The sequence below is a fragment of the Streptacidiphilus pinicola genome, assembly GCF_003258295.1.
GTDB classification, from domain to species: Bacteria; Actinomycetota; Actinomycetes; order Streptomycetales; family Streptomycetaceae; genus Streptacidiphilus; species Streptacidiphilus pinicola.
This window is the reverse complement of the sequence record NZ_QKYN01000032.1, coordinates 1-56,903: the sequence shown is the minus strand read 5'-3', so window position 1 is coordinate 56,903 and position 56,903 is coordinate 1. Positions and strand designations below refer to the sequence as shown.

Here is a 56,903-nt window from a genome sequence, read left to right as displayed (position 1 = left end):
GTGGTGATGGCGGTGCGGTTCGGTCGCGGCGTGCGTGTGGGCGTAGCCGTGGCCGTGCTCGGCGTCGAGCCCGTCGGCGATGCCGTCGTCGCCCTCGCGCAGCCGTCGCAGGGCTTCCTGCGTGCGGGCGGTGAGGACTCCGGCGACGGCGTACGGGGTGAGCAGGGGTCCGCCGTCCACCACTGCGGCCGTCGATGTCGGCGTCGGTGCGGCGGGCGCGAAACCGGCCGGGACGAGCAGGACCCGGGCCGCGCCCAGTCGGCGGCAGCGATCCACTCCGTTGGCGAGGTCGGGGTCGCCGCCGTGGAAGGCCACCTCCACCCAGCGGTGGGCGCCGTACTGCCGCACCAGCCGCGCGACCCGGAAGAGCTCGGCGTCCTCGAACGGGCCGGCGGCGGGGGCGGTGAGCAGCACCGCGGTGGCGCCGGCGTCCGGCCCCGGGGCGCCGGTGCTGGGGCGGTCCGTCGCGACCGCGTTGGTGGGGTCCGCGGCGAGGTCTGCGCAGGCGCGGCCGGTGGCGGCGCGGAGCCAGCCGACCAGATGGCCGGCGCTGCCGAACGGTTCGGTCAGGGCGATGCGCTTCCCGCCGCGGACGTCACCGCCTCGGACGTCGGCGCCCCGGTGGTCGCCCCTTCGGACGTCGGCGCCCCGCTCCCGCGTGAGCCACCGCAGCGCGCGAGCCGCGTCGGCGACCAAACGCGGGTCGCGGCCCAGCGTCATCGGCACCACGCAGACCGGCCGCTCCGGCACGGCCGTGAGCGCGTCCATGACCGCGCGGGTCAGCTCTCGACCGACGGTGACGGCGCGGAACGCGGTTCCGCGCTCCACCAGCGGCCGGAGTTCCTGCGCGCCGACGCTCTCGTGCCCGCCGACCAGTACAAGGGTGGCCGGCACACCGGCTGGCCCCATGCCTCAGGCTCCGACCGGGTCGTGGCACGAGACCAGTTTGGTGCCGTCCACGAAGGCCGCCTCGATCTGCAGGAGCGGGAGCATCTCGCGCACGCCGGGCATCACGTCGTCGGCCGCGACGATGCCCTTGCCGAGTTCCATGCACTCGGCGACGGTTCGCCCGTCGCGGGCACCTTCCAGGATGCCTTCGCTGATCAGCGCGACGGCCTCGCTGTAGTTGAGCTTCACGCCGCGATCGCGGCGTCGGCGGGCCAGATCGGCCACGACGTAGACGTAGAGCTTTTCGATCTCACGCGGCGCGAGATTCATGGGGCGCTCCTTCTGCGGGCGTCAGGGCTGCCCGCAGTCGAGCCGGGCCACCCTGACAATGTTCCACGATACGGAAACATAATTCCGTTCGAGAGGACCGTAGGGGTGACGCCCACACTCGTCAACATGTTGTTGCAGCAACGAGCGCTTTCCTTAACCAGTTCTTTCTCAGCCTGGTGATCTCCACAGGTCAGCCGCTCATCCAGCCGCCTCGCCAAAAAGTGCCCGGACGTGCGGAACGGGGGCGCCGGCAACGGCACCCCCGTCCAGATCAACGACCGCGATCGGTCCGGCGCAGCCGTCAGCCTCGACGTCGCATCAGGCGGGCCTCGGCGCGCAGGAGAGCCGGCATCAGCACGTAGACGACGACGGGGACGACCAGCCCGGTCATCACCAGGGTCCGCACGGCCATGGGCAGGTGGGCGGTGAACGGGCCGAACAAGAGAAAGGCCCCGGTGATGGTGGGGTAGACGGCCAGCCAGGTGAGCAGCGCCCGGCGGTGGACGGAGGGCCCGCGGGTCACCGGGGCCGTGCGGCCGGCGTCATCGGCGACGACGACGGTCGACATGGTCTGCATCATGTGTTCCCCCCTTGAACGAGGGTCGGGGTCAACCGACTCCAACCAACTGGTTGGAGTCTCGCACAGCCCCGGCCCTGAGTCCAACCATACGGTTGGACTCCCGGTATTCTGAGGCCATGGCCTGGGACACCGCACGCACACAGCAGCTCCTCCTCACCGCCGCCGTCGAGGAGTTCGCCGAGCACGGCCCCGAGGGCGCCCGAATTGCCAGGATCGCCACACGGGCGGGAGTGAACAAGGAGCGGATCTACCAGTACTTCGGCAACAAGGAGCAGCTCTTCGCCGCCGTCCTGACGGCCGAGATGGGCAAGCTCGCCGCGTCCGTCCCGCTCACACCGCAACACGCGGAGGACCTCGCCGACTACGCCGGGCGCTGCTACGACTACCACGTGGCCAACCCGCACTTCACGAGGCTGCTGGCCTGGGAAGGCCTGCAGCGCGGCGCCGGCCCAGGATTCGGTTCGGGCGAACCGCTGGCCGCCGAGTCCGAGCGGCTCGCCCACTACGCCGAGAAGGTCGGGGCCATCGCCGCGGCACAGCGCGCCGAGGCACTGACCGACGAACTGGACCCCGGGCGGCTCATGTTCGCGGTGATCGCGCTGGTGACGTCCTGGATCATGCTGCCGCAGCTGACCCGTCTGCTGTTCGCCCCGCCCAACTCACCCCAGCCCGCCTCGGACCGGGAGGCGATCATGCTGCTGGCCCGCAAGATGACGACTCGCTCGTCATAGCGCCGTTGTTAACCCCCGACTCTGCCTCAGCGCGCTCCGCTCGCCATGGACACCGATCAGCACACCATGGCAGATTGTCAGCAGTCGGAATCCAACTTCCGTACCACGGAAGAGCAACGGGGGTGCTGCCATGAAGGAGCTGGACGCGACGCCGGAGTCCTTCGCCTTGATCGCCGCCGCGACAGGCCGACTCCGCTCCGGACTGGCCGGGCTGACCGACGGCGACGTCTCCGCGCCGTCCCTCCTGCCCGGCTGGAGCCGCGGCCACGTCCTCAACCACCTTGCCCGCCAGGCCCCGGCACTGGAGCGGCTGCTGGAATGGGCCCGAACGGGGGTGCGCACACCGCAGTACGCGAGCCGGGAGGCCCGCGACACCGAGATCGAAGCCGGCGCGCAGCGGTCCGCGTCAGCCCTGGTGGCGGACATCGAGGAGACCGCCGCGCACCTGCGGCAGGCGATGGAGGAGCTTCCGCCGCAGGCATGGGAGACGTCCATCAGGCCCTTCACCGGTGAACTGTGCACCCCACGCCGCATTCTGGTGATCCGGCTTCGTGAACTGGAGCTGCACCACGTGGACCTGGACCTCGGCTACGGGTTCGGCGACATCCCCGAGCCGGCCTTGCGGATCATCCTGGACGATGTTCTCGGCTACTACGCCGAAGCCGACGGCGCACCGGACCTCGACCTGCGCGACACCGCCGGGCACCCACTCGGGAGCCACGGCTCCGGCGCCCCCGTGATCCGGGGCAATCCGGCGGACATCCTCGCCTGGCTGTCCGGACGCACGCCGGGAACGGACCTGGAATCGTCGGCGCCCCTCCCCGAACTCCCCCGCTGGCTCTGAAACGCGACCTTGCCGACGGGCGAACCAGCTCGGACTCAACAAGGAGGCAGCGCTGCAGCGTTCAGCCCCGGCGATCTGGCCTACCCTGGTCGCGTGGATCTGCGCATCTTTACCGAGCCCCAGCAGGGTGCCGACTACCAGACGCTCCTCCGGGTGGCCAAAGCCACCGAAGACCTGGGCTACGACGGGTTCTTCCGTTCGGACCACTACCTGAGGATGGGCGAGGTGGACGGCCTGCCCGGGCCCACCGACGCCTGGATCACGCTCGCCGGCCTGGCGCGGGAGACCTCCCGGATCCGTCTGGGGACACTCATGACGGCCGCGACGTTCCGACTGCCCGGAGTCCTCGCCATCCAGGTCGCCCAGGTCGACCAGATGAGCGGCGGCCGCATCGAACTCGGCCTCGGCGCGGGCTGGTACGAGGCCGAGCACCGGGCGTACGGCATCCCCTTCCCCGCCGCCAGGATCGGCAGACTGGAGGAGCAGCTCGCGATCGTCACCGGTCTGTGGCGGACCGAACCGGGCAAGACCTTCGACTTCGAGGGCCGCTACTACCAACTCAAGGACTCCCCCGCGCTGCCGAAGCCCGCGCAGGAGCGGATCCCCGTCCTGATCGGGGGCATGGGCGCGGAGCGCACACCCCGGCTCGCCGCGCGCTTCGCCGACGAGTTCAACCTCCCCTTCGCCTCGGTGGCCGACACCGCCGCCCAGATCACGCGCGTCCGCGAGGCCGCGGCGGCGCACGGCCGCGCACCGGACTCCCTGATCTACAGCAACGCTCTGGTCGCCTGCGTGGGCCGCGACGACGCCGAGGTCAGCCGCCGCGCCGCGGCCATCGGCCGGGATGTGGCGGAGCTCAAGGAGAACGGTCTGGCCGGCACCCCCGCCGAAGTCGTCGACAAGCTCGGCCGATATGCCGAGACCGGCAGCACCAGGATCTACCTGCAGATCCTGGACCTCGACGACCTGGAGCACCTGGTGCTCGTGGCGGACCAGGTGATGCCCCAGCTGAGTTGACCTCGTCGGACGCGAACCGCCCCGCCCCCGAGCACTCATGGGGGCGGGCTTCATGCTCTCTGCTGCCGTGCGGTCAGCGCCGGGGGCGCGCGTACGATCGGCAGCCCCGCGGCCGTGAGCTTCGTCGGCTCGTAGGTGACATGACCGAGCCGGCTGAGGGCCCGGATGGCGTCATGGCTGTTGTCGGCGTCGGTTCCCAGCGTGAGCCGGATCAGCTGCTTCGGCGGCCACAGCACGCCGTTGACGCTGGTGCCGTACTTCCCCAGCTCGATCGGCTGCTGCCCGTAGGTGGCGAGGAACACCCCTGAGCGCGTGCGCCCAGGTGACTTCCTCTGCTGGACAACACCGTCGTGCTGCACGGCCGAACGGCTTTCACCGATCCGACGGATCCGGGCGCCGGCCGATGCCTCGTCCGTGTGTGGGTGGACTGAGCCATTCACCCCCCCAACGTTTCTCCGATGTCGTTCGTGTCTTGTCCGAGAAGGGGTTCGGTGACCACCTGAACGGCGGTCACGGCCTGAACGAACGAAGACGCGAAGGAACGAAACGTGATCTCTGATCGAGTCGGCACAGAACCGCGCGGGCGACGGAGCGTGCGCGGGCGGTCCGGGCGGCGGTGGGCCATGGCGGCTGCCGCCGTGACGGCGGTCGTCGCCACGGGCGGGGCGGTGCTGCCGAGCGCGATGGCCGAGACACGGCAGAGCGCCCCGCAGAGCGGCCGGGCGACGGAGTCGGCGCACGGTGTCGGCGCGGGCACGGTCACCGGCCGGCAGATGGTCGCCCTGCTCACTCACGTGCTGCCCGCACGCGGCAAGGTCAGCGACGGGACCGGACGGGGCGTCAAGGACAAGGGTCTGCCGAGCCCGTACGGCGACGGCCTGTTCGAGCCGGGCGCTTGGGTCAGGTACGACGACGGCCACGGTCCGGCAGGCATCTGGGTGGACGTCACCCGCTGGAACCGGCCCGACCCCCGGCAGGAGCCGTTCACCTGCAAGACCTCGGAGCCGACGGGCAGCAACCGGCACTGCACTGTCGTGCATCTGGCCGGCGGCGCCGTCGTCAGCCTGACGCGGCAGGACTTCGCGAATCCGCAGGGCGGCTGGGAGCGGATCTGGACCGCCACCTATGCGCGTCGGGACGGCGGCCGGGTCGTGCTGCAGGAGTCCAACTCCGTCTACGACAAGCAGCTGGCGACCCGCGTCAACCCGCCGCTGACACTCGCGCAGCTCCAGGCCGCCGTCACCAATCCGGTGTGGGCGAGGGTGATCGACGACATCCCGGCGGCAGGCGCGCAGCCGAGCAACCTGAACACGCCGTTCGGGCCGGACGGGATAGGCGCGATCTTCTACCGGCTGATCCCGTCCGGCTTCACCATCATGGGAGCGCAGGGGAGCATGTTCCCCGCGCCCGGCAACACGGTGGTGCTGAGTGACGCCCACGGCCGCGGCAGTGTCTACAACACGGTCATGGCCTCGAGCTCGACGGCCTTCTTGTCGACCCAGTTCCACAAGCAGTACCCGACCGCAGCGGCCCTGCCCGGCGGCGGCTGGCTCGGCGTCAAGCGGGTCGCCGGTCGCCACGCGGGCACCGAGCAGTTCTGGGTCTCGGTCTACCGCGGACACTCCGTCGTCACGGTCGTCGCCCTCAACAGCGTCGGCCCCGACGGGACCCGCACGCGTCCGGCGCCGGTGCTGAGCATCGCGCAGCTGACGGCCATCGCCGAGAGCCCCGCCTGGGGCGCCGCGAACTGACCTGCAGGTCAGGCTGACCGTGGTGCCCACCGCCCCCGGCCCGGCGGGGCCGGGGGACGGCGGGCGCCACGGCACAGCACAGCGCGGCAGGGCAGGGACACCCCCAACCGGATCCCGCTGTTGTTCGTATGAGGTGATGGAGGGACGAGGGGGGGACGAGTGGCCGAGTGGTCCGAACTGCTCGCGGAACTGGTGGAAGTCCGCGGCACAGAACTGAACAGGTACGGGTTCCTGCTCTGCGGCAACCGCAGTGAGGGCGCCGATCTGTTCCAGGACGCGCTGGTCCGCGTCTTCACCCACCCGAAGGGCGGATGGACTGTCCGGGACGTGGAGGGCTACGTCCGCCGGACGATGCTCAACCGCTACCTCGACCAGTACCGGCGCCAACAGCGGTTGCGGCGGCTGCTGCCGCGTCTGAGCGGCGGTCCGCAGGCGGAGGTGGTCCCGGACCACGGCGAGGGCGCCGACCGGCGCCTCGACCTGCTCGCCGCACTGGACTCGCTGTCGCCACGTCAACGCGTCTGCGTGGTTCTGCGGTTCTACGAGGACCTGACGGTGGCCGAGGTGGCCCACCGGTTGCGGCTGAGCGAGGGTACGGTCAAGCGGCACCTGAGTGACGCCTCCTCGCGCATGTCCGCCGTCCTGGGCGGACCCGCACGTCCGGCACACGTCAGCAGCACGGGAGGGAACCGGTGAACGAGCCGCCCATCGCCGACGGACTGCGGGAACTCGCCGAGCTCGCGGGGCCGCACCAGGTCGACCTGCACCACCTCGGCGACCGCATTCGCCGTCGCCGTCGGACCCACCGCGTCGTCGCCACCTCTGCCGTCGTGGCTCTCGTCGCCTGCTGCTGGCTCCTGCCCGGCCTGCTCTCCGGCGGCGGCAGCACCGCCGTGCCGGCCGCGCCCCCCAGCCCCGCCGCAACATCCTCTCCCGGTCCGCACGAGCCGCGCACGCAGCAGCCGCCGCTGCCCACACCGGGCAGGCTGGACGCGGAGGCCCTGCAGGTGGCGGCCGTCTTCCAGCGCGTCGTGGCATCGGGCAAGCTCACCGTCATGGGTGGCCAGGGTCTGCACGACAAGGGCTCGGCGACCCCCCTCGGCAGCGGTTTGTTCGAGCCTGGCGCCTGGGGCCTCTACGACGACGGGCACGGGCTGTCGTCGGTCTGGGCCGACCTCAGCCGCTGGAACCACCCCGACACCACGAAGCCGCCGTTCACCTGCGCAGTCGTCCAGGGGACGCCGAAGCCGGACGACTGCCGGACGGTGCGCCTGCCCGACGGCGGCGTGTTCAACCTGACCAAGCTGAACGCGAAGCCGGGCATGTGGAACGCAATGTGGACCGCGACCTACGCCGCCCCGGACGGGGCCCGGGTGGTGATCCAGGAGGAGAACGCGCCCGGCGACAAGGGCTACACCCCCACGCGCGCCGAGCCTCCGTTCGATGCCGCGCGGCTCCAGCAGATGGTGACCAGTCCGCTCTGGGACCCGCAGCTCACCGCCATCCCCGCCGTCGGTGGCCAGAGCAACGACGTCAACACCCCGTTCGGCCCGGACGGTATCGGTGCCATCTTCTACCGCCTCATCCCGTCCGGCTTCGCCATCTCCGGCGCCACGGGCGCGGACAACCCCACGATGGGCAACACCATGGTGCTGACCGACAGCCAGGGCAAGGGCAGCGTCTACGGTTGGGAAGTCATTGGCGGCGCGAACACGCCGGCGGGCCTGTCCGCCTTCCTGAAGGACTACCCGAACGCGACCCGCCTCCCCGACGGATCCTGGCTCGGCTCCAAGCAGACCCCCGGCCAGGGTGGCGCGGGCACCGCGCAGTATTGGGTCGCCGTCCAGCGCGGCAACACCCGCATCGTCGTGGTCGCCCTCAACAGCGTCGGTCTCACGGGCGCACGCAGCCGCCCCACCCCGGTACTGACGATCGACCAGCTGACCGCCATCGCCGAGAGCCCGACCTGGGGCTCGGGCGGGTGACCCGTGGTCCTGCGGTCCGGGGCTTCGACCAGGATCCCGACGACGCTGACGAGGAGCCGGAGATACCGCACGGTCGTGGGACCGGGCGGTATCTCCCGCACTCAGTGATCGGACCGCTTGGGGCGGTCCGCGACTGCCCAGGAGCTCACTAGGGAAGATTCCATTGCTGGTTGGAGGTGTCGTTGCAGTCCCAGAGCTGGAGCTTGGTGCCGTTGGCGGTGCCGAAGCCGGTGGCGTCGAGGCACTTGCCGAGGGCCGTCAGCTCGTGGTTGGTGGGGTTGTACGTCCACCGCTGGGCGGCGGTGCCGTTGCAGGGGTAGGTGTCGACCGGGGTGCCGTTGGCGGTGGAGGCTGCGGCCACGTCCAGGCACATGCCCATGGCGTGGATGGTGCCGTCGCCCGGCTGGGACCAGGTCTGCGCCGCGGTGCTGTTGCAGTCGTAGAGCTGCAGTTGCGGTGCCCCCAGGGGGTCGGCCCCGGGGATGTCGACGCAGCGGCCGCTGCCGACTCCGGCGATGGTGTGGACCGGTGAGACCCAGGACTGGTTCCCGGCGCCGGTGCACGCGCTGATCACGGCCTGGGTACCGTCGGTCGCGAGGGCCTCCGGGTCGGTCAGGCACTTGCCGGAGTGGGGGTTGACCAGGGCGCCGCCCGCCTGGTGCTGCCAGACCTGGGCGGACGTGCCGTTGCAGGCGTAGATCTGTACGGGGGTGCCGTCAGCCGTGCCGGCCCCTGCGACGTCCAGGCACTTGCCGTCCGCGCGGACGGTGCCGTCGGGTTGCTCGGACCACTGCTGGGCGGCTGTGCCGTTGCAGCCGTAGACGTCGGCCTTGTTGCCGTCGTCGTTGTTGTCGGCGTAGAGGTCGAGGCAGGTGCCGCCGTTGCCGATCAGGGGTGTGGCAACGGGGGCGTCGGCGGGGACGACGGTCCAGAGGAAGGTGGTCGTGGCGAGTGCTCCGGCGGCGTCCTGGGCGGTGACGGTGACGGTGCTGGTCCCCGGGGTGGTCGGGGTGCCGGTGATCAGTCCCGTGGAGGAGACGGAGGTGCCGGCCGGGAGTCCGGTGGCGGCGAAGACGGGGGTCTGGCCGGTGGTGGTGTCGGTGGCCGCCACCTGCACGGAGATCGGCGTGCCGGTCGGGCCTTCCTGGGGGCCGGGGCTGGTGAGGGTGAGCGGCTGGCCGAGCTGGCCGGAGGTGACGGTCAGCGTTCCCTTGAGCGGGAGGTTCGCGTCGGAGGCGGCGTCGCCCACGGAGATGCCGTAGTCACCGGTGGCGGTGGTGGAGGCTCCGGAGGTGGAGTCGTAGTGCTGCAGGTTGCGCTGGGTGAGCTGGAAGGTGACGGTCTTGCTCTGCCCCGGCTGAAGGTCGACCCGGGAGAACCCCTGCAGCTGCCGGGGAGGTTCGCCTGTTGAGGCGGGCTGGGTGAGGTAGAGCTGGGCGATGTCGGCGCCGGCGCGCGAGCCGGTGTTGGTGACGGTGGCGGTGACGGTGGCCGCACCACCCTGTGAGAGCGTGCCGACGTGAAGGTCACTGAAGGAGAAGCTGGTGTAGGACAGGCCGTAGCCGAAGGGGAAGAGGGGCGTGATGCCCTTGGCGTCGTACCAGCGGTAGCCGACGTCGAGGCCTTCGGAGTACTGCACGGTGCCGTTGGAGCCCGGCCACTGCGCGGCGGTGGCGGCCGGCACGTCGCTGAGGGATTTGGGGAAGGTCACGGGCAGGTGACCGGAGGGGTCGGTGTCGCCGAACAGCAGGGAGGCGATGGCAGTTCCGGCCTGCTGGCCCGGGTACCAGGCCTCCAGAACGCCCTTGACCGATGACAGCCAGGGCATGGTGACCGCGGAGCCGGTGTTGAGCACCACGATCGTGTTGGGGTTGGCCGCGGCGACCGCGGAGATCAGCGTGTTCTGCGAGCCCAGGTCGATGTCGCCGAGGTCCCAGCCCTCACTCTCGCCCTTGTTGACGAAGACCACGGCCACGCTGGAGGACGCCGCCAGGGCGGCGGCCGAGGCGGTGTTTGTGCCGTCGTCGTACTTCACGGTGGTTCCGCTGCCGGCGCGTGCGGTGATGGCGTCCAGCGGGGTGACGGTGCCGCTGGAGGCGACGTGGGCGCTGCCGCCGCCGGCGGTCATCGCGTTGGCAGAGGCGGCACCGATCACCGCGATCGAGCTGGCGGACGCTCCCAGCGGTAGAAGGTTGCCGCTGTTCTTCAGCAGCACCGTGCCTTCGGCAGCGAGTTGCCCGGCGGCGCTCTGGTTGGCCGTGCTGGTGGCCGGTTGCGCGGGTGAGCCGGTCGGTGCCTGGTCGAACTGTCCGAAGGCGAACATCTGGGTGAGGATCCGCGAGACGGAGGTGTCGATGGTCGACTGGCTCACCTGGCCGGAGGTGACGGCCGACTTCAGGGCGTTGCCGTAGTAGGGGTCGCCGGGCGGCATGTCCTGGTCGAGGCCGGCGTTGGCCGAGGCGACGGTGGACTGCGTCGCGCTCCAGTCGGAGGTGACGAAGCCGGTGAAGCCGAACTGCTTGCGCAGCGCGGAGTCCAGGATCTGGGTGTTCTGGCAGGCGGGGGTGTTGTTGATGGTGCTGTAGGAGCACATCACCGACGAGGGTGCGCTCTGCTGCACGGCGGTTTGGAAGGCAGGGAGGTAGATCTCCTGCAGTGCCTGGTCGCTGACGATCGCGTTGTCGGCGGGGGTGTTGCGGTTGGTCTCCTGGTTGTAGACGGCCAGGTGCTTGACCTGGGCCATCACCCCGGTGGACTGCACGCCGAGGATGTCGGCAGCGCCCATCTGCCCGTTGAGGTAGGGGTCTTCACCGACCGTTTCGAAGGCGCGGCCCCAGCGCGGGTCGCGGGTGATGTTGATGGTCGGACCGAGGTCGATCGTGGCGCCCTTGGCGGCCTGTTCGGCGCCGATCACTTGGCCGTAGGTCCGCTCGGCGCTCGTGTCCCAGGTGGCGGCCAGGTCGACCGGCGCCGGAAGCTGGGTGGCGCCCTGGAACCCGTTGTCGTCACCCACCCCCGCGGGGCCGTCCGCCAGGGTCGTGGCGGGGATGCACAGCGAGCCGATGGCGGGGGTGGCGCCGGAGTAGCGTGAACCGACTCCGGACATGAGCGAGATCTTCTGATCGAGTGTCATCCGCGCGAGGACCTGGCTGACCCGCTGCGGGATCGGTGCGCTGGAGTGCACCCAGGGGCACGCGGCGCTGACGCCGGTCGCCGCCGCGGTGGCGGCGTTCGCGGCGCCGGCACCGTTGAGCATCCCCGCGCCGCCGGCGATCAGCGCCAGGACGGCAAGAGCCGAGGTTCGTCGTTTTGCCTGCGTTCGAGCTTTGTACACGAGACCTCCCAGGAAGTGGGGTGGATCTGGGCAGGGCAGTGCAGGACCGTTCGTTCGAGCCCGACCGGGTCGCTGGGCCGGACTCGCGGAATGCTTGCGGTTCGCGAAGGACATTCGGCCGACCGCCGGGGAAGGGACTCCCGGTTGCTGAGCCCGTTGCAACCAGGTGGGGTTCCTGCGGCTGCTCGGACCTCCAGCACGTCGGCATGCTGACGCTACGACCCTTGAAAATTGACCGTCAAGAGTCAGAAAGGTCCCGGAAGTTGTTCCTTTGAACGGTAAAATGGGTCCATGTTGACCTTGGACGCCCACGCGGTGCCCATGGTCGCTCCTGCTTCGCTATGCTCCGCTCCCACGGGGGCGGCGGTCGTACGCTGCCGTCCGCGTCGCTTACGAGGACATCGATGACAAGCTCGCGTCGTCAGCGAACGCATGAACAGGTCCTTCAGGTCCTCGCCCAGCACGGAGATCTGACGCGCGCCGAACTGGGTCGCCTCACGGGTCTGTCCCGAAGCGCCATCGCCAGCGCCGTGACCCTGCTGTCCGACGAGGGGCTTCTGACGGAGCAAACACCCGTTCCCGCCGGCACCGGAGCGAGGGGTCGCCGACCCACGGTCGTCGCCCTGCGGCGGCGACCCGGCGTCGTGCTGGCGATCGACTTCGGGCACTCCCACATCACCGCGGCGATCGCCGACACCTCAGGAAGACTGCTCGCGGAATCGTCCGCCGCCCTGGACGTCGACAGTCAACCCCAGCAGGCGCTCGACACCGCAACGGAGTTGGCCGCACAGGCACTGGCTCGGACAGGACACACCTCCGGTGCGATCACCGGCATCGCGGCCGGAATCCCCGGCCCGCTCGACATCCGCACCCAGGCCGTCCGCGCGCCCACCATCCTGCGTGAATGGATCGGCCTGAACCCGGCAGAGGAACTGACCCGCCGATTCGGCCAGCCCGTCGCCATCGCCAACGACGCCGACATGGGCGCCCGCGGCGAACACACCTTCGGCGCCGCCCGCCGGATCGACGACTTCCTGTACATCAAGGCATCCCACGGCATCGGCGCGGGACTGGTCCTCGCCGGACGGACCTACCGCGGTTCCAGCGGCATCGCCGGAGAGATCGGCCACACCCACCTGGAAGGCGCCACCAACCTGTGCCGATGCGGCAACCGCGGCTGCCTGGAGACCGTCGTGTCGATCACCGAGGTGCGCCGCCAACTCGCCCACGTCCTGCCCACCGAGCACCTGTCCGGCCAGTCGGGCGAGGCGCGGGGCGAGCCCCCGTCACTGACCGAGCTCGCCTCCAGGCCCGCCGCCGCCCGGGTCATCACCGACGCCGGAAGAACCCTGGGCCTCGTCCTGGCCGACCTCGTGAACTGTCTCAACCCGGCCGCCGTCATCCTCGGCGGCGAACTCAGCGCAGCCGGCGAACCCCTGGCAGAGGGCGTACGCGAGTCCATCAACCGGTACGCCCAGCCCGCCAGCGCCAACGCCGTGACCATCACCACCAGCACACTTCAACAACGCTCTGAACTCCTCGGCGCCGTGGCAACCGCCATCCAGCAATCAGCCGTCGGGCAGGTTCCATCGGTATGACCAGCGGTATTGCACGGCCCGCCGCGTCACCGCCTGATGTCGCATCGCTCAGGGCCCCATCGTCTGTTAACGCTCACAATCGAGTGCTCAAGCCCTCCCCTTCCGCGCGGACGGGGAGGGCGTCGAACGGCCGAACCGGACACAGCGTCAGGCGCGGTGCGCGCCCTTTCGGCGGGAACGGATGCGGAGGGCCAGCACGCCACCGCCGATGGCGAGCAGGCCCGCCCCGGTGAGCGGCAGAAGGTCGCTGGAGCCGGTGAAGGCGAGGCCCTTGGCCGAGCCTCCGGCCGCGTTCGGCGAAGCCGGCGCCGCGGAGCCTCCGGCGCCCGCCGAAGACCCCTTCGGCGTGGGCGGCGACAGCGGAGCCGCGGCCATGTCACGGGTGAAAGCCAGTGTGCCAAAGCCGAGTTGGTCGAAGCCGCCGCTGTTCGGGCCGTAGTTGCCACCGCCACCCTCGGGCGCGAGCTTCGTCGCCATGGCGGTGCAGTAAGGCGCGGCGAGGCCGCGGCGGTTGACGTAGTGGTTCTGGATCATCGCCCAGATCGGGCGTAGGTTGCCCCGGCTGTCCGCGGAGGGCATCGTGTCGACCACAGTCCTGGACCAGACATGGGGCGCGCCCTGCTCGAAGCTGAGGCGGGTGAACGGGACGTCCTCGCCCAGGTTGTACTTGGCGACGTACTCGGCCCCCTTCAGGAAGCGGTTGTCGTCCTCCCCGTAGAGGTCGATGCCCTGGTTCCAGGCCATCTCGCACAGGGTGCCCATCAGGCCGACGGATAGCGTGGTGTGCCCCTGGTCACGGCCGGACTCCTGGAACTGGGCCAGGCCGCCGGGGTGGACGTACGGAATGGCATGCTGGAGCGAGCCGTTGCCCGCGCCGTTGCGGTAGTACTCGACGGCCTGATCGACCTTGGCCCGGTCGTCGCAGAGGACGCCGACAGCGAAGACGCAGCAGAGGGCGAGCAGATCCCAACTGGCGTAGTAGTTGGTGATGAACGCGCCGTTGTGCTCGCGGAGGAAGTTGTCGCAGACCGGGTAGAAGACCTGCAGCATCATGGTCTTGAACCGGTCGAGATCGAACCCGGGGTAGCCGCGCATCAGTTCGGCCGCGTTGGCGAACTGGTAGCCCTGAATGCCGGCGGCGAGGTAGTGGTCGGCGCTGCCGGTGACCTGCTTCAGCGTCCCCGACCAGGCGTTGAGGATGTCCCGGGCCGCGTCTGCGTGGGCGCGGTCACCACTGATCCGCCAGCGCAGGGCGTTCTGGTAGGCGGCGTGGACGTCGTTGTAGAGGGTGGGGAAGTTCTGGGGGGCGGCACCTCCCCGGTAGACGGTGGGCTGGGGGTTCGCCTTCCAACTGCTCTGCGCGTGCCCGTTGCCCGTCAGCCGCTGCCAACCCGCCAGGTACGGCTGCGCGCCGGCCTTGACCTTGGCGGCGATCCGGTCGAGGTCCGCCTGGGAGTGCAGCAGCCCGGGGTGGGCGAACGCGGGTGCGGGGGCCGCCGCGGCACCGGCGGCGCCGCTCACCGCGACGGCTCCGACCGCGAGTCCGGCCGTACCGGCTAGCTTCAGCAGGCTGCGGCGGCTCGGTTGCTGGTGGTCGTCGTTCTGAGTCACTGGACTGGCTCCCGGTCATCGACGCTTCTCATCCCAGGAGACGGTCTGGGATTGTGAGCGCTAACAGAAATTGCCGGTGCGATCATAGGGCGAACTTGCATGGCGGCAGATCAATCTCGCGCGCTGAGCTTCTGAATCAGCACCCACGACCGGCCTCGTGCTGCAGCACGACTCGTGGTCTCAAGATCGCGCCGACTTTGGCCTGCCGGTACACCGTCAACCGCCATGTGTGAATATGATGGTGAGGACACGTCATCGGCACGGGCGATGAGGTCTGTTCGTGCTCTCCCCCCGTGAGCAGGAACGGACCGGACGCGGCTGGTGACCGTGGTCGGGTTGCGGCCCGCGCCTCCCCCCGTGGGCGCGGGCCGCAGCCGTTCGACCATGCGGTTCGAAGTGGGCCGGGGCGTGCTCTGGCAATCCCCTCGCGCTGCCAGAACACACCCCGCCCCTGATGCGCCGTCAAAGTGACTGGCCCCCTGCACGCCGATCACTTCGGCAAGACGCCGTGCCTATGATCGTGCAGAGCCAGCCGAGTCATGTCAACCCCGTTAGATGAAACCCTGCCCCTGACATCGATCCATCAACTAGAATAGATGCAAGGCCCAATGGTCCTGCAGGAGCAGCCCGGAAGGAACGAGGCAGGTAGATGAGTGACTCGCTCGCACGTCGCGTCGCAGAGCGACTTGACTACCTGATGCGCACCGGGCACCCGGACGGGAGCGGCCCCACCCACTACGCCGCGGTGGCTGAGGCGAGTCAGGCCTACGCCAGAGAGCACGGCGGGCCGACCATCAGTCACCAAGGCGTTCTCAACCTGCGCAACGCGACGACGGGGAACCCCGGCGTCGAACGCCTCGAAGCACTCGGCAACGTCTACGGCGTGCCGGTTGCCTACTTCCTCGCGGAAGACCTCCCCGGCGGTGAGCCGGAGGCAGACACCGGCGGCAGCAGCGACTCCTCGCCCGACCCGGAGAAGGTCCTGACCAGACTGATGCTGCTGGTCTCGATCGTGGAACGCCGTGACCTCGACGGCACGTACGCCGACAAGGAGTTGGCGCACCTGATCCGGGAGCGAGGGGGTCTCCTGACGGAGGACGACATCGTCCGGCTCCGCGCCGGCGAGTGGCAGGACCACCTCTTCAGCAGGCTCCGCGCGTTCGCCACGACGATCGGCGTGCCGGCGGACTTCTTCTTCGACGAGGAGGTCGCCGCCAAGGTCGCCGAGGACCTGAAACTGCTGAGCGCCTTGAAGGGCATCGGCGCCCGCCAGGTCGCCATGCGCAGGGTGGCCGAGCTCGACGAGGACGCTCTGTCGGCCCTGACGCCGATGATCGAGCATCTCAGCAACCGCACGAAGCCGTAGACGGGCCAAGCGGGACCCGGGCGGGGGCCGGGCGCGTATCGGACGCGCGCTCTGATATAGGCTCCCTGTGGTCCAGGGATGACGTGTGCACGGTCGGACCGGCTCGTGGAGGGCCACGTGGTGTTCGTCCGCTGGCGCAGTCCCGCTGACGGCTTAGAGGGGTCCGAGATGGACGACAGGCAACTTCGGCGCGAGTGCGCCGACCTGGTCAGGAGCCTTGACGTCCCGAGCCCGTTCAACATCCCGGCCCTGGCCGACACCATCGCGGCGCAGCGCGGCCGGACCATCGAGCTGGTCCCGATGCCCATGGCGCCGCGCCCGAACAGCCCCTGCGGACTGTGGGTCGCCACCGACGGCATCGACTACGTGATGTACTCCGAGCAGACGACCCGTCGGCAGCAGCAGCACATCCAACTGCACGAGCTGGCCCACATCCTCCTCGGACACGAGTCCACCGAGACCGACGAGGACGAGATGGCCCGTCTGCTCATGCCGAACCTCGACCCGGCACTCGTGCGCCTGGTCCTCGGCCGGACGGTGTACGACAGCACCGAGGAGCGCAGGGCGGAGACAGTGGCCAGCCTCATCCCGCTCCACGTCGGCCGCCAGGCAGGCGCCCCACACCCGACCACCGCCGTGTCAACGGGGGCCGCCACCCTGGCCCACCACCTCGGTGCCGCACTGGAGCGCAGCGCCCCAAGGAAGCAGGACTGACGTCGCATGCTGCTGTTCACGATCGTCTACGGCATCCTCGCCGTCATCAACACCTGCGCGCTCGTCTACAAGTTGCGTGACCTGATACGCGACCCGCGCAACCGCGAACTCCAACTTCTGTGCCTGGCCATCTTCTGTTACGACGCGCCGTTCGTGCTGGCCTCGCCCGCGGTCTACACCGGCATCGACAAGGCCTTCCACATCCCCAACGTCTCCACGCTCATCGTCTACATCAGCGTGGCCGTCTGCCTGACCGCCTTCGTCACGCTCCTGATGAGCTGGTCCTCGGCACAGAACAAGACCCGCCTGCGGCACCGGCTGCTGGTGAGCTACTCCGTGCTCAGCCTCGCCGTCATGACGCTGTTCTTCTTCCTCGGCCAGCCGAACGTCGGCGGGGCCGAGCACCCGACCGACTTCGACGTCCACTACGAGGCCACGCCCTACATCTCCGTCTTCCTGCTCTCCTACCAGCTGCTCTTCTGCGTCAGCGAGGGCATGCTCGGGGTCCTGTGCTGGCGCTACGCACGGATGGTGGAGGACCGGCCCTGGCTGGCGAGGGGACTGCGGATCGTGACCGTGGGCGCCGTGTTCGGCGAGGGCTACTCCGTCCCCAAGATCGTCAACATGGTCTGGGACCAGATCGGTCCGAGCCCCCTGCACACCGTCAGCAGCGTTGTCGCCCCGATGAGCGCGAGCGTCTCCGCCGCGCTGTTCAGCCTCGGCTTCACGATGCCGGCCTGGGGTGCCGGCTACGCGCGGCTGCGTGAGCTGACGGTGGCCTACCGGCGTTACCAGCGGATCTACCCGCTGTGGCACGACGTCGCCACCACCCTTCCCGGCATCGTGCTCTTCCAGAGTGCGCCGCGCACCACGCGCTGGACGTTCCGGAACGCATGGCGTCTGGCCGGCCGCCTGGTGGTCGAGGTGCGCGACGGCAGGCTCGCGCTCCGGCCGAAGGGCGATCCGGAGGTGAGGTACGAACTGCAGGACATCGAGCTCCTGTTGGGCCGTCAGATCACGGAGATCCGGGACGCCCAATGGCAGCTGCGGCTGTCCTTCACCGAGCAGACCGCTGAGATCTCCCGAGAGTTGGCCGCCGGACTCGCGCTCTCCGGCGAGGACGCCGACGCCGTCGTCGAGGCGGCGCAACTCGCCATCGCGCTCAAGGCGCACGCGGCCGGCGTGCAGGTGCCCGGAGAGGACGAGAGTCCTCTGCTCGACCTCGCCGAGGGCGACGACGACGTCGAGGCCGCCTGGCTCATGAAGGTCGCCGACGCGTACCGCACCTCGCCGGTGATCCCGCTCGCCCTGGCCCGCGCCGTGCAGGCCGAGACAGCCGACACCGGGGCGGGCGCGTGAATCGCGCGACGCCGTCCGAAGTGACGGCTCTCTTCACGTCGTCCCTCCTCGCGGACCCGCACGCCGGATACGCGGACCTGCGGGCCCAGGGGCCGATCCAGCGCACGACCACGCCGGACGGCGCGCCGGTGTGGCTCGTCACCCGCTACGACGACGTGCGGGCCCTGCTCAACGACCCACGGCTGTCCCTGAACAAAGCGACCGCGTCCTCCTCCGGCGAACATGGTGCCTCCATGCCGGCAGAGCTGGACGCCCACCTGCAGAACAGCGATCCACCCGACCACACCCGGTTGCGCAGGCTGGTGTCCAAGGCGTTCACTCCACGTGGCATCGAAGGGCTTCGGCCCCTCGTGGAGCGGCGCGTCGACGACCTTGTCGCGCGGCTGGAGGCGGGCGAGTCCACCGATCTGATCCAGGCGGTGGCCAATCCGCTGGCTCTCGCCGTGATCTGCGACGTGCTGGGCATCGACGAGGGCGACCGGCGTGACTTCCGGCGCTGGACCGACGCTCTGCGTTCTCCGGAGCCTGACGCCGCCCTGGACTCACGCCAGGCGCTCAAGCAGATGTACGGCTTCCTTTCGGAGCTCATCAACCGCAAGCGCGCTGACGATCCCGGCGACGACCTGCTGTCCCAGATGGTCGCCGCCCGCGACGAGGAGGACCGGCTCACCGAGGCCGAACTCGTCGCCATGGCCTTCTTGCTCCTGTTCGCCGGCTACGACAACTCCGCGAACCTCATCGGCAGCGCCATGCTGGCCTTGCTGACCCACCCGCAGGTACTCCGGGCGCTGCGCGCAGGAACCGTGTCGATGGACCAGGTCCTCGACGAGACGCTGCGGTGGGAGACGCCCTCGATGCTCGCCTCTCGGCGCTTCGCGCGCGAGCGCATCGACTTCGGTGGGCAGGTCATCGCGCCGGGCGACCGGGTGTGGCTCTCACTGGTCTCGGCCAATCGCGACGCGGCGCAGTTCGCGCAGCCGCACGAGTTCCAGGCCACACGCTCCGGCAACGGTCATCTCGCCTTCGGCCACGGGCTTCACTACTGCGTGGGTGCCGCGCTGGCGCGCATGGAAGCGAGCGTGGCCATCCATGCCTTGCTCCGGAGCCTCCCCGAGATCCGTCTGGCGTGTGCCGCTTCCGAACTGCGGTGGACGTCCTCGTTCCGCACCCGTGGTCTGGTGGCGCTGCCGGTCGCTTGGTGAACGTGAACGTCCGCGCGGTCACCGTCGCGTCGGCTCAGGGGTGCTCCTTGCGGGCCACCGCCGCCATGCCGTGTTGCCGGACGGTGGACCGGACCGGGGCGGCCTGGTCCGGGTGCCAGTCGGGGGTGGGCACCAGTCCGGGGGCAACCAGGCTCCAGCCGTCGAGGAAGGCCGAGATCTCGGCGCGCGTGCGCAGGTGGATCTGGGCGACGCCCCTGGAGTAGACGCGGGCCGCCTCGAAGGTGCCGGGCAGCCGCTCGGCGTTCTCGGCGTGGGTGAGCGCCAGGAAGCTCCCCGGCGCGAGGGCGTCCCGGTAGCGCGCGACGATGTCCGCAGGCCTGTCGGCGTGGTCGATGAAGTGGAGCACCGCGATCATCAGGACCGCGATCGGCTCGTCGAAGTCGAGCAGGCTCCTGGCCTCTGGGGAGGCCAGCACGCCGGCGGTGTCGCGCAGGTCCGCGCGCAGGACGGCGCAGGTGTGCTCCGGCGCCAGCGTGCTGTTGTGGGCGGTGACGACGGGATCGTTGTCCACGTACAGCACGCGGGCGTCCACCCCCGCCGCCCGGACGACCTCGTGGGTGGCACCCGCGGTGGCGAGGCCCGAGCCGAGGTCGAGGAACTGGCGGACTCCCGCTTCGGCCAGGAACCGGACCGCACGGACGGCGAAGGCCCGGTTCGCGCGCAGGATCTCCGGCAGGTCCGGCATCGCGGCCAGGATCTCGCCCGCGACCTGCCGGTCCGCCTCCGAGCTGAGGTTTCCGCCGAGGAAGAAGTCGTACACACGGGCGATGCTCGGCCGGGTGAGGTCGACCGGCGGTTCTTCGTCCATGGGCGTTTCTCCCCGGGCTCGAGGGTCTGTGGATTCCAATGAACCAGCATTCCCCGAAGGCCGCTGCTCGGGAGCATCGAGAATCTGCTCTGCATATCGTGTGTGACATGTCACACACGACGTTGTCGGTTCTGGACCTTTCGGGCCTTCCCGGCCGTCCATATCATCCGCGCATGGAGCTGGAGGTACGGCATCTGCGAGTGATCTCCGCGATCGCGGAGGGCGGGAGTCTCACCCGTGCGGCGGTCACGCTGCGCATGACCCAGCCGGGGCTCAGCGCCCAGCTCCGGCGGATCGAGGTCATGCTCGGTGGGATCATCTTCGAGCGTGGGCAGTCCGGCGTCGTGCCCACGCCGTTCGGAGAAATGGTGCTCACCCGGGCCCGGGCGATCCTGCCGGGCATCGACGATCTGCTGGCCGACACCGTGCGGGCAACCCGCCCCGGCGGGAGCCCCGATCGCATCCGTCTCGGTTCGGTGGGAGCGCCCCTGCTGGCCGATCTGGTCCTGGCGGTACGCAGTGTGCTCCCGGCGGCCACGGTGTCGACCCGAGGTCAGTACTCGCAGTCGCCCTTCCTGGACGACCTCGCGACCGGACGCCTGGACGCGGCGGTCCTGGGCGACAATCCGGGCTACGAACTTCCGCCACAGGACCGCGTGGTGTTGCGTCCACTGGTCACCGAACCGGTGTTCGCCCTGCTTCCCGCCGCTCACCCGCTGGCCCTCCAAAAGGAGGTGAGCCTGCATCAACTCCTGGACGACGACTGGGCGATGCCGCGGCCCGACAGCGACCGCAGCCGGGAGTACTGGGCGACCGTCTTCGCATCGATGGACCGCCAGCCCCGGACGCCCTACGAGGCCGAGGGACGACAGCTGGTCGAGATCGTCCGGGCGGGGCTGGCGGTCAGCTTCTGCCAGGCCACCTTCATCGAGGTCCCGGGCGTCGCAGTCCGCCCGTTGGCCGGGTCCCCGGTGTGGTACCGGCACGTACTGGCCTGGCATGACGTCGGTCAGTTCGCGGCTCACTGCGACGAGATCGTCAGCAGGGTGGGCGCGGGGTATCTCGCCGTGTGCGCACGCGCGCCGGTCTACGCCAGGTGGCGCGAGCGCCATCCCGACCAGGCGCGGCCGTGCGGGGCCGGTTGAACCTCTCGTGGCCTTGGCGGTGGTGGAGGTTCCGGGAGGTGGTCAGACCCGTCCGGCGGCCATGTCCATCAGCCGGTCCAGGACTCGCCCTCCGGAGGCGGTGACCCCGTCGTGCTCCCACTCGTTGCTGACCCAGACGCGCAGTGAGCCGATCGAGCGGGCGGTGGCCAGCGAGAGTTCGGCGGGCACGTACATGTCGTCGTGGTAGACGGCCGCCGCCACCGGCACCTGGTTGGCGGCCAGTTGTGCCGGTGAGTAGAGCGGCTGCCAGTCGCGGCGCCGCGCCAGCAGGTCGACGGCCTCGGCGAAGGGTCGCAGGCCGGCGATCTCCTGGAACATCCACGGGTAGAACATCTCGCCGGTGAACAGCAGCGGGTCGGCGTCCTCCGCGAACTGCGGACGGGCGGCGATGCCACGGGTGGCGGCCCACTCGGTCGGCCCGGCCCCCTGTGCGTAGATCGACTCCTGCAGGACGGCGAAGAGCGGGTTGTCGGTGAATCCGGTCAGGGTCATCGCCTGGTGGAGGAAGGTCGCGGTGAGGCGTCCGTCGGCGCCGATCGCCTCGTCCAGCAGCCAGTGGAGTCGTTCGAAGCCGTCGCCCATGCCGAGCATCAGGCCGAGGGTGCGCAGACGCCGGACGGTCAGCCGGTCGCCGTCGGGCAGCAGGACCGGCTCGCGGTCGAGCAGGTCGGCGACCCGCCGGACCAGGGCCCGGTCGTGGGGGTAGCGGCGGTAGTAGGCGCTCGCCTTCGCTTCCACCTTCGGGTACGTGGCGGCGTAGACGCGGTCGGCGGTGGTGTCCAGGCCGGGCAGGCCGCCGGTGATGTAGCAGGCGCGCAGTCCTTCGGGAGCGTGGGAGAGGTAGGTGAGGGTGATGAAGCCGCCGTAGCTCTGTCCCAGCGTCTCCCACCGTTCTCCTCCGGCCAGTTGGTGCCGGATCAGCTCGGCGTCGGCCACGACGGAGTCGGCCCGGAAGAAGGTGAGTTGATCGGCCAGGTCCTGGGCGGACACGTACTGCTCGGCCGAACGGGCGGTGATGGGAGTGCTGCGTCCGGTGCCGCGCTGGTCGAGCAGGAGTACCCGGTGCGTCTTGAGCGCACGGCTCAGCCAGCCGTCGACGGCGTTGAGCGGCCGGGGCGACTTTCCGCCCGGCCCGCCCTGCAGGTAGAGCAGCCAGGGCAGTTGCTCCCCTGCCCGGGCCGGGTCGGCGACCGCGCGCGCGAACACCTGGATCGACGCGCCCGCGGGGTCGGCGTGGTTCAGCGGCACGGTGAAGAGATGGTCCGCCACCGCGAGTCCGGGCAGGCGGTAGCTGTGGCGCAGGCTCATGGTGTCGGTGCAGTCCTCTCTGCGGACAGCGGTTCGGGGTAGTGGCAGGCGACCTCGTGACCCTCGGCGATCGCCCGCAGGTCGGGCCGTTCGGCGGCGCAGCGCTCCGCCGCCTTTGGACAACGGGTCCGGAACGGGCAGCCACCGGGCGGGTTCAGCGGGCTGGGCAGGTCGCCGTCGAGCCTGATCCGCTCCCGGGACCGTTCGGCGTCCGGGTCCGGCAGCGGTACGGCCGAGAGCAGCGCGTGGGTGTAGGGGTGGGCGGCGCGGGAGAAGAGCGTGTCGCGGTCGGCCCGCTCGACGACGGTCCCCAGGTACATGACGGCGATCCGGCTGCTGATCTGGCGGACGACGCCGAGGTCGTGGGCAATGAACACGTACGCCAGGCCGTACTGCTGCTGAAGGTCCTTGAGCAGGTTGAGGACCTGGGCCTGTACCGACACGTCCAGGGCGGAGACCGGTTCGTCGCACACGACGAGCCTCGGGCGCAGGGCCAACGCCCTGGCGATGCCGATGCGCTGCGCCTGGCCGCCGGAGAACTCGTGGGGGTGTCGGGCGGCGTGTTCCGGCCGCAGGCCGACCCGCTCCAGCAGTTCCTCCACCGGCTCCGCCGGTTCCAGCCCCTGGTACCGGTAGGGCGCGGCCAGAATCTGTCGGACGGTCTGCCGTGGGTTGAGTGAGGAGAAGGGGTCCTGGAAGACCATCTGCAGATCGCGACGCAGCGGTCGCAGTGCCTCCTGGCCAAGGCCGGTCACCTCTGTCCCGTTCAGGTGGACGGTTCCGGAGGTGGGATCGACCAGTCGGGTGAGCAGTCGGGCGACCGTGGACTTGCCGCAGCCGGACTCGCCGACCAGACCGAGCGTCTCCCCCGGCTCGACCCGCAGGGATACGCCGTCGACCGCTGTCACGTGCCCCACCCGACGCCGGGTCAGGCCGTTGAAGACCGGAAAGCGTTTGAGCAGGTTGTTCGCTTCGAGCACGGGTCGGTTCACGAGGTCACCTCCGGGGGTTCGCCTGCTGCCGGCGTCCGCAGGGTGGGGAGCCGTTCCGGCAGGGGTCCGTCGACCCGTGGCACGCAGGCGAGCAGTCCGCGGGTGTACGCGGCACGCGGCTGGTAGAAGACGTCGCGGACCGCGCCGTGCTCGACGGCGCGGCCGCCGTGCATCACCACGACGTCGTCGGCCAGCCCCGCGACCACCCCCATGTCGTGGGTGATGAGCATGATCGCGGTGCCGGACCGCTCCCGCAGCTCCCGCAGCAGGTCGAGGATCTGTGCCTGCACGGTCACGTCCAGTGCCGTGGTCGGTTCGTCGGCGATCAGCAGGTCGGGTTCCAGGCAGAGCGCCATCGCGATCAGCACGCGCTGTCGCATACCGCCGGAGAACTCGTGCGGGTAGGCGCGGGCCCGGCGCTCGGGCTCGGGGATGCCCACCCGGTCGAGCATCCGCACGGCGATGTCGCGGGCCGCGCGGCGCCCGGCTCGGCGGTGGGCCCGGTAGGCCTCCGCGATCTGGAAGCCCACCGTGTAGTAGGGGTTGAGACAGGACAGCGGATCCTGGAAGATCATCGCCATCCGGTCGCCGCGCAGGGCCCGCAGGGCCCGCGGGCCGGCGCCCGTCAACTGCCTCCCCTGGAAGCGGATGTCACCCGATGTCCGGGTGTCCGGCGGGAGCAGGCCCATCACGGCGAGACTCGTCACGGACTTGCCGCTTCCGGACTCGCCGACCACGCCGAGCACCCGCCCGGCGTCCAGCTCCAGGTCGAGCCCGTCCACGGCGCGTACCCCGGAGGGAAATTCGACGCTCAAATCCCGTACGGTCAGCAGGCTCATCCCACGGCCCTCACCCTCGGGTCCAGGGCCGCGTAGACGAGGTCCACGGCGACGTTGGCCAGCACGACGAACCCTGCGGCGAACAGCGTCACGCCGAGGATCACCGGCTGGTCCGCGCTGTTGATCGCATCGGCCGCCAACTTGCCCACGCCGGGCAGGCCGAAGGCCGACTCGGTGATCAGGGCGCCGCCGAGCAGGGCGCCGAGGTCCATCCCGAAGATCGTCACGATGGGCATCAGCGCCGGCCGCAGCGCGTGCCGGCGCAGCACGGTCCGCTCAGGCAGCCCCTTGGCGCGGGCCGTGCGCACGAAGTTCTGACCGAGGCTCTCCAGCATCTCGCCCCGGGTGATCCGGGCGTAGATACCGGCGTAGAGCATGGCCAGCGTGATCCACGGCATGAGCATCGACTCGGCCCAGCCGACCGGGTCGTCGGTGAGCGCGACCGCCTGCGGATACGGCAGCACCCCGGCCTTGACGACGAGGAGGTACTGCAGCACCAGCGCGGTGAAGTAGACGGGCAGCGAGACTCCGCCGAGCGCCGCCACCATCGCCGCCCGGTCCCACACGCTGCCCCGGCGCAACGCGGAGACCACCCCGGCCGTGACGCCCACGGCCAGCCACAGCGCCGCTGCTCCCACGGCGATCGAGACGCTGACCGGCAGTCGCTCGGTGAGCAGCCCCCAGACCGGTTCGTTGGTCTGGAAGCTGAATCCCAGGCACGGGATCGGGCAGGTGACGGCCTGTGCGCCCGTGCCGTAGCTGCGGCCCGCCACGATCCCGGCGAGGTAGTCGCGGAACTGGATCAGCACCGGATGGTTCAGGCCGAGCGTCGTGCGGATCTGCGCGATCCGCTCCGGGCTGCACGCCTTGCCGCATGCGCCCTGGGCCGGATCGGCCGGCATCAGGTAGAAGATGGCGAAGGTCGCACCGCAGATCACGAGCAGGATCACCACCGCGACGGCCAGCCGGCGCAGGGCGTAGAGGATCATCGTCGGCTCCTGGGGTCGAGCGCGTCCCGTATCGCGTCGCCGAGGACGTTGAACGCGAGGACGGTGATGAACAAGAAGGCGCCGGGAATCAGGAAGTACATCGGGTCGGCGGCGTACCAGGGCACGGCGGCCGCGATCATCTGACCCCATGAGGGGGTCGGCGGTTGCACCCCGATGCCGAGAAAGGACAACCCCGCCTCGGTGGCGACGTAGTTGGGGATCGACATGGTCGCCACCACGAGGACCGGACCGGTGAGGCCGGGCAGCACCTCCCGCACCAGCAGGGCTCGCCGCGACGCGCCCAGCACTCGGGCCGCGGCGACGAACTCCCCGCGGGCCAGCACGGTCGCCTGGCCGCGCACCAGCCGTCCGACGTAGGGCCAGCCGAAGAAGCCGAGCACGACGACGAGGAGCAGCTGCCGGTTGACGCCGGGCGCGGCGGAGATCAGCGCGATCATGAAGATGAGGCTGGGGAAGGACATCAGCAGGTCCATCACGCGGCCGATCACCGCGTCGGTCCAGCCTCCGAAGAACCCGGCGGCGAGCCCCAGCGCTGTGCCGAGCGCCACGGAGATGGCGGTGGCGAGCACGGAGATCAGCAGGGAGACCCGGGCTCCGTAGGCGACGCGGGCCAGAATGTCCCGACCGCTGCCCGGCTCGACGCCCAGCCAGTGCGCAGAGGTGATCCCACCGGCGGCGCCCCGTGGCAGTCCACCGAGCGCCGGATCCACGGCTTCGGAGTGGAACGCGGTGGGCGACGTGCCGGTGAGCCAGGTGATCAGCGGGGCGCCCAGGGCGACGGCGACCAGGAGGCAGACGGAGACCAGCGCGAGCGCCGACGACGGCTGTGTCAGCAGGCGTCGCAGCAAGGAGGCTTCCCGCCGGTCGGCGCGGCGGGTCGCACCGGGTACCGAGGCGGGCAGCGTCGCCGTCACGGGCGCAACCCGAGGGAGACCAGGTCCAGCCGGCCGACATAGGCGATGTGGCCGTAGGCGCCGCCGACGTGGGAGCCGACGAGGATCGCCGCCTTGTCCCACAGGAAGGGGACGACGGGGACGTCCCGCATGATCTGCTTGGCGAGTTCGCCGTAGGCGGCCGCGGCGGCCGCGGGGTCCTTCATCGCGGCGATCGCGTCGAGCCGGGCGTTGACCTTAGCGGAGTCGTACTGGGCGTGGTCGTTGTTGCCCTCGGCGGTGATCTGCCGCCCATCGAAGACCAGCGGCAGGTAGGTGGAGGCGGTCGGCCAGTCGGGCGTCCAGCCGTCGATCACCAGGTCGTGCTCCTGGCTGGTGTTCCCGACGGTGCTGTAGAACGCCGAGGTGCTGATCGTGTTGATCTTCACGGTGATGCCGGCTCGGCTCAGCGACGCCTGGACCGCCTCGCCCTGCGCCTGGCCCGCCGTGGTGGCCGGGGTGTCGAGGGTGAGGGTGAGTCCGGAGCTGTGGCCCGCCTCGGCGAGGAGCGCCTTGGCCTTGGCCGGGTCTCCCTTGTCGCCCGGGCTCGGGAAGGGGTCGTCCGGTCCGGCACCGGGGAGTGCGGGAGGGAGCAGGGTGGTGGCGATGTCGCCGGCGATCGGGCCGCCTCGTGTGGTGCGCAGTGCGTCCTTGTCGAGCGCGTAGGCGATCGCCTCTCGGACCCGCACGTCGTCGAGCGGCTTGTGGGCCGTGTTGATGGACAGGTAGCGGGTGTTGATCGAGTCGCCGGTCACCAGGCGCTTGCGGACGGCAGGATCGGCCATCACCGGGCCGACGGAGGCGGGACCTATCGGTTCGAACGCGACGGCGTCCGCGTCCTTTCCGGTGCCGGCGATGAGCCGCTGGTCGACCACGGCCGGATCGAGGTTGAGGTCGATGACGACCTTGCCCGGCAAGCCCTTGCGCACGGTGTCGGTGGCCGGGTTCCAGTAGGTGTTGCGGACCAGCGTGAGCTGCTTGTGGGGTTGGAAATCCGCGATCTCGTACGGGCCGGACGAGAACGGGCGACTGTCGTAGCGGACACCGGTGTCCTTGTCGGCTGGCACCGGAGCGAACATCGGCAGCGAGACCGCGGAGCCGAAGTCGGCCACGGGCCGGTCGAGTCGGAAGACGATCGTCCTGGTGTCGGGGGTCCCGATCGAGGCGAGCCCCTGCTTGTCCTTGTAGGGGCCCTGGTAGGTGCTGCCCCCGGCCAGCCACATGCGGGCGTACGGCGGTCCTTCGGGAAGCTCGGCCGCGAACGTGCGCTCGACGCCGTACTTGATGTCCTGACTGGTGATGGGCCGCCCGTCCTCGTACTTCACACCCGGTTTGAGGGTGAAGGTCCAGGTCCGGGCTCCGTCGCTCGGTCGGCCGGTGTCCGTCGCGAGATCCGGCACGATCTCGCCGCCGGCCTTGCCGGGTGCGGCCGCGTAGGTGGTCAACGTCCGGTAGACGAGGCGGCTCACGTCCTCGGACGAGGTCACGTAGTTGCGGGCCGGATCGAGGTGTTCCAGGTCGAGGGTGGACAGCACGTACAGCGTGCCTCCCTTGGCGACCCGGCCCTGCCCCTCGTCGCCGTGGCCGGCTCCCCCACAGCCCGCCACGGCGATCAGGCCCAGAGCGGCGAGTGCGACCAGCCCTGATCGTCTTGCCTTCACAGTCACTCCATCTGCCATGTGACATTTCACAGTTGCCTGGACGTCTGCCCGTGCGCGCCGACACCGGAGCATCGCGGGACGGCCGGCGCGGGGCGGGAGCCTGCGGCCGACCGTCCGAGCCAGGTGGACGTCCACGGCAAGCATCGAACGGGCCGGGGCCGGCGGGGCAATCCCACTTCCCCATAATCCGGCGTTATCCCCCCACCTGACCTGCCCCTTTGGCCATCCGAAGGGGGTGCTCCCAACGTCTTTGGGGGCTAGGCGAATTCGGGGTCGCCCCTCTAGGCTCACCGGCGTCCAGTGGTGGCGGGAGCACCGAAATCGACGTCGATCCATGCCCAGGAGGCACTTCGATGCTCCAACGCTCCCACCTGCTCGCGGTCGCCCTCGCGGCCGCGGTGGTGCTCACCGGCGGCACCGGCGGCACCGCCGGCGCCGCACCCGAGCCTCTGCCGGCCAAGGCCCTGCCGCCCACCGCCGAACGCCAACTCGCGGCCCTGGAACACCTCGTCCAGCCGACCGTTCCCAAGGCCGGTCACGCCGACGGCGGTTCCGGCGATCCCGACGATCCGGTCGCCGCCGCCCGGCAGTTCGCCGCGGCGCGAACTGCCCCCGCCGCCACGGTCTCCGGCGCCGCGCCGGAGCAAGGCGCCGCCGCCGGCAACCGGTTGCGCGCGATCGGCGGCCGTTGGACGGAGGTCACCAGCGGTTCGACCAACAGCGAGGATCCGGCCTACGCCGACCCGTCGTACTCCGACTACGGCTCCGGCTGGGGCCTGGTCACCGGCAGGGCCTCCGCCCTGACCACGGACGGGCGGTGGGTGTACGCCGGCTTCGCGGACGGTGGTGTCTGGCGCTCCCAGGACGGCGGCCGGCACTGGCAGCCGGAGTTCCAGGACCAGACCACCGCCTCCGTCGGCGCGCTCTGGGTCGACCCGCAGGACCACTCGCTGTGGGTGGGCACCGGAGAGGCCAACACCAGTGGTGACAACTACACCGGCCAGGGCGTGTACCGCTCCACCGACCACGGCCGGACCTACCAACGGGTCGGCGGCGACGAGCTCCTGAACGGCCAGGTCGCCACGCTCACCGGCAACGGTCGGTACGTCTTCGCGGCGACCAGCCACGGCCTGTGGCGCCGTCCGCTCGAAGCCGCCCGCAACAAGCCCTGGCAGCCCGTGCTCCAGCCGGACCCCAACCCGACCCACGACCCGACCCGGACCTCGATCATCTCCAGCGTGGTGGTCCGGCCCGGAGGCGACGGGGACACCGTGCTCGCGGCGCTCGGCTACCGCAGCGGCACACCGTACGACGGGCTGTACCTCTCCACCCGGGGCGGCGCGCCGGGCACGTTCACGCTCATACAACCCGCAGGGATCGACAGTTCGGACATCGGGCGGACCAGCCTGGACTACGCCCCCGACGGCGGCGCCCTGTACGCGTTGATCCAGTCCCCCGCGTACCTGGCCGGCAAGCGGCCCGCCCCGCTGCAGTCCACGTCGTTCAAGGGCCTGTACGTGTCGCCGACCGGGGACCCCAGCGGCCCGTGGAAGCTGCTCGCCGACGCGGGCACGCTGGCCCGGTCCGGGTCCGCACAGACCTTCCCCAGCGGCTACGAGCCGGGCGTCGGCGCCTGGTACAACCAGTACGTCAAGGTCGACCCCGCCGACCCGAGGCATGTGTACGTCGGCTTGGAGGAGATCTACGAGACCCGCGACGGCGGCTCGACCTGGCACACGCTCGCGCCCTTCTGGAACTACACCCTGCCCTGCTACGGCACCCCCGCCGGCTGCCCGCCCACCGTGCACACCGACCAGCACGCCGTCGCGATCGCCGCGGACGGCACGCTGTACGTGGGCAGCGACGGCGGCGTCTGGTCCCGGCCGGCCTCCGACAGCGCACCGGGCCACTGGCGCGACCTCAACGCCGGCCTGCGCACGCTCCAGTACTTCTACGTCGGCGCGGGCCGCGATCCCCAGGGCGGCACGGCGTACTGGGGCGGCCTGCAGGACAACGGGGGCACGCTGGTCCGGGGCGGCTCGCACGACGTGCTCCAGCCGTTCGCCGGCGACGGCGGTGACGTCGTCGTGGACCCGGCCGACGCCGACCGGGCAGCGGCGGAGTACGTGCGCGGCGACATCACGGTGACCACGACGGGTGGCCGCTCCGACGGCAAGAGCCCGGCGTTCCGCGACATCAGCCCGAGCTGCGACAGCAGCGGCACACCGATCGCCGACTGCGATCCGGGCATGCAGTTCATCGCGCCGTACAGCGCGGACCGGGCCGACCTGAACCACTGGGTCGTCGCGGGCCGTTACGTCTGGGACACGCAGAAGGGCTTCGACACCGTCTGCGCGAAGGACGCGGCGGGCTGCGACTGGAAGCAGGCCTACGACCTGGGCGCGAAGGCCTCGGCGACCGCCGTCGAGGCGGACCACGGTGTGGACTACGTCGGCTGGTGCGGTTCGTGCACGCCGTCCGACGACAGCGGCGACGGCTTCCACAGCGGCATCGCCACCGACTTCGGCGGCGCCTGGCACAACGTCAGCGCCCCCAACCTGCCGAACCGGTACGTCTCCGCCCTGGTGAGCGACCCGGCCGATCCCGCGCACGTCTACGCCGTGTACGGCGGCTACTCGAGCAAGTGGATCCCGACCGCGGGCACCGGCCACGTCTTCGAGTCCCGCGACGGCGGCACGACCTGGCGGGACATCAGCGGCAACCTGCCAGACCTGCCGGGCGACGCCCTGGTGATCGCGAACGACCGGCTGGTCCTGGCCACCGACCACCTGGTCTACACCGCGTCGCTCCGCTCGCCCACCCACTGGTCCCGCCTGGGCCAGGGCCTGCCGAGTTCGGTGGCGACCGACGTCACGCTGGACCCGTCCGGTCACGCGGTGGTGGTCGCCACCCACGGCCGGGGGCTGTGGCGGCTGGACCTGACGGGCCTGTAGGGGACGCGGTCCACTCGCCGCAGGGCGGAGTCGAGTCGTTCATCCGGCCGCGAGGGGGGCCGGATTCACCAGGCGCCGGTGACGGGACCGCGGTCGGCCGGTGAACCGCCCTCGGCGATCCTCGCGGCGATCCGGTCGAGGACGGGCAGCGCGTCGGCCAGGACGCGCAGCTCGTCCTCGCTCAGGCTGTCGGCCATGGCCTCGGCGATGGCGCCGACGCGGCCATGGCGGTCGGCTTCGAGCACGCTCCGTCCAGCCGTGGTCAGCGCGAGGATCCGCTTGCGCGCGTCGGCCGGGTCGGGGCCGGCGATCAGGTAGCCGGCATCGCTGAGTTCCTTGACGGTGGCGGCCATCGTCTGGTGGCGCACGCCGCGGCCGGCCGCGAGCTCGGCCGTGGTCATCGGCCCGTTCCGGTCGATCAGGTCCAGGACCGTCGCCGGGATCGGCTCGAGTCGGTCGGAGGACCGCGTGGCGCGCACCAGGGTGCCGACCGTGATGCGCAGGGCTGCTGCGAGTCGGTCCACGGGTGGCAATGGCTGCTCGGGCATGCGTCCACGCTACCAGGTATACAGTTTACCCTGTACAGTTCAGGCTGTAGATTTGGCGAGAGGTTGTTCCGATGCAGCTGACCAAGCACGCGCACGCCTGTGTCTCCCTGGCCAAGGAGGACGCGCGGATCGTCATCGATCCGGGCACGTTCACGCCCGACGCCGCGTCGGCGGTGGCCGCCGCCGACGCCGTGCTGATCACCCACGAGCACTTCGACCATTTCGACGAGGAGCTGATCGCGAAGTCGTTGGACGCCCGGCCCGAGCTTCGGGTCTACGGTCCCGCGTCGGTGGTCGAGCGGTGGTCGGCCCGTCGCGGCCAAGTCACGGCTGTCCGGGCCGGCGACAGCATCACCGTCGCGGGCTTCGACGTCGCGGTCTTCGGCGACCTCCACGCGTCCATCCACCGCGACATCCCGCGCGTGACCAATCTCGGCTACCTCGTCGACGGCCGCCTCTACCACCCGGGCGACGCCTACCACGCCCCCGACGCCGCCGTCGGCACTCTGCTGCTGCCCACCAGCGGCCCCTGGACCAAGCTCGGCGAGGCGGCCGACTTCGTTCGGGAGGTGGCGCCCAGCCACCTGATCCAGATTCATGAGGTCATGCTCAGCGAGATCGGGCAACAGTCGACCGCACGGTTCCTCAGTCCGGAGATGCTCAGCAAGGTGCCCCTCACGATCGTGCCGGTCGGAGAGACCGTCCCGGTCTGAGCCCAGACAGAGGAGACTCGGGTGACGGAAACCGAGAGCGCGCTCTGATCCGGCGTGCCGGCCCCGCGGACATCGACCGACTGGTCGAGTTCCGGACTTCCGCAGCCGCGGACTCGCCCGTGCCTGCCTGAGCGCCCTGCTGAACTGGTTCGCTGACGAGCCGGCCGCCACGACGGTTCGCCTGGCCGCCACACCTGACGGCGAGGGGCTCTACCGCAGCCTCGGCTTCGCCGAACCGCGGGACCTCATCTTGCAGGCCCGAGTCGCCCGGTAGCGAAAAGGGCTGCGGCCGCGAAGGACGGAACCACAGCCTTCACGCGGATCCCGTTGCTCCGACAACCGGGCGGGCGAGCAGGGCGCGCGCGGCGATGTCGACCATGTGCTCGTACCGGGTCTCGCGAGTGACCGCGTCCATCGCCTCACCGGTGCGGATGTGGTCGCTGACCGTCAGTACGGTGAGGGCCTCACGTCGCTCGGCCGCGGCCACCGCATACAGGCCGGCCGCTTCCATCTCGACGGCAAGGGTGCCCAGCGCTGCGAGCCGGTCGATGACCTCGGGGCGGTCGAGGTAGAAGTAGTCCGAGCTCAACACCGGCCCCACCTGGGCCGCGTCCCCCGCCACGGTGATCGCGTCGACGAGCAGTCGCGGCGACGGCGCCAAGGACAGGGACACTCCCGGCACACGGACCGTGGCCGTGGTCGCGTCGGTGTGCGCGGCCGAGGCCACGATCACATCGCCGAGGGCCAGGGACGCCTGGAGGGCACCAGCCGTTCCGACCCGGATGATGCGCTCCACCCCGTAGAACCGGAAGAGTTCGGTGGCGTAGATGCTGATGGACGGCGCGCCCATGCCCGAGGCCATCACGGACATCGGCTCGCCCCGGTATGTGCCGGTGAAGCCGAGGATGCCGCGCACGTCCGTCACCTGCCGGGCGTCCGCCAGGAAGTCGGTGGCGATGCGAAGGGCCCGGCGGGGGTCGCCCGGCATCAGCACGCGCGGGGCGAAATCGCCGGGCTCGGCGGCGATGTGTGGCGTGGCCATCAGTTCATCCTGCTCTGCGCCGTCAGGTCGTTCATGACCACACCCTCCGTCCGACGGGACCGCCTCGCAACCCAGTCCTTCGGCCCGGAACCTCGACGGCAGGTGTGCGCGCGACCGGTCCGGGCAGGAGCCGACTGCGGGAGTCGAAGAGAGGCGTGGCGTGAGTGGAAGCGCGGGACTGCCGGGGGCGCTGGCTCACTTGCAACCGCTCCTGGACCGGGGCGGCTACGCCATGCTGGCGCTGTTGGTGGGCTTGGACAACATCCTGGTGCCCGTGCCGGGGCAGACGATGCTGATCGTCGCGGCGGTGTATGCGGGGACCGGGCGGATGAACGTGTTCGCGGTCGCCGCCGTGGGCTGGGCGGCGGCTTTCGTGGCTGCGGAGCTCGCCTACTCGCTGGGGCGGTGGCAGGGCGTCGCGCTGGTTCACCGCTACGGCCGCTATGTCCGGCTGACCGAGGCCCGGTACGCGCGTGCGGAGGAGTACTACCGTCGGCGGGGGGTGTGGATCGTGCTGGTGGCCCGCTTCGTGGACGTGCTGCGGCAGACCAACGGGGTGCTGGCCGGCGTGAACTGCCTGTCGCGCCCCCGTTTCACCACCGCGAACGCGGTGGGGGCGGCTGCCTGGACGGCGGTGTGGACCGCACTCGGGTACACCGCCGGCAGTGACATCGGCCCCCTTTATCGCCAGGCACTGCGGTACCAGCTGTGGCTGTTGGCCGCCGTCGCCGTCCTGGTCACGGCTCTGGTCGCTCGCGCATGGCTGCGCCGCCGCGGCGCGGCGCGCTCGCCCGAGGACTCCGATTGAGGGCCGGCTCGACCCGTCGCTCGTCCCGCTGCGCGGAAGCCGAGTGGCGCCCCGGCGGTACCCGGGGCGCCACTGGGACGGGGTGCGGTGTCAGGAGACGTTGAGTGCGACGTCGTCGAGCGCGAAGGCCGTCGAGCCGCCGTACGTGTCGGTCTCGGTGCCGGTGAACTTCAGGGTGACGGTCTGGCCGGCGAACTGGCTCAGCGAGTAGGACGCCTGGTCCCACTGGTTGTCCGCGTCCAGGTTGCTGTAGGTGTGCAAGGTGGCCAGGACGGTGCCGGACGCGTTGAGGACCTGCACCTTCAGCGTGTCCGCCGCGCCGAGCGCGGACTCGGCGGTGGTGATGTACCGCCAGAAGGAGAAGGCGGCGTTCGTGCAGGTGGCCGGGATGCTCACGGTCTGGGCCAGGGTGTCGGTGGCGGCGTAGCCGTAGTCGTCCAGGATCGACGCGTAGCTCCCCGAGTGGGCCGGGATGCCGTACAGGGACGAGGCGACGATCGAGCCGGTGGTGCCGGTCCACGGCGCGGTGCCGTTCTCGAAACCGCCGTTCCCGACGAGCTGGGCCGCGGTGCAGCCACCGGTGGCTGCGGTGGTGGTCCAGGAGAAGGAGGTCGAGCCGGTGGCACCGGTGCCGTCCTTGACCGTGACGGTCACGGAGGAGGTGGCGGCGGCGGTCGGGCTACCGGTGATCAGACCCGTCGAGGAGTTGATCGACAGACCGGCCGGCAGGCCCGTGGCGCTGTAGGTCAGTGTCTGACCGGACGCCGAGTCAGTGGCCTGGACCTGAAGGGAGACCGAGCCGCCGACCTTGGAGCTCTGGTTGCCCGGGTTCGTCACGGTCACGGTGTTGGCGGTGGAGCCACCGTGCGTGAGGATCGCGTGCGAGATGGCGCAGCTGTTGGTGTCGTTGGACCAGCTCGCCTGCTCGGCGTAGGTGCCGTACGTGCCGAAGCTGACGTTGGCGACCCCGCCGGGCTGGCCGCCCTTGATCCAGGCGCACTCGTCGGAGTTCTCGTAGTTCTTCGTGCCACCGTTGGTGCCAGGGTTGGCCCACCCGGTGGTCGTGTAGCTGTCCGACATCATCTCGTGCCACTCGTGGCCGAGGGTGATGGTCCAGCCGTCGAGAGTGCCCGCGCTCCCGGAGTTCAGGAAGTCGACTCCGCAGGTGGCGCCCATGTCCATGTTGTAGGGCTGGTTGCTGAACGCGATGTTGCCGTACGGGGAGGAGAACGGGCCCCCGGCGAGGCTGGTGTCGCCGTTCCAGCTGTGCCAGGCGCAGTAGCCCTGGGTGGGGCTCTGGTAGTTGTCCGGGTTCGTGCCGTGCGGAGACAGGATGACGTAGTACGCGTTGCGGTTCGAGGCGGCGGTGGTGTTGCCGAAGTGCCCCGCCGCGTTGATCGCCTCCTGCGTGAGCTGTGCCTCGGTCGCCGACGCCGGGGACGCGGCCGCGTTGTCGTTCCAGACGCCGGCCAGCACGCCGCCGCTCTGGTACGGGACGAACTGCGAGGCCGGCAGGTTGGTCGGGCAGGAGTACGCGCCGGCGGTGACGCCTGGACCGTCGCACCACTGGGTCAGGTCGGCCGACCAGGTCTCGCCGTTGGTGCCGATGCCCTTGAACATCTGCTGTGCCACGGGCGCGCCGCCGTCCGGGTCCCCGGAGAACGTCGCGTTGCCGTTGGCGTCGGTGCCCTGGGTCCCCCACTGGTTTCCGTAGAAGACCAGGTACACCTTGGTCTTGGCGCCGCTCATGACGCCCATGCCGCTCGTGCCGCCGTTGTAGGCGAGGGTGTTCGTGCCGACGGTGGCGGCCGCGGCCCGGGTGGACGCCGCCGCGTGGGTCTTCTCCCAGGTCTGCGTCGCCCGCGTCGTCGCCAGCGAGAGCATTGCGTCAGGGTGGGCCTTCTTCACGACCGCGGACGGGCTCTGCGCACCGGACGCGGGGGCAGCCATGGCGGGCGCGGACGACAGTGTGAAGGCCGACAGGCCTATCACTGCGGCGGCAGCGGCGCCGATGCGGCGACGCCGGGAGCTTTCAGGCATGGGGGTGCCCTTCCTTGTAGACGGGGTCCGCGGAGAGCGTCGGCGCACGACGTGCCCAGCGACAGAATCCGCCGCGCTGTCCCGGTGTGAGCCGTTGAGCTGCGCGGATGGCTGGAAAGTTACTGACGCCCGATCAAGGGCACAACAAAGAGCTAAATGTGAAGAACGGGTCGATCCGGGCGGGGGCTCCCGCACGCACGGCTCTTGACTTCGCCCTGCGCATGAACCATCGTCGGGATCCGATCGACTTGGCCAGGAGGGCACCATGGCCACGGAACAGGCGACTGCGGCGGGAACGCCGACAGAAGGAACGCACACGAATGCCCTCGTCCCCTCTCCCTTTCAGGCGGCGCTGCGCGAGGCGATCCAGGCCCGTGGTCTGAGCCTGGAGCGGATCCAGGCCAAGCTCCTCGCGGCGGGAACACCCGTGAGCATGGCGACGCTCAGCCACTGGCAGTCCGGCCGCAGCCAACCGGAGCGCACCGGCTCGCTGGAGGCCCTGTCCAGGCTGGAGGTCCTCCTCCAGGTCGAGGCGGGCACCCTCGCCGCCCTGCTCCCGCCTCCGCGTCGACGTGGCCGCAGACTCGATCCGTTGAGCTTCGCCGAGGCCTACCAGGACGAGACGATCATGGCCCGGGCCTTCGACGAGGGCGGGTTCGACCAGGCCGGGGGCGAGCAGCTCGCCGACCTGTCACGTCACGACCGCATAGAAGTGGGGCCTGACGCCCGGATCCGGCGGGTCTGGAGCCGTCGCGTGATGCGGGCCCTGGAGGACGGCGCCGACCGGATCATGACGCTCTACCGCACGGACGAGGGGGCACCGGCTCCTCGGATCCATGCGGTTCGCGGCTGCCGCCTGGGGAGGGTGGTGACCGCGCCACGGGCCAACGCGGTCGTGGCCGAGCTGCTGTTCGGCCAGGGGCTGCGGCGTGGCGAGTTCGCCGTCATGGAACACGAAGTCGAGTTCACGGCGCCGTATCTCGCGGACACCTCATGGGAGAAGTACTTCGACAGGCCGATGCGCGAGTACGTGGTCGAGATCCAGTTCTCCGGGCCGCGACTACCCGTTCGATGCGTGCAGTTCAGCAGGCCGACCGTGGGAGAGGGCCGCGCCTCGGAGAGATCCGTCCACCTCGACCCCTACGACCGACTCACGGCGGCAGCGCTCGATCTGACCGTGTCGTGCTTCGGGTTGCGCTGGGAATGGGGCCAGTGATCCGCTCTGTCGTCGTCCTTTGGCCCCGTCTTCCGATCAGGATCCCCCCGGGCACTGCCACTGCCCTCGGCTTCCCGTCCGACTCTCCGATGCCGGGGCGGCCGGGCGGAGCATGGGGCGGCCGCCCCGGCAGGTGGTGCGGTCAGCCCAAGGTCCACTGCTGGTTGCTGCCGCCGTTGCAGGTCCATTCGTCGATCTTGGTGCCGTTGGCGGTGCCCTGACCGTAGGCGTCGAGGCAGAGGCCGGAGGCCGCGTTGGTGAGGCTGCCGTCCGGGTGGAACACCCAGGTCTGGTTGGCGCCGCCGTTGCAGGAGTAGAGGTCCACGACGGTGCCTGGGGCGGTGCCGCCCTGGTAGCCGTCGAGGCATTTGAGGCTGCTGCCGCTGTAGACGGTGACCGCGCCGGAGGCGGTCAGCGTCAGGTGCTGGTTGCTGCCGCCGTTGCAGTCGTAGAGCTCCCACTGCGTGCCGTTGGTGGTGGAGCCGCCCGGGACGTCGAGGCAGCGGCCGGACTGGACGCCGGTCAGAGTCTGGCCGGTCGGCGCGGTGGTGCCAGGCTGCCCGGCGCTCGCCAGGACGTAGGTGGTGATGCTCTGGGCGGGCAGCGTCGCGGTGAGCGCTCCGCCGGAGACACTCGGCGCCGCGACGGAGGCGAGACTCTGGGTCACGCTGGTGCGGTAGCTCGCCGTCGGGGTGAGCGTGCCGCTGCCGGCGTTGAGCGTCAGCGCGGTGGCGGAGCTGTTGGTGTTCGTCGCGACGACCGTCCAGGCGTTGTTCTGCCAGAAGGCGAGCGTCTGGACGCCACCGGGCGAGCCGGCGACCGCGTAGCGGACGGCGCCGGGGCGCACGAACTTGCTGTACTGGCCGAGCGCGTAGAAGCGCTTGGTCGGGTAGAGGGTCTGGTTGCCGTCGCTCGCGTAGTTCGGGTCGTAGTAGACCAGGCCGTCGTTCCAGCCGCTGGAGTTGACCGTGGTGGCGCAACTGCCGCTCGTGGTGGGGTCGCAGCCGAGCTCGGAGGAGAGCGCGGTCCACCACTGGAAGGCGCTGTCGTTGCCGTAGGCCAGGTCGTCGTAAACAGAGTTGGCCATGGTCAGCGCGCCGGTGATGGTCGGGTCGTACTGCTGGCCGTAGCCCCCGCCGCTGACCTGGCAGCAGATCTCGGTGGCCCAGACCGGCTTGCTGTTCGTGGCACCGAGGGCGCCGACCTGCTCCAACTGGCTGCCGGAGGGGAAGTTGTAGGTGTGATGGGCGATGGCGCTGACGTAGCCGGGCGCGGAGGCGTCGGCGAGCCAGGTCGGGGCCTCGGAGGTGAGCTGCGTGGTCTGGCTTGACTCGTCCGCGATGACGGTGGTGGACAGCCCGGCGCTCCTGAGCGCGGAGCCGACCGCGTCGATGACGCCGGCGCGGGCCGAGGGGGCGACGGACATGCCCTCCTGACCGCAGGAGCTGAACGAGTCATCGGGTTCGTTCATGGGGCTGATCTGGTCGAACGCCTCGCCCTGGGCAGCGAAGTGGGCGGCGATGGTGGCGAGGTAGCTGCCGTAGGCGGCGTCCTGGCCGGTGTTGACGGAGCCGCCGCAGCTCTTGCCGTTGGTGGTCCAGGCGGCGGGCGCGCTGTTGACGAAGCCGATGAGGTCCGGGACGCCGTCGGCGGCGGCGAGGGAGAGGAACTTCTGCCCGCCGGGGTCCCTCGTCCAGTCGTAGCTGCCGGAGGAGGTCAGGAAGGTCTGCGGGGCGCGTGCGGTGACCGAGACGCCGGTGCCGCCTCCGCCGATGTTGTAGCGGTACTGGCTGAGTTGGATGCCGGAGCTGGTGAAGAGCAGGTCGGCGGCCTGGGTCTGGGCGGTGGTGGAGAAGTTGGCGAGGTCGTTCGGCCACCAGGCGCCGGAGGCACCGAAGCCCGTGATGGTCTGCGCGGCTCCGGTGATCTGGGCTGCGCCGGTCGCGGCGCCGGCGGAGGTGGGGGCGACGGTGGGGAGCAGAGTCGCGGCGAGGGCGGTGCCCAGCGCGAGGACGGTTCGGGTGGCCCGGCGCGGCTGAGCTGCGGCGCGGGCCGCGCGTGTCGCACGGAACATGGGGCTCCTGTCGGGTGGGGACGGAGCGGCGAAGCCGGCCGGCTGCCGCCGCTCCGGTCGAGGAGTCCGGTGGTGCTGGGCTCGGGCGGCGCGCGGGTGGTCGGACTCGCCGTCAGATGGCGTGCCACGCCCACGGATCGGCCGTCCGAGGCGCCCGGATCGGGATCATGTTTGCGTAACCATCCCGGTCCGGTCAGCGAGTCTGAACCTCTTGTCCAAGGGAAGTCAAGAGCGCGGGACGGATCCCGTCCCCGAAGGCCGCGCGTCCGTGCGGGCCGTCACCAGGATTGACGGACCGTCACCCATCGCTCGGCGCGGGCCCGGTGCTGTCCCGCCGGACGAGGCGGGTGGGCACCAGCGCGGTGCCGCGCTCCGCCGACTGGTCACGAATCTGGCGCAGCACGCCGTCCACACAGCGGCGCCCGACCTCGGCGAAGTCCTGGTGCACCGTGGTCAGCGGCGGGATGAAGGACGCGGATTCGGGGATGTCGTCGAAGCCGACGACGCTGATGTCCTGGGGCACGCGCCGCCCGCGCTCGTGCAGGGCGCGCAGCAGCCCCAGCGCCATCTGGTCGTTCGCGGCGAAGACGGCGGTGCAGTCGTCCGGCACCAGCTTGCCGGCCTTGTAGCCGGACTCGGCCGACCAGTCGCCGAACAGCAGCGGCGGGACCGTCCTTCCGGCCTCGCGCAGGGCGGTCAGCCAGGCCTCGGTACGGCGTTGGGCGGCGAAGGAGTCGGGCGGACCGGCCAGGTGCCACACGGTGCGATGGCCGAGTCCGAGCAGGTGCTCGACGGCGGCCCGGGCTCCCCCGCGCTGGTCGGTGTCGACGACGGTGTAGCGGTCACCGGCGTCGGAGTCGACCACGACGACCTGGACGTGCGGCGGGAGCGAGATGGTGGAGGCGTCCAGGAGGTGCACCTCCATGATCACGATAATCCCGTCGACGGCGAGCTCGCCGAGCCGGGTGAAGGCGCCGCGCACGTCGGTCTGGGTGGGCACGGCGACGGGCATCAGCGTGATCGCATAGCCCTCCCGCGCGGCGGAGTCGGCGATGGCCTCCAGGGTGCGCACATTGCCGGTGGTGGAGAGGTTGAACAGGATGACGCCCAGGGTGCGGAACTCGCCGTGCTTGAGGGCGCGGGCGGCGCTGTTGGGGCGGTAGCCCAGTTCCCGCATGGCGGCGAGGACACGGGTGCGGGTCTCCTCGACGACGCCGGGACTGCCGTTGGAGACCCGGGAGACCGTCTGCGAGGAGACTCCCGCCAGCCGCGCGACGTCCGCCATCGACGCGCCGCGACGCCGACGCGGCGCGGCCGCCCCGGCCCCGCTCGCAGACGTCCCGACCCCGGCCCTGTCCTCCACGGCGCTCCTCCACAAGTCCTCGCGCGTCCGGCGCGTGGTCCGATCCAACCGGATCGCAAGGAACTCTTGACTCCCTTTGGATCCCGATGCCAGCATCAGGTTACGCGATGTTTACGTAAACATCCAGGTCGTAGCCGTTTGCTTACACAGGAATGTTTACGTAACCACCGGCCGTGCCGAGCATGCGCCGGCCAGGAGTGTCCGACCCCAAAGGAAGACCATGACGGTTGCCGTGCCACCCGCCCGTTCCCGTACCACCCGCCGCTCCGGGCGTGGCTGGATCGGCCTCGGGTTCACCGCACCGTTCCTGGCCGTCTTCGGGCTGGTCTTCCTCGCACCGATCGGCTACTCGGTCTACCTGAGCCTGTTCCAGGACCGGCTGATCGGCGGCACCACCTTCGTCGGCATCGACAACTACCGTCAGGCGGTGGACGATCCGCAGTTCTGGGAGGGCCTGGGCCGGGTCGGACTGTTCCTGCTGGTGCAGGTGCCGGTCATGCTCGGCATCGCGCTGCTGGTGGCCCTGGCACTGGACAGCGGCCGACTGTACGGGCGCGACTTCTTCCGCATCACGGTGTTCCTGCCCTACGCCGTCCCCGCGGTCGTCGCGACCCTGATGTGGGGCTTCATGTACGGCACGCGGTTCGGCCTGGTCGCCGACCTCGACCACACCTTCGGGATCACCCTTCCCGACCCGCTCTCGCCGCACCTGATCCTCGCGAGCATCGGCAACATCGTCACCTGGGAGTTCATCGGCTACAACATGCTGATCTTCTACTCCGCGCTGCGAGTGATCCCGCACTCCCTCTACGAGGCCGCGTCGATCGACGGCGCCGGCCAGTGGCGGATCGTGGCCGCGATCAAACTGCCCGCGATCCGGGGGGCTTTGATGATCGCCACCATCTTCTCCATCATCGGCAGCTTCCAGCTGTTCAACGAGCCGAGCATCCTACGGCCCCTGGTGCCCGACTCCGTGAGCACCTCCTACACCCCCAACCTCTACACCTACTCGCTGGCCTTCAACGGTCAGCAAGAGGACTACGCCGCCACAGTCGCGATCATCATGGGCCTCGTCACCATGATCGTCGCCTACGCCTTCCAGCTGCGCGGCATGCGAAAGGAGGCGTGAGCGATGACCACCGCGACCCCTGCCCCCACCCAGACCGACAACCACCACCGACCGGCCCGGACGGCCCGCCTGCGCACACCCCCCGCACGCCCCCGCCGCGCCCACTCCGTCGACCGGCCACGCCGCAGCGCCACGCTGACCGTCCTCTCGAGCCTGGTCGTGCTCTACACCCTGGTCCCGCTCGCCTGGCTGGTCGTCAGCTCCACAAAGACGCAGGCCGATCTGCTCGGCTCCCCCGGGCTCTGGTTCAGCGGGCACTTCGCCCTGTGGGACAACATCTCCCAGACGCTGAGCTACGACCACCACGTCTTCCTGCGCTGGCTGCTCAACACCCTGCTCTACGTCGTCCTCGGCGCCGGCGGCGCCACCCTGCTGTCCGTGCTGGCCGGCTACGGACTGGCCAAGTTCGACTTCCGCGGCAAGAAGGCCGTCTTCGCGGTCGTCATCGGCGCCGTCGCCGTGCCCACCACCGCCCTCGCGGTGCCCACCTTCCTGATGTTCAGCACGATGGGGCTCACCAACACCCCCTGGGCCGTGATCATCCCCTCGCTGGTCTCGCCGTTCGGCCTCTACCTGATGTGGGTCTTCGCCTCCGAGGCCGTGCCCACCGAACTGCTGGAGGCCGCCCGCGTCGACGGCTCCGGCGAGGTGCGCACCTTCTTCCGCATCGCCCTGCCGCTGCTGGCGCCCGGCATCGTGACGGTCCTGCTCTTCACCGTGGTCGCGACCTGGAACAACTACTTCCTGCCGCTGATCATGATCAAGGACCCGAACTGGTACCCGCTCACGCTCGGCCTCAACGCCTGGAACGACCAGGCCGCGACCGCCGGCGGACAGCCCGTCTTCAACCTCGTCATCACCGGCTCGCTGCTGACCATCGTCCCGCTCGTCGCCGCGTTCCTGCTGCTCCAGCGCTACTGGCAGTCAGGCCTGGCCGCCGGCAGCGTCAAGGAGTAACCCCCACCCCGCACTCCCCCGGCCGTCCCAGTCAGCCGCGGGGCCGCACCACCCTGCCCATCCGCACCCTGCCATCCGCAACTGAGCACAACGGAGTGAACGCCTTGAGAGTCCCCGCACGTCACGCCGTCAAAGGCATCGGACTGCTGTGCGCCGCGGCGCTGAGCCTGACCGCCTGCGCCTCCTCCAGCACCACCGGATCCGGCTCCGCCGACGCCGCGTCCTCGGCCTCCGCTGTCCAGGCGGCCCTGGCCAAGGGCGGCACCATCACCGTCTGGGCCTGGGAACCCACCCTCAAGCAGGTCGTCACCGACTTCGAGGCCAAGTACCCCAAGGTGCACGTGAACCTGGTGAACGCCGGCACCGGCAACAAGCAGTACACCGCGCTGCAGAACGCCGTCCAGGCGGGCAGCGGCGGACCGGACGTGGCGCAGATCGAGTACTTCGCGCTCGGCCAGTTCGCACTCGGCAAGTCCGTGCAGGACCTCGGCAAGTACGGCGCCGCCAAGCTGTCGGGCAGCTACTCGCCCGGGCCGTGGAGCTCGGTGAACATCGGCGGCGGCGTCTACGCGCTGCCGATGGACTCCGGTCCCATGGCGCTGTTCTACAACAAGAAGGTCTTCGACAAGTACGGCCTGACCGTCCCGACGACCTGGGCGCAGTACCTGGACGACGCGAAGAAGCTGCACGCGGCGAACCCGAACGCCTACATCACCAACGACACCGGCGAGGCCGGCTTCACCACCAGCCTGATCTGGCAGGCGGGCGGCCACCCGTTCAAGGTGGACGGCACCAAGGTGTCTGTCGACTTCACCGACGCGGGCAGCACCGCGTTCACCAGCACCTGGCAGCAGCTGGTCTCCGGCAAGCTCGTCGCGCCGGTCAACTCCTGGTCCGACCAGTGGTACAAGGGCCTCGGTGACGGCACCATCGCCACCCTGGCCTCCGGCGCGTGGATGCCCGCCAACTTCGTCTCCGGCGTCCCCGGCGCATCCGGTGACTGGCGCGTCGCACCGCTGCCGCAGTGGCAGGCCGGGCAGAGCGCCAGCGCGGAGAACGGCGGCAGCTCGCTGGCCGTCATGAAGGCGAGCGCCAACCAGGACCTGGCGTACGGGTTCCTCCAGTTCGCGAACGCGGGCGCCGGCGTGCAGGACCGGATCAAGGGCGGCGCGTTCCCCGCGACCACCGCGGACCTGGACTCCTCCGCGTTCCTGAACACCGCCTTCCCGTACTTCGGCGGCCAGCAGGCCAACCAGATCTTCGCCCAGTCGGCGAAGAACGTCGTCAAGGGCTGGCAGTACCTGCCGTTCCAGGTCTACGCCAACTCGATCTTCAACGACACCGTCGGCAAGGCGTACGTCTCCTCCACCACCCTCACCCAGGGGTTGAAGGCCTGGCAGGACGCCTCGCTCAAGTACGGCAGCCAGCAGGGCTTCACCACCGGCTGACCGTCCGCCCTCCGCACCTCTGGCAGCGGCGCGCGCCGTTCACGCGCGCCGCCGCCCCGCGCATCCGAAGGGAACCCGCCATGACCGCGAACCCCTCCCCCGCCCACCGTTGGATCCGCTGGCCCGCGGGCGACACCTCCCCGCGGCTGGGCTACGGCGCCGACTACAACCCGGAGCAGTGGCCACGCGAGGTGTGGAAGGACGACATCCGGCTGATGCGCGAGGCCGGAGTGAACATCGTCTCGCTCGCCATCTTCTCCTGGGCCAGGCTCCAACCCACGGCGGACAGCTGGGACTTCGGCTGGCTCGACGAGGTCATGGACCTGCTCCACGCGGGCGGCATAGCCGTCGACCTGGCCACCGCCACCGCCTCGCCGCCGCCGTGGCTGACCGCGCTGCACCCGGAGATCCTGCCCGTCACCCGCACCGGCGAGACCCTGTGGCCGGGCGCCCGGCAGCACTGGCGGCCCACCTCCCCGGTGTTCCGCACCCACGCGCTGCGACTGGTGGAGGAGTTGGCCTCCCGCTACGCGAACCACTCGGCGTTGGCCGCCTGGCACGTGAGCAACGAGCTCGGCTGCCACAACGTGTACGACTACTCCGACGACGCGGCCCGCGCGTTCCGGATCTGGCTCCGGGAGCGGTACGGCACCCTGGACGCCCTCAACCACGCCTGGGGCACCGCCTTCTGGTCCCAGCACTACAGCGACTGGGAGCAGCTCCTGCCGCCCCGGCTGGCCGCCTCCCACCCCAACCCCACGCAGCAGCTGGACTTCAAGCGCTTCTCCTCCGACGCCCTGCGCGACCACCTGCGCGCCGAGCGCGCGGTCCTGTCGCAGATCACCCCGGACGTGCCGGTCACCACCAACTTCATGGTGATGGGCGAGACCAGGGGCATGGACTACGCGAGCTGGGCCGGTGACGTCGACTTCGTCTCCAACGACCACTACGTCCACCCCGGTCCGCAGGGCCTGGACGAGCTCTCGTTCTCCGCGAACCTCGTCAGCGGCATCGCCGGCCACCGCCCGTGGTACCTGATGGAGCACTCCACCAGCGCCGTCAACTGGCAGCACGTCAACCAGGCCAAGCTGCCCGGCGAGCTGGCCCGTGACTCGCTGCTGCACGTCGGCCACGGCGCCGACACCGTCGCGTTCTTCCAGTGGCGCCAGTCCGCGGCCGGCGCGGAGAAGTACCACTCCGCGATGGTGCCGCACGCCGGGCCCGACAGCGAGGTCTTCCGCGCGGTCACGGCACTCGGCCGCACGCTGCAGGCGCTCGCTCCGGTCGCGGGGAGCACACGCAAGCCGGCCCGCGCGGGGATCGTCTTCGACTGGGACTCGTGGTGGACCGCCGAACACGACTCGCACCCCACCGCGCTGCTGCGCTACCGCCAGGAGGCTCTGGACTGGTACTCCGCGTTCCTCGCGCTCGGCGTGCGCGCCGACGTCGTCCCCACCGGCACCGACTTCTCCGGCTACGACGTGCTGGTCGCGCCGGTGCTGCATGTCGTGCCGACCGAGCTGGCCGAGTGTCTACGGGAGTTCGTGGAGACGGGCGGCCACCTGGTCACCACCTACTTCTCCGGCATCGTGGACCAGCATGACCACGTCCATCTCGGCGGCCACCCGGGTGCGTTGCGGGACCTGCTCGGCATTCGCATCGAGGAGTTCGCCCCGTTGCCCGAGGGCACCGAGGTCCGCCTCGACAACGGGAACCGGGCCACGCTGTGGACCGACGCCGTCACCGTCACGGCCCCCGACGTGCTGACCCTGGCCCGCTACGCCGACGGCCCGCAGACCGGGCGGCCCGCGCTCACCCGCCGCGCGGTCGGCACGGGATCCGCGGCGTACGTCTCCACCCGTCTCGGCCCGGAGCAACTGTGCGGCGTCCTGGCCCAGTTGCTGGTGGCCGCAGGCGTGGACAGCGAGCTGCCCGAAGCGGCGCGCGGCCGCGTGGACCTGACGGTCCGCCAGAACGGGGGTGCGGACTTCTGGTTCCTCGCCAACCGCACCGACGCTCCGGTACCGCTGCCTGGCGTGGAGGGCGAGCTGCTCGCCGCGAGCGCCGAGCCGGACCATCAGGCCGGCACCGTCGTGCTGCCGCCGCGAGCCGTGGCGGTGCTGCGCCGACCTCGCTCCGCCGCCTGAACCTTTTCACGCATCGGGTCGCCCGCGCCGCCGTGGCGCGGGCCGTGCCCGCCCCCTCGCACCCACCCGAAAGGTAGACCACCAATGCGTCTCCGTGTCCTCTCCGCCGCCGTCGCCCTCGCCTGCGCCACGCTGGGCGTCGCCACCGGACCTGCCCAGACCGCGGCGGCGCACACCGCCGAGGCGCTGGACGCCGGCCACTTCCACGGCGTCAACTGGGCTGCTCCCGGGGACAACTACGCGGACGGACCGATCGCACTCTCCGGCCTGTCGCTGACCGACGACTACGCGACGACGTACGCCAAGGCGTCGGCCGTCATCAAGGGCTTCCGCCGCAACCTGGGCGCGAACACGGTCCGCTTGCCGATCAACCCCTACACCACCGGCGGGACCTACTGGAGCTCCTACCGCGCGGTCATCGACGCGGCCACCGCGCGCGGCTTCGACGTCGTCCTCGGGTACTGGGAGGGCACCAGCGCACAGAAGGACGGGAAGATAGACAGCCTGCCCGCCTTCTGGGACATGTGGACCACCGTCACCGACGCGTACCGGCACAACTCCCGAGTCTTCTTCGAGCCGATGAACGAGCCGTTCGGCTACACCGCCGCCCAGTGGACCGACTTGGCCGCCCAGTGGCTGGCCACGTTCCCGTCCGTGCCGCGCGACCGGGTCTTCGTCAGCGGCACCGGTTACAACGACAGCGTCCTCGCCGTCTGCGCCGACAGCCGCCTGGCCGGCACCTACCTGTCGCTGCACCACTACGGCTTCTGGAAGCAGGACACCGGCTACGCGGCCTGGGTCGCCGACCTGAAGTCCCGCATCGGCGGCTGCGCGTCGCGCACCGTCGCCGACGAGTTCGGCGCGCCGATGACCTCCGGCCTGAACTACGACGAGCGGGCGTCCGACAGCACCGACAGCAACTCGGTCGCCTTCCTGCAGGCCGACACGGACACCTTCCGCGCCCTGCACATAGGCTCGGTCTACTGGCCGGGCCTGCGGACCGGTGACACCTACACCATGGAGGCCCTGACCGGCAGCGGCACCCACCCGCAGTTGGTCACCACCAACGTGACCGGCGCGGACCGGCTGGCCTGGGCCTGGGGCAAGGGCCACGCCGCGATGGAGGGCTGAGCATCCGGCGGGCGTGACGGTACGGGTGGGCGGGTCCCGGGCCGGGCCGCGCGACGTAGGGCTAGCCCTACCCCCGGCCCGGTGACTCGCCCCATGGTTCCGGGGATGCCGCTCCAGCAGGCTGGAGGCACGGGCGCAGGCCCGTGTCGAGCACCCAGTCGAGCATTCAGGAGTCCTCCAGTGACCACGTCCGTATCGAGTCCCCCGGCCCAGGGCAGCGACTCGCGCGCGGCAGTCGCGGCCCGCGCGCGCGGGCTCACCAAGGCGTACGGCAGCGGCGAGACCCGGGTGGTGGCGCTCGACGCGGTCGACGTCGACATGCCGCGCGGGCAGTTCACCGCGATCATGGGCCCTTCAGGGTCCGGCAAGTCGACGCTGATGCACTGTCTGGCCGGTCTCGACACCGCTTCCAGCGGCCGCATCTGGGTCGGCGAGACCGAGATCACCAAGCTCAGGGACAAGCGGCTGACCCGGCTGCGCCGCGACAGCATCGGCTTCGTCTTCCAGGCGTTCAACCTGCTGCCCACCCTGACCGCGCTGGAGAACATCACGCTGCCGATGGACATCGCCGGCCGCACGCCCGACCGTGCGTGGCTGGACCGCGTCGTGGAGACCGTCGGGCTCGCCGGACGGCTCAAGCACCGCCCGGCGCAGCTCTCCGGCGGCCAGCAGCAACGCGTCGCCGTGGCCCGGGCCCTGGCCGCCCGGCCCGAGATCATCTTCGGGGACGAGCCGACCGGCAACCTCGACTCCCGTGCCGGGGCCGAGATCCTCGGCTTCCTACGCCGCTCGGTCGACGAGCTCGGCCAGACCATCGTCATGGTGACCCACGACCCGGTGGCCGCCTCCTACGCCGACCGCGTGCTCTACCTCGCCGACGGCCGCATCGTCGACGAGATGCACGCCCCGACGGCCGACGCCGTCCTGGAGCGGATGAAGTCCTTCGACTCGCGAGGCCGGACGTCATGACCGTGCTGCGGACCTCCCTGCGCAACTTCCTCTCCCACAAGGGCCGGATGGCCCTCTCCGCGATCGCGGTGCTGCTGTCGGTGGCGTTCGTCTGCGGGACGCTCGTCTTCACCGACACCATGAACACGACCTTCGACAAGCTCATCGCGACCTCCGCCTCCGACGTCACCGTCAGCCCGGCCAAGGTGGACAACGCGCAGCAGACAGGCACGCCGGACACCCTGCCCGCCTCGCTGCAGGCTCGGCTCGCGCGAGTCCCCGGCGTGGCCGCGGTCGTGCCCGAGGTGACCAGCCAGCAGGCCACCGTCGCCGACGGCCACAACCAGGACATCGGCTCCACCACCGGCGCGCCCACCATCGTCGCCAACTGGAACCCGACGCACACCAGGACCGTCGGCATCACCTCCGGCCACGTCCCGCTCGCCCCGGGCGACGCCGTCCTGGACGCCGACACCGCCGCCAAGCACCACCTGGGCATCGGTGACACGCTCCGCGTCATCGCCGGTCCCGGGGACTTCAAAGTGACCATCGCGGGCATCGCCACCTTCAAGACCACCAACCCGGGCGCGGCCGTCGTCTACCTCGACACCCCGACCGCGCAGCAGGGGCTGCTCGGCTCCCGCACCGCCTACACCGACTTCGCCCTGAACGCCGCGCCCGGCGTCGGCGACGACCAGCTCAAGGCGCGGGTCGACGCGGCCGTCGGCCACGGCTACCAGGTGCAGACGGCCGCCGAGGTGCAGGCGCAGAACCAGAAGGACGTCGGTTCCTTCCTGGGCCCGATGAAGGACGTGCTGCTCGGCTTCGCCGGGATCGCGGTCCTCGTGGGCGTCTTCCTGATCGTCAACACCTTCTCCATGCTGGTGGCTCAGCGCACCCGCGAGATCGGCCTGATGCGAGCCATCGGTTCGAGCCGCCGCCAGGTCAACCGTGCAGTGCTGCTCGAGGCGGTGCTGCTCGGCGTCGTCGGCTCCGTCGCCGGGATCGGTGCGGGCATCGGCCTCGCGGTCGGCCTGATGAAGCTCATGGGCGCGATGGGGATGCACCTCACCACCGCGGATCTGACGATCAAGGCGGCGACGCCGCTGATCGGCCTGACCGTCGGCGTCGTGGTGACGGTGGTGTCCGCCATGCTGCCCGCCCGCCGCGCCGGAGCGATCTCCCCGATGGCCGCCATGCGCGACGCCGGCACCCCGGCCGACGCCCGCACGGGTCGCGTCCGTGCCACGCTCGGGGTGCTGCTCACAGCGGCGGGCGGGACCGCCCTCGCGCTGGCCGCGAGCGCCTCCTCGGCCTCGGCCGGCTCCGGGCTCCTCGCGATCGGCGTGCTGCTGACGCTCGTCGGCTTCGTCGTGGTCGGCCCGCTGCTCGCCGGGCTCGTCGTGCGGATCCTGGGCGCGGTCACGCTGCGATGGTTCGGCCCGGTGGGCCGACTCGCCGAGCGCAACGCGCTGCGCAACCCCCGGCGCACCGGGGCCACCGCCGCCGCGCTCATGATCGGCCTGGCGCTGGTCGCCGGGCTATCGGTGGTCGGCGACTCCATGGTCGCCTCGGCAACCACCCAGATGGACAGGTCCGTCGGCGCCGACTTCATCATCCAGGCCGGCAACGGCAATCCGATCAGCCCGGCCGCCGCGAAGGCCATCCACGCGGCCGGTCACCTGGCCCATGTCACCGACCGCACGGACGTCGCCGCGACCGTCACCGCCCCGGACGGCACGAAGGACAGGACGGTGATCGCGGCGGCCACCCCGTCCTACACCGACGACCTCCAGGCCAAGACCGTCCAGGGACGCCTCATCGACGCCTACGCGCCCGGCGCGATGTCGGTGCCCGAGGGGTGGGCCAAAGTCCACAAGGTCACCTTGGGCGACCGACTCGACGTCGCCTTCACCAGCGGCAGGACGGCGCAGCTCACGGTGAACGCGATCACCTCGGACGACACGGTCTTCGACAAGGGCGCGATGTACATGAACATCGCCGACGCGCGGAAGTACCTCCCCGCAGACAAGTTCCCCGCGAACAACATGATGTTCGCCGCCGCGATCCCCGGCCAGCAGAGCGAGGCAGCCGCCGCGCTCAAGGCCGCCACCGCGGACTACCCGCAGATCAAGGTCCGCGACCAGGCCGACTACAAGAACATGATCCAGCAGCAGCTCGACCAACTGCTCAACATGATCTACGCCCTACTTGCCCTCGCCATCGTGGTCGCCGTCCTCGGCGTGGTGAACACCCTCGCCCTCTCGGTGGTCGAGCGCACCCGCGAGATCGGCCTGATGCGCGCGATCGGGCTCTCCCGCCGCCAGTTGCGCCGGATGGTCCGGCTGGAGTCGGTCGTCATCGCGCTGTTCGGCGCGGTGCTCGGTGTGGGCCTGGGCATGGGCTGGGGCATCGCGGCCCAGAAGCTGCTGGCCCTGTCGGGGCTGGGGGTGCTCAGCATCCCGTGGACCACGATCGGCGTCGTCTTCCTCGGCTCCGCGCTGGTGGGCCTGTTGGCCGCACTCTTCCCAGCCTTCCGCGCCGGCCGGATGAACATCCTCAAGGCCATCGCCACAGACTGAACAGACTGACGGGACGCACACACGTCGCCGACGCGGGAACAGGAACCCGCGTCGGCGACGCCGCACGATTGCCCGGCATCCCGGCTGCAACTACCTTGGGAGTGCCTGCAACCCTCCCGCTCTGGCCGAGAGGCACGGACTGCTTGTGGAGAACACCGTGCCGACTCTCGCGACCTCACCGGCTCCGGCCGGCTGGAGCCACCGACGTGCCCTTTTCGCGGCGACTGTCTGTCTGATCGCCGCTGCGGTGATCGTGGCGTACTGGGCAGTGTGGTTCACTGACCGGCCGCTCCTGGCCAGCTCATCGGCGCCTGCCTATACCGAGTTCGAGAACGCCTTCCCGCTGGCTGATGCCTGGCTGACCGTGGCCCTGTTGATGGCTGCGGCCGCCTGCCTGAGGGCTCGCACCGCCGCGGCTCGGCTCTGGCTCGGCATCGCTGTCGGCAGCGGGGTGTACCTGTTCAGCGTGACTCCTCCGCCGGCTGGAGCCGGGGGCTTCTCGCTAACCCTGGCGGGCGTTGCGACGGACCAGCCCGGCCCGTAGAACGTTGATGGCTCCCACTGTGTCAGCGTGCGCCGTGTGGCCGCAGGCAGCGCAGTGGAAGGTCTCCTGGCTGGGCCGGTTCTCCGCCGCGACGTGTCCGCAGGACGGGCAGGTGCGGGAGGTGTTGCGGGGGTCCACGGCGATCACTGTCCGACCGGCGCTTTCAGCCTTGCTCGTGAGGATCGTGAGGAACACCCTGTGGGTGCCGAAATCCCCGTCCGTGCAGGTCAAGCGGCATGTCGGTACTCGTGGAGGACTCCGCCGAGTCGGTCGTGTCGGCGTATGTCCAGGCGTTCGATCTGGTGTGGTGAGAGCGGCCTGGGGAGGGCTTGCATGGGTGCGGCGCCAGCCAGGGCCCGGTGGGGTCGGTGTTGGTTGTAGTGCCGCTCGTAGGTCCGCAGTGCGCGACGCAGGTGGGCCTCGTTCCAGATGAGGGTCCGGTCGAGGAGTTCGGTCCTGAGGGTCCTGACCCACCGTTCCATGACCGCGTTCATCCGCGGCACCTGCACTCCCGTCAGAACGGTCGCGATGCCCGAACTCTGCAGGATCTGGTTCATCATGGCGGGGTATTTGGCATCCCGGTCCCGGATCAGGAACCGGACTGTGGCGAGCTGGTCGGCGTCCTCCAGGTCCATGAGCAGGTCCCGCACTGCCTGGGTGACCCAGGCATGGGTCGGGTGGGCGGTGGTGCCGAGGATCCGGATTCTGCGGCTGGCGTGGTGGATCGCGGCGAGGATGAATTGGCGCTGCCCGTTGAGGGTGACGGTCTCAATGAAGTCCATCGCCAAGATCGCCTCGGCCTGCGAGCGCAGGAAGCTCGGCCAGGTGACGCTTGAGCGGTTCGGCGCGGGGTCGATGCCCTCGGCTTTGAGGATCTCCCAGACAGTGGACGGTGCCACCCGGATCCCGAGGACGGCGAGCTGGCCGTGGATGCGGCGGTAGCCCCATGACGGGTTCTCCCGCGCCAGCCGCAGGACCAGACGGCGGACCGAGACAACCGTGCGCGGACGCCCCGGCCGGCGGCGGGCACTCGCGCGAGCATGTCGACGCCTGATCAGGTCACGCTGCCAGCGCAGGACCGTGCCCGGGCTGACCAGCAGCCGGATCCGACGCAGTACATGCCGCGGCGTTCCTGACAGCAGCGCTGCCAGGAATGCCCGATCCGCCGGCCGGAACCTCGGACGCTCGTCACCGAGCTGCCGCTGCAGAACCGAGAGCTGGTGACGTAGGGCCAGAATCTCGACATCCTTCTCGCGGTCGCCGATCGGGAGCAGACGCAAGGCCGCGAAGGCCTGGGAGACCGCGAGATACGCGAATCGCACGAGCACGAGACGCGATCATGCCCGATGGCGGACGCCCGAGGCTAAAGCGACCCTGACCTGCATGGACGCATTAATCGGCACCCACAGAGTCCCACTTCTGCAACAGTGCTGCTGCAGAAGCCTCCCTCCGACTGATCGCGGGGCCGGCGGGCCCGCGTAGCCGGAGGACGGGTCGTCTTCCTCCCTAGGAAGGGGCGCTACTGGTGCGCTGCTAGGCGCCGGTGGTGGGGTCCTGCTCGCTGCTGGCGCGGCGCAGTTGTTCGTTGATGCGTAGGGCTTCTTCGAGTTGGTCTTCGAGGATGACGATGCGGCAGGCGGCCTCGATGGCGGTGCCCTGGTTGACCAGGTCGCGGGCGCGCATGGCCAGGCGCAGTTGGTAGCGGGAGTAGCGGCGGTGGCCGCCGTCGGAGCGCAGTGGGGTGATCAGGCGGTGTTCGCCGAGCGCTCGTAGGAATCCGGGGGTGGTGCCGGTCATCTCGGCGGCGCGGCCCATGGTGTAGGCGGGGTAGTCGTCGTCGTCGAAGGTGTTGGCGGAGTCGGGGCTGGTCGTGGGAGTCACTGCACCTCTCTGGTTCTCGCGAGAACGCGTCGAGGGGCCCCGGGACCGCTGTTGGCCCGGGGCCCCGAAGGGATACATCACCATCTACCGGCCTGAGCCGGTCCTGTTCTTCCGCACCGCCCGGGGGGAGGGGGCGTGCGGGGATCGCGTAAGCGTGACCGGAAACCACCGTCCTTGCCTTGGGGTCTGCGGTATCCGCCCGGACGCGTGTTCACCGGCCGGGCGATCCTGATGGCGCCTGCGCCCTCCTTCGTCCATCTCGTGCTGACGGGGAAATCTGGGTACTGCCGGTCCTGCCTTGCGGCTGGGCCGTCGGCCGCCGGCCGTCCGAGCGCGGTGACCACGGCTGTCGATGCTGCCCGGCACGCGCGCCCGCAGTCATGGCGCCTTCACCGGGTTCCCTGCTCAGATTTTCGTGACTGCGGGCACTTCCCTAACTGCAAGGCGGCGGCCCCTGAAGAACCGCGGACCGCCCGGCCCGGCAGCCAGCCCCGTCGCCCTTCCTGCGCTTTCCTGGCTTCGGAACTCTGCTGCCGGACCGTCGTGCGAACTTCGTCCTGAGTACCGCCAGTTCGTGTCTGGCGGGTGTTTCCGACTGCTGACTACGACAGAAACACTAACCGCTGGCAAAGCCAATGTCTACTCCGGCGAGCATAGATTTTGCTTCGGCAGTGAGAGAGCTAACCTTCCGCCTACGCCCCCTGTCCCGGGATCAAGGGCCGGCGCCCCGACCGCCGGGGGTGACGCACAGCTTCCCTGCGAAAGGGGCGCCCCGGCGCACTAAAATCTGGCGCCATGTCGAAACCCGATGGGCTGCTCGCCGACATCGCCGCGATGGTGGAGTCCGAGCACAGCAATCAGATGCCCCTCACCGTGGTCGTACCCGGCGCTGTCATCACGGGCAGGCTCGCCCCGGAGAGTCTGTGGCGCGAGCGTGTCGCCGAGGTCCTCGAAGCGTCGGAACACCTCAAGCCGTTCTCCGCGCCATTCGCCGCGGCCGAGGCGCAGCACGCCGCCGACCGGGACGAGAGCGGACGGCCGACCCACTTGCACCTGCACTTGGCGCGGATCCTCCAGGGCAGCTACGGGCTGCCCCACACCGGCGGCATGTATCGCATCCGCATCGAGGACATCAACAGCTGGACCGTCGGAGACCTCAGCTACTCCGATCAGTGACCGCACGCCAGGACCTGGGGCCGTCCCGCGACCTCTTGGCCCCGGGGCCTGGCGGGAGCCCGTTGGAGGAACGCGCCGCTCCCAGGATCGTCACCGGCTTGGAGGAGGCCCGGCAAGCGATGGGGTCAGCGGGTGGGTCGCCGGGCGCCGTGGCGGACTCTGAGCCCGCCCAGGAGCAGGGCGGCGAGGAAGACGACCACGCCGATGATGAGGAGGTAGAACAGGCCCTTGGCGACCGCGCCGATGATGCCGAGCGCGACGGCCGCCAGGATGAGCAGCAGCACGAGGACCATGGCTTGGGGGCCTTCCCTTGGGTTGGTCAGCGTCGGGCGAGGCGGCGTTCGCCGCCCGCTCCGGGCGTGTAGGGCAGTTCGTAGTGGGCGAAGACCGCGGGTTCTTCCTCGGCGGGCAGCACTCCGTCGGTGTCGATCGCCGGCCCGTCCTTCACCTGGGACTTGGGGTAGGCGACCTTCAGGTAGCCAGGCCCGACCAGGGCGCCGTCCAGCGGCACGAACACCAGACGGTGGCGGGTGGGCAGACCGACGGTGACGGTGCCGAAACTGGGCTCGTCGGTGGCGGTGTCCACATACACCGACTCCAGCGTCCCGATCTTCTTGCCGTCGACGTCGACGACGTCGTCCATGCGCCACTCCCGGACATCGGCCATCGCGATCACCACCACCGGTCTCCCTTCCCTTGCCGTGCTCCCTGGTCGCCAGGCTGCGGGTGACCGCCGGCCCGGGCGATGATCATGTCGCGTGGTGGCAGTGGGACGCCGCCACCACACGAGACGGCGGGCGGCACTCCACTCGTCCGGGTGAGGTGCCTCCGCCGTCATGATCCGGGGGTGGGGCCGGTGTAGAGGAGTTCCGCGGCGGTGTGCTGGGCTGTGCGCAGGTGGGTGGCGGCCTGTTCGAGGGCGGCGATCGCGTGGCCGAGTTCGGCGGCCACGGCGGCCTGGATCCGTGAGGGGATGGGCGGGTCGTCCAGGACGGCGAGATGCTCGGCGGGCATGGCGTTGATCGCCGCGGCGGTCTGATGGAGGGTCAGGGGAAGCTGTTCGAGCATCCCGGCGAGGGCGCCCAGGGTGTGGTGGGCGTCGATGGGGTAGGGGTAGCAGCCGGGCCGGGCGGTGAGTTCGCCGAGGCTGCGGACCTCCTCGGCCGCGGCGGCCGCGGCCTGGTGCGGGCTTGGGACGCCGGTCATGGCCGACTCCGGTCCGGTGCGGAACGCGCCGGGTCGGGAACCGCGTCATCGACGGCGGGCGGGCCCAGCTGGTCCGGTTGGAGGTGGGTGCGGGCGCCGAGCATCGGGGCGTGATGGCGCTCGGCGCGGTGACCCACCGGGTCGGCGACCTGTTCGCGGGGCCAGCCGTCCGCGCCCGGTGGAGTGGGGACGGGGCGGCGGGCGAGGATGCGGCCGACCCAGTGGCCGCCGCAGCCGGGACAGGGCTGCGCGCCGCTGGGGGTGTAGGGGGACTCGGCGGGGTGACCGTCGAGCGCGAAGTACTCCCAATCCTGGCTGGTGTCGTCGGTGTAGCGCTGGACGTCGTAGTCGCAGCTCCACTGGTGCCAGCAGTGGCCGCAGGTGAACTCCACCCGTTCCACCGCGAGTTCGGTGATCATCCTGTTTCACCTCCCAGCCCGGGGCCGGGGCCCTGCCCCGGACGTTGAGTCGCGGGGCAGGGTGTGGATGCGGACCGGTCCGGCCACCACGGTGGCGCCGCGCGGCCGGGCCGGCTCCCGCATGGGCCAAGATCGTGCTTGGGTCGGTTCCGGTGTCAGTTGCTGTGGTCGGATCCGGTCCTGTGCCGCGGGTCTGAGCAGGCGGTAGGCGGCGACGATCTCGGTGAGTCGGGCGGGGGAGGCGGGGTCGGGGTTGGCGTCCGGGTGCCAGGCCCGGGCCAGGGCCCGATAGGCGCGGGTGATCTGCTCCGGGCCGGCTCCCGGCCCCAGTCCAAGCACCCGCAACGCCTCGGTCCGGCTGCCCATGGCCACCTCCCTCACACCGCCCTGGCAGGTCTTCGACCCGTATCAGCCCTGGCCGGAGGGCTTCGCACCCTCCCTGACGCCGCCGAGGGCGCACGGTGCGCGCCTGACGGGGGCCACTTCGGGATGTCCCAGGCGGGGCGGACAAGCCACGGGGGCGTCCCGGC

At 70.5% G+C, this 56,903-nt stretch carries 50 protein-coding genes and 1 pseudogene (1 of these 51 running past the window's edge); 25 read left to right on the top strand and 26 right to left on the bottom strand.

What is annotated here, in order from left to right; genetic code table 11:
- From DN069_RS08235 to DN069_RS08225, 3 genes are all read right to left on the bottom strand, one after another.
- Positions 1-909: the 5' portion of a cobalamin biosynthesis protein CbiX gene (locus tag DN069_RS08235; RefSeq protein ID WP_207892088.1), read on the bottom strand. The gene continues 129 nt to the left of window position 1, outside the view; 909 of the gene's 1,038 nt are visible here — the first part of the coding sequence; its start codon is at positions 907-909; the stop codon falls past the left edge of the window.
- A 3-nt stretch (positions 910-912) separates the two neighbouring features.
- Positions 913-1,218 (bottom strand): urease subunit gamma, encoded by a 306-nt coding sequence (locus tag DN069_RS08230; protein ID WP_111500190.1) that lies wholly within the window; start codon positions 1,216-1,218, stop codon positions 913-915.
- A 301-nt stretch (positions 1,219-1,519) separates the two neighbouring features.
- The gene (locus DN069_RS08225) at positions 1,520-1,798 is read right to left on the bottom strand and encodes a putative antibiotic biosynthesis monooxygenase (RefSeq protein ID WP_243639001.1); all 279 of its coding nucleotides are present in this window, start codon (positions 1,796-1,798) and stop codon (positions 1,520-1,522) included.
- Between the two features lie 116 nt (positions 1,799-1,914).
- Here DN069_RS08225 and DN069_RS08220 point away from each other — a divergent pair, with 116 nt between their 5' ends.
- From DN069_RS08220 to DN069_RS08210, 3 genes are all read left to right on the top strand, one after another.
- Positions 1,915-2,529, top strand: coding sequence for a TetR/AcrR family transcriptional regulator (locus DN069_RS08220; RefSeq protein WP_111500189.1), 615 nt, complete (start codon positions 1,915-1,917; stop codon positions 2,527-2,529).
- A gap of 130 nt (positions 2,530-2,659) precedes the next feature.
- Positions 2,660-3,373, top strand: a complete 714-nt coding sequence (locus DN069_RS08215; protein WP_111500188.1) for a maleylpyruvate isomerase family mycothiol-dependent enzyme — start codon at positions 2,660-2,662, stop codon at positions 3,371-3,373.
- Positions 3,374-3,466: 93 nt separating this feature from the next.
- Positions 3,467-4,390: an LLM class F420-dependent oxidoreductase gene (locus tag DN069_RS08210; RefSeq protein WP_111500187.1), complete on the top strand. Its 924-nt coding sequence runs from the start codon at positions 3,467-3,469 to the stop codon at positions 4,388-4,390.
- A 50-nt stretch (positions 4,391-4,440) separates the two neighbouring features.
- On the opposite strand, the gene DN069_RS08205 is transcribed toward DN069_RS08210, so the two are convergent.
- Entirely contained in the window at positions 4,441-4,692 is a 252-nt protein-coding gene (locus DN069_RS08205; protein ID WP_111500186.1) for a hypothetical protein, read from the bottom strand.
- Positions 4,693-5,013: 321 nt separating this feature from the next.
- Here DN069_RS08205 and DN069_RS08200 point away from each other — a divergent pair, with 321 nt between their 5' ends.
- The 3 genes from DN069_RS08200 to DN069_RS08190 all read left to right on the top strand — a co-directional run bounded on the left by DN069_RS08200 (position 5,014) and on the right by DN069_RS08190 (position 8,126).
- Positions 5,014-6,141: a hypothetical protein gene (locus DN069_RS08200; RefSeq protein ID WP_111500185.1), complete on the top strand. Its 1,128-nt coding sequence runs from the start codon at positions 5,014-5,016 to the stop codon at positions 6,139-6,141.
- A 159-nt stretch (positions 6,142-6,300) separates the two neighbouring features.
- A complete protein-coding gene (locus DN069_RS08195) occupies positions 6,301-6,837 on the top strand; it encodes a sigma-70 family RNA polymerase sigma factor (protein WP_111500184.1) in 537 nt (178 codons plus the stop codon).
- Entirely contained in the window at positions 6,834-8,126 is a 1,293-nt protein-coding gene (locus DN069_RS08190) for a hypothetical protein (protein WP_111500183.1), read from the top strand. The genes DN069_RS08195 and DN069_RS08190 overlap by 4 nt, the downstream gene beginning before the upstream one ends.
- A gap of 148 nt (positions 8,127-8,274) precedes the next feature.
- Here the strand turns inward: DN069_RS08190 and DN069_RS08185 are convergent, their stop codons facing one another.
- The gene (locus DN069_RS08185; RefSeq protein WP_207892087.1) at positions 8,275-11,460 is read right to left on the bottom strand and encodes a glycoside hydrolase family 3 C-terminal domain-containing protein; all 3,186 of its coding nucleotides are present in this window, start codon (positions 11,458-11,460) and stop codon (positions 8,275-8,277) included.
- A 341-nt stretch (positions 11,461-11,801) separates the two neighbouring features.
- Between DN069_RS08185 and DN069_RS08180 the strand changes: the two genes are divergently transcribed.
- Positions 11,802-13,058 carry an ROK family transcriptional regulator gene (locus DN069_RS08180; RefSeq protein ID WP_111500181.1) on the top strand — a complete coding sequence of 419 codons (1,257 nt, stop codon included), beginning with the start codon at positions 11,802-11,804 and terminating at the stop codon, positions 13,056-13,058.
- Positions 13,059-13,205: 147 nt separating this feature from the next.
- On the opposite strand, the gene DN069_RS08175 is transcribed toward DN069_RS08180, so the two are convergent.
- A complete protein-coding gene (locus DN069_RS08175) occupies positions 13,206-14,669 on the bottom strand; it encodes an alginate lyase family protein (RefSeq protein ID WP_243638999.1) in 1,464 nt (487 codons plus the stop codon).
- Positions 14,670-15,318: 649 nt separating this feature from the next.
- Between DN069_RS08175 and DN069_RS08170 the strand changes: the two genes are divergently transcribed.
- The 4 genes from DN069_RS08170 to DN069_RS08155 all read left to right on the top strand — a co-directional run bounded on the left by DN069_RS08170 (position 15,319) and on the right by DN069_RS08155 (position 19,310).
- Positions 15,319-16,035 carry a hypothetical protein gene (locus tag DN069_RS08170; RefSeq protein WP_111500180.1) on the top strand — a complete coding sequence of 239 codons (717 nt, stop codon included), beginning with the start codon at positions 15,319-15,321 and terminating at the stop codon, positions 16,033-16,035.
- A 168-nt stretch (positions 16,036-16,203) separates the two neighbouring features.
- The gene (locus tag DN069_RS08165; protein WP_111500201.1) at positions 16,204-16,749 is read left to right on the top strand and encodes a hypothetical protein; all 546 of its coding nucleotides are present in this window, start codon (positions 16,204-16,206) and stop codon (positions 16,747-16,749) included.
- Positions 16,750-16,755: 6 nt separating this feature from the next.
- Entirely contained in the window at positions 16,756-18,108 is a 1,353-nt protein-coding gene (locus DN069_RS08160; protein ID WP_111500179.1) for an MAB_1171c family putative transporter, read from the top strand.
- A 128-nt stretch (positions 18,109-18,236) separates the two neighbouring features.
- A complete protein-coding gene (locus DN069_RS08155; RefSeq protein ID WP_243638998.1) occupies positions 18,237-19,310 on the top strand; it encodes a cytochrome P450 family protein in 1,074 nt (357 codons plus the stop codon).
- Between the two features lie 34 nt (positions 19,311-19,344).
- On the opposite strand, the gene DN069_RS08150 is transcribed toward DN069_RS08155, so the two are convergent.
- Positions 19,345-20,139 carry an SAM-dependent methyltransferase gene (locus tag DN069_RS08150; protein WP_165845422.1) on the bottom strand — a complete coding sequence of 265 codons (795 nt, stop codon included), beginning with the start codon at positions 20,137-20,139 and terminating at the stop codon, positions 19,345-19,347.
- Between the two features lie 107 nt (positions 20,140-20,246).
- Between DN069_RS08150 and DN069_RS08145 the strand changes: the two genes are divergently transcribed.
- Positions 20,247-21,284: a LysR family transcriptional regulator gene (locus DN069_RS08145; protein ID WP_243638997.1), complete on the top strand. Its 1,038-nt coding sequence runs from the start codon at positions 20,247-20,249 to the stop codon at positions 21,282-21,284.
- Positions 21,285-21,326: 42 nt separating this feature from the next.
- On the opposite strand, the gene DN069_RS08140 is transcribed toward DN069_RS08145, so the two are convergent.
- From DN069_RS08140 to DN069_RS08115, 6 genes are read right to left on the bottom strand one after another with little or no spacing between them, the layout of a single operon-like run.
- On the bottom strand, positions 21,327-22,613 hold the full coding sequence (locus DN069_RS08140) for an alpha/beta fold hydrolase (protein WP_111500175.1): 1,287 nt from the start codon (positions 22,611-22,613) through the stop codon (positions 21,327-21,329).
- Positions 22,610-23,605, bottom strand: a complete 996-nt coding sequence (locus tag DN069_RS08135) for an ABC transporter ATP-binding protein (RefSeq protein WP_165845421.1) — start codon at positions 23,603-23,605, stop codon at positions 22,610-22,612. The genes DN069_RS08140 and DN069_RS08135 overlap by 4 nt, the downstream gene beginning before the upstream one ends.
- Positions 23,602-24,444, bottom strand: coding sequence for an ABC transporter ATP-binding protein (locus DN069_RS08130; RefSeq protein WP_111500173.1), 843 nt, complete (start codon positions 24,442-24,444; stop codon positions 23,602-23,604). The genes DN069_RS08135 and DN069_RS08130 overlap by 4 nt, the downstream gene beginning before the upstream one ends.
- The gene (locus tag DN069_RS08125; RefSeq protein ID WP_111500172.1) at positions 24,441-25,433 is read right to left on the bottom strand and encodes an ABC transporter permease; all 993 of its coding nucleotides are present in this window, start codon (positions 25,431-25,433) and stop codon (positions 24,441-24,443) included. Before DN069_RS08125 ends, DN069_RS08130 begins: the two co-directional genes overlap by 4 nt.
- The gene (locus tag DN069_RS08120; protein ID WP_207892085.1) at positions 25,430-26,368 is read right to left on the bottom strand and encodes an ABC transporter permease; all 939 of its coding nucleotides are present in this window, start codon (positions 26,366-26,368) and stop codon (positions 25,430-25,432) included. Before DN069_RS08120 ends, DN069_RS08125 begins: the two co-directional genes overlap by 4 nt.
- On the bottom strand, positions 26,365-28,047 hold the full coding sequence (locus DN069_RS08115) for an ABC transporter substrate-binding protein (protein WP_165845420.1): 1,683 nt from the start codon (positions 28,045-28,047) through the stop codon (positions 26,365-26,367). The genes DN069_RS08120 and DN069_RS08115 overlap by 4 nt, the downstream gene beginning before the upstream one ends.
- Positions 28,048-28,400: 353 nt before the next feature.
- Here DN069_RS08115 and DN069_RS08110 point away from each other — a divergent pair, with 353 nt between their 5' ends.
- Entirely contained in the window at positions 28,401-31,001 is a 2,601-nt protein-coding gene (locus DN069_RS08110; RefSeq protein ID WP_111500170.1) for a beta propeller repeat protein, read from the top strand.
- Positions 31,002-31,066: 65 nt separating this feature from the next.
- On the opposite strand, the gene DN069_RS08105 is transcribed toward DN069_RS08110, so the two are convergent.
- Complete coding sequence (locus DN069_RS08105) at positions 31,067-31,549, bottom strand: MarR family winged helix-turn-helix transcriptional regulator (RefSeq protein ID WP_111500169.1); 483 nt, start codon at positions 31,547-31,549, stop codon at positions 31,067-31,069.
- 71 nt (positions 31,550-31,620) lie between these two features.
- Here DN069_RS08105 and DN069_RS08100 point away from each other — a divergent pair, with 71 nt between their 5' ends.
- Entirely contained in the window at positions 31,621-32,262 is a 642-nt protein-coding gene (locus tag DN069_RS08100; RefSeq protein ID WP_111500168.1) for an MBL fold metallo-hydrolase, read from the top strand.
- 313 nt (positions 32,263-32,575) lie between these two features.
- Here the strand turns inward: DN069_RS08100 and deoD are convergent, their stop codons facing one another.
- On the bottom strand, positions 32,576-33,304 hold the full coding sequence (gene deoD / locus DN069_RS08095; RefSeq protein WP_111500167.1) for a purine-nucleoside phosphorylase: 729 nt from the start codon (positions 33,302-33,304) through the stop codon (positions 32,576-32,578).
- Positions 33,305-33,464: 160 nt separating this feature from the next.
- Here deoD and DN069_RS08090 point away from each other — a divergent pair, with 160 nt between their 5' ends.
- Positions 33,465-34,112, top strand: coding sequence for a DedA family protein (locus DN069_RS08090; protein WP_243638996.1), 648 nt, complete (start codon positions 33,465-33,467; stop codon positions 34,110-34,112).
- 90 nt (positions 34,113-34,202) lie between these two features.
- Here the strand turns inward: DN069_RS08090 and DN069_RS40850 are convergent, their stop codons facing one another.
- Positions 34,203-36,152, bottom strand: coding sequence for a putative Ig domain-containing protein (locus DN069_RS40850; protein WP_207892084.1), 1,950 nt, complete (start codon positions 36,150-36,152; stop codon positions 34,203-34,205).
- 265 nt (positions 36,153-36,417) lie between these two features.
- On the opposite strand from DN069_RS40850, the gene DN069_RS08080 reads away from it, so the two are divergent.
- Complete coding sequence (locus DN069_RS08080; protein WP_111500166.1) at positions 36,418-37,368, top strand: helix-turn-helix domain-containing protein; 951 nt, start codon at positions 36,418-36,420, stop codon at positions 37,366-37,368.
- A 142-nt stretch (positions 37,369-37,510) separates the two neighbouring features.
- Here the strand turns inward: DN069_RS08080 and DN069_RS08075 are convergent, their stop codons facing one another.
- Together DN069_RS08075 and DN069_RS08070 are read right to left on the bottom strand one after the other, a co-directional pair.
- The gene (locus DN069_RS08075; RefSeq protein WP_111500165.1) at positions 37,511-39,442 is read right to left on the bottom strand and encodes a glycoside hydrolase; all 1,932 of its coding nucleotides are present in this window, start codon (positions 39,440-39,442) and stop codon (positions 37,511-37,513) included.
- Positions 39,443-39,740: 298 nt separating this feature from the next.
- Positions 39,741-40,727, bottom strand: coding sequence for a LacI family DNA-binding transcriptional regulator (locus DN069_RS08070; protein ID WP_111500164.1), 987 nt, complete (start codon positions 40,725-40,727; stop codon positions 39,741-39,743).
- Positions 40,728-41,025: 298 nt separating this feature from the next.
- On the opposite strand from DN069_RS08070, the gene DN069_RS08065 reads away from it, so the two are divergent.
- The 8 genes from DN069_RS08065 to DN069_RS08030 all read left to right on the top strand — a co-directional run bounded on the left by DN069_RS08065 (position 41,026) and on the right by DN069_RS08030 (position 51,691).
- Entirely contained in the window at positions 41,026-41,934 is a 909-nt protein-coding gene (locus DN069_RS08065; RefSeq protein ID WP_111500163.1) for a carbohydrate ABC transporter permease, read from the top strand.
- A 3-nt stretch (positions 41,935-41,937) separates the two neighbouring features.
- A complete protein-coding gene (locus tag DN069_RS08060; protein ID WP_111500162.1) occupies positions 41,938-42,891 on the top strand; it encodes a carbohydrate ABC transporter permease in 954 nt (317 codons plus the stop codon).
- Positions 42,892-42,995: 104 nt separating this feature from the next.
- Positions 42,996-44,339: an ABC transporter substrate-binding protein gene (locus DN069_RS08055; RefSeq protein ID WP_111500197.1), complete on the top strand. Its 1,344-nt coding sequence runs from the start codon at positions 42,996-42,998 to the stop codon at positions 44,337-44,339.
- A gap of 80 nt (positions 44,340-44,419) precedes the next feature.
- On the top strand, positions 44,420-46,486 hold the full coding sequence (locus DN069_RS08050) for a beta-galactosidase (protein ID WP_111500161.1): 2,067 nt from the start codon (positions 44,420-44,422) through the stop codon (positions 46,484-46,486).
- An 84-nt stretch (positions 46,487-46,570) separates the two neighbouring features.
- Entirely contained in the window at positions 46,571-47,617 is a 1,047-nt protein-coding gene (locus tag DN069_RS08045; RefSeq protein WP_111500160.1) for a cellulase family glycosylhydrolase, read from the top strand.
- 180 nt (positions 47,618-47,797) lie between these two features.
- Positions 47,798-48,586, top strand: coding sequence for an ABC transporter ATP-binding protein (locus DN069_RS08040; RefSeq protein WP_111500159.1), 789 nt, complete (start codon positions 47,798-47,800; stop codon positions 48,584-48,586).
- A complete protein-coding gene (locus DN069_RS08035) occupies positions 48,583-51,147 on the top strand; it encodes an ABC transporter permease (RefSeq protein ID WP_111500158.1) in 2,565 nt (854 codons plus the stop codon). Before DN069_RS08040 ends, DN069_RS08035 begins: the two co-directional genes overlap by 4 nt.
- Positions 51,148-51,292: 145 nt before the next feature.
- Positions 51,293-51,691 (top strand): hypothetical protein, encoded by a 399-nt coding sequence (locus DN069_RS08030; RefSeq protein WP_111500157.1) that lies wholly within the window; start codon positions 51,293-51,295, stop codon positions 51,689-51,691.
- On the opposite strand, the pseudogene DN069_RS08025 reads toward DN069_RS08030, so the two are convergent.
- The 3 genes and pseudogenes from DN069_RS08025 to DN069_RS08015 all read right to left on the bottom strand — a co-directional run.
- Positions 51,650-51,886 (bottom strand): annotated as a pseudogene (locus tag DN069_RS08025) (zinc ribbon domain-containing protein); the annotation flags it as partial. The gene DN069_RS08030 and the pseudogene DN069_RS08025 sit on opposite strands and share 42 nt — an antisense overlap.
- A gap of 32 nt (positions 51,887-51,918) precedes the next feature.
- Positions 51,919-53,019, bottom strand: a complete 1,101-nt coding sequence (locus DN069_RS08020; protein WP_111500156.1) for an integrase core domain-containing protein — start codon at positions 53,017-53,019, stop codon at positions 51,919-51,921.
- Positions 53,020-53,224: 205 nt separating this feature from the next.
- The gene (locus tag DN069_RS08015) at positions 53,225-53,572 is read right to left on the bottom strand and encodes a helix-turn-helix domain-containing protein (protein ID WP_243638995.1); all 348 of its coding nucleotides are present in this window, start codon (positions 53,570-53,572) and stop codon (positions 53,225-53,227) included.
- A 795-nt stretch (positions 53,573-54,367) separates the two neighbouring features.
- Between DN069_RS08015 and DN069_RS08010 the strand changes: the two genes are divergently transcribed.
- Positions 54,368-54,748: a hypothetical protein gene (locus tag DN069_RS08010; RefSeq protein WP_042448225.1), complete on the top strand. Its 381-nt coding sequence runs from the start codon at positions 54,368-54,370 to the stop codon at positions 54,746-54,748.
- Positions 54,749-54,873: 125 nt separating this feature from the next.
- Here DN069_RS08010 and DN069_RS39930 read toward each other — a convergent pair whose 3' ends face one another.
- The 5 genes from DN069_RS39930 to DN069_RS42820 all read right to left on the bottom strand — a co-directional run bounded on the left by DN069_RS39930 (position 54,874) and on the right by DN069_RS42820 (position 56,739).
- On the bottom strand, positions 54,874-55,041 hold the full coding sequence (locus DN069_RS39930) for a hypothetical protein (protein WP_165845418.1): 168 nt from the start codon (positions 55,039-55,041) through the stop codon (positions 54,874-54,876).
- A gap of 26 nt (positions 55,042-55,067) precedes the next feature.
- Positions 55,068-55,415, bottom strand: coding sequence for a PRC-barrel domain-containing protein (locus tag DN069_RS08005; protein WP_111500195.1), 348 nt, complete (start codon positions 55,413-55,415; stop codon positions 55,068-55,070).
- Between the two features lie 167 nt (positions 55,416-55,582).
- Positions 55,583-55,954, bottom strand: coding sequence for a hypothetical protein (locus DN069_RS08000; protein ID WP_111500155.1), 372 nt, complete (start codon positions 55,952-55,954; stop codon positions 55,583-55,585).
- Positions 55,951-56,373: a hypothetical protein gene (locus DN069_RS07995; protein WP_111500154.1), complete on the bottom strand. Its 423-nt coding sequence runs from the start codon at positions 56,371-56,373 to the stop codon at positions 55,951-55,953. The genes DN069_RS08000 and DN069_RS07995 overlap by 4 nt, the downstream gene beginning before the upstream one ends.
- Positions 56,374-56,379: 6 nt before the next feature.
- On the bottom strand, positions 56,380-56,739 hold the full coding sequence (locus DN069_RS42820) for a J domain-containing protein (RefSeq protein WP_133259856.1): 360 nt from the start codon (positions 56,737-56,739) through the stop codon (positions 56,380-56,382).
- Positions 56,740-56,903: the final 164 nt, after the last annotated feature.

Excerpts from the sequence above, each read along its gene's own strand:
- DN069_RS07995 (WP_111500154.1), bottom strand. The coding sequence starts at position 56,373 with ATGATCACCGAACTCGCGGTGGAACGGGTGGAGTTCACCTGCGGCCAC.
- DN069_RS40850 (WP_207892084.1), bottom strand. The coding sequence starts at position 36,152 with ATGCCTGAAAGCTCCCGGCGTCGCCGCATCGGCGCCGCTGCCGCCGCA.
- DN069_RS08170 (WP_111500180.1), top strand. The coding sequence starts at position 15,319 with ATGAGTGACTCGCTCGCACGTCGCGTCGCAGAGCGACTTGACTACCTG.
- DN069_RS08160 (WP_111500179.1), top strand. The coding sequence starts at position 16,756 with ATGCTGCTGTTCACGATCGTCTACGGCATCCTCGCCGTCATCAACACC.
- DN069_RS08005 (WP_111500195.1), bottom strand. The coding sequence starts at position 55,415 with ATGGCCGATGTCCGGGAGTGGCGCATGGACGACGTCGTCGACGTCGAC.
- DN069_RS08180 (WP_111500181.1), top strand. The coding sequence starts at position 11,802 with ATGCTCCGCTCCCACGGGGGCGGCGGTCGTACGCTGCCGTCCGCGTCG.
- DN069_RS08165 (WP_111500201.1), top strand. The coding sequence starts at position 16,204 with ATGGACGACAGGCAACTTCGGCGCGAGTGCGCCGACCTGGTCAGGAGC.
- DN069_RS08050 (WP_111500161.1), top strand. The coding sequence starts at position 44,420 with ATGACCGCGAACCCCTCCCCCGCCCACCGTTGGATCCGCTGGCCCGCG.
- DN069_RS08130 (WP_111500173.1), bottom strand. The coding sequence starts at position 24,444 with ATGAGCCTGCTGACCGTACGGGATTTGAGCGTCGAATTTCCCTCCGGG.
- DN069_RS08215 (WP_111500188.1), top strand. The coding sequence starts at position 2,660 with ATGAAGGAGCTGGACGCGACGCCGGAGTCCTTCGCCTTGATCGCCGCC.
- DN069_RS08000 (WP_111500155.1), bottom strand. The coding sequence starts at position 55,954 with ATGACCGGCGTCCCAAGCCCGCACCAGGCCGCGGCCGCCGCGGCCGAG.
- DN069_RS08010 (WP_042448225.1), top strand. The coding sequence starts at position 54,368 with ATGTCGAAACCCGATGGGCTGCTCGCCGACATCGCCGCGATGGTGGAG.
- DN069_RS08145 (WP_243638997.1), top strand. The coding sequence starts at position 20,247 with ATGTCACACACGACGTTGTCGGTTCTGGACCTTTCGGGCCTTCCCGGC.
- DN069_RS39930 (WP_165845418.1), bottom strand. The coding sequence starts at position 55,041 with ATGGTCCTCGTGCTGCTGCTCATCCTGGCGGCCGTCGCGCTCGGCATC.
- DN069_RS08070 (WP_111500164.1), bottom strand. The coding sequence starts at position 40,727 with ATGGCGGACGTCGCGCGGCTGGCGGGAGTCTCCTCGCAGACGGTCTCC.
- DN069_RS08200 (WP_111500185.1), top strand. The coding sequence starts at position 5,014 with ATGGCGGCTGCCGCCGTGACGGCGGTCGTCGCCACGGGCGGGGCGGTG.
- DN069_RS08035 (WP_111500158.1), top strand. The coding sequence starts at position 48,583 with ATGACCGTGCTGCGGACCTCCCTGCGCAACTTCCTCTCCCACAAGGGC.
- DN069_RS08150 (WP_165845422.1), bottom strand. The coding sequence starts at position 20,139 with ATGGACGAAGAACCGCCGGTCGACCTCACCCGGCCGAGCATCGCCCGT.
- DN069_RS08225 (WP_243639001.1), bottom strand. The coding sequence starts at position 1,798 with ATGATGCAGACCATGTCGACCGTCGTCGTCGCCGATGACGCCGGCCGC.
- DN069_RS08080 (WP_111500166.1), top strand. The coding sequence starts at position 36,418 with ATGGCCACGGAACAGGCGACTGCGGCGGGAACGCCGACAGAAGGAACG.
- DN069_RS08060 (WP_111500162.1), top strand. The coding sequence starts at position 41,938 with ATGACCACCGCGACCCCTGCCCCCACCCAGACCGACAACCACCACCGA.
- DN069_RS08140 (WP_111500175.1), bottom strand. The coding sequence starts at position 22,613 with ATGAGCCTGCGCCACAGCTACCGCCTGCCCGGACTCGCGGTGGCGGAC.
- DN069_RS08065 (WP_111500163.1), top strand. The coding sequence starts at position 41,026 with ATGACGGTTGCCGTGCCACCCGCCCGTTCCCGTACCACCCGCCGCTCC.
- deoD (WP_111500167.1), bottom strand. The coding sequence starts at position 33,304 with ATGGCCACGCCACACATCGCCGCCGAGCCCGGCGATTTCGCCCCGCGC.
- DN069_RS08110 (WP_111500170.1), top strand. The coding sequence starts at position 28,401 with ATGCTCCAACGCTCCCACCTGCTCGCGGTCGCCCTCGCGGCCGCGGTG.
- DN069_RS08230 (WP_111500190.1), bottom strand. The coding sequence starts at position 1,218 with ATGAATCTCGCGCCGCGTGAGATCGAAAAGCTCTACGTCTACGTCGTG.
- DN069_RS08105 (WP_111500169.1), bottom strand. The coding sequence starts at position 31,549 with ATGCCCGAGCAGCCATTGCCACCCGTGGACCGACTCGCAGCAGCCCTG.
- DN069_RS08125 (WP_111500172.1), bottom strand. The coding sequence starts at position 25,433 with ATGATCCTCTACGCCCTGCGCCGGCTGGCCGTCGCGGTGGTGATCCTG.
- DN069_RS42820 (WP_133259856.1), bottom strand. The coding sequence starts at position 56,739 with ATGGGCAGCCGGACCGAGGCGTTGCGGGTGCTTGGACTGGGGCCGGGA.
- DN069_RS08100 (WP_111500168.1), top strand. The coding sequence starts at position 31,621 with ATGCAGCTGACCAAGCACGCGCACGCCTGTGTCTCCCTGGCCAAGGAG.
- DN069_RS08220 (WP_111500189.1), top strand. The coding sequence starts at position 1,915 with ATGGCCTGGGACACCGCACGCACACAGCAGCTCCTCCTCACCGCCGCC.
- DN069_RS08075 (WP_111500165.1), bottom strand. The coding sequence starts at position 39,442 with ATGTTCCGTGCGACACGCGCGGCCCGCGCCGCAGCTCAGCCGCGCCGG.
- DN069_RS08045 (WP_111500160.1), top strand. The coding sequence starts at position 46,571 with ATGCGTCTCCGTGTCCTCTCCGCCGCCGTCGCCCTCGCCTGCGCCACG.